Raw genomic sequence first — 57,671 nt, 5'->3', positions numbered from 1 at the left:
TGTTTTGATATGCGTTTCGAACGTACGGCTTTATATGCTTATGAGAACGGCTTTAAAGTTATAACTAGCTCGCTTGGTATTTCTAGATGGAAAGATATGAACCAAATTAATGAATCAGGAACTAGGGCGGCATCTCATTATGAAGGGGTGACCTATTGGACTTATAATTGGCGTAAAGACGGCGGTGCTAGCAGAATGTACGAAATTGCCAAAGAAGAGAACTTTTATAAACAAGAATTTTGCGGCTGTGTTTATTCTTTCCGTGATACTAACGATTGGCGAGTAGCAAACAATCGCCCTAAAATCGAGATCGGCAAGGAGTATTATTAAGACCTCAAATTAATAAAAAATATTTTATTTTTTTGAATCTTTATATTATAATAATCTAGACAATCTAGCTATATGAGGATTTTATATGAATAAATGGCAGTTACACGAAGCAAAGAATAAGTAATATTATTGATATTGTAATGCATGGTACCCCTCAATGTATTACAAAAAGGGGTGAAGAAGCAGTTGTAATTATTAGTATAAAAGACTATAAACAACTTACTAAACAAAAACCTGATTTCAAAGAATATTTATTGAGCATACCTAAGATAGATAATTTGGATATTCAGAGAGCAAAAGGGTATGCTAGAGATTTTGAATTATGAAATATTTATTAGATACTAATGTTGTATCTGAAATTCAAAAGAAAAAATCCAATTCTCAAGTAGCAGTATGGTTTTCAATTGTTCATTCTAGCCAGTTATACTTAAGTTGTATTACTATCGGCGAAATAAGAAAGGAAATATCAAAATTAGCAAAGAAAGATAAAATAGCAAGTTTAAAATTAGAAAAATGGTTAGAAAGAATAATAATAGATTATAATGAAAGAATTCTTAATATTGACAAAGAAATATGTGAGGAGTGGGGTGAATTAATGAGTATTGATAGTACGAATGCAATCGATGCTTTAATAGCTGCACAGGCAAAACAAAGCAATATGATACTAGTGACTAGAAATATCAAACATTATAATATGTTTAATATAAAAATATTCGATCCTTTTAACTGATCAAAATTTTCTTTCCCAATAATAATATCCTATGAAAAAACTATCATTTCAGCAAATTATTCTGACATTACAAAATTATTGGCAGGATTATGGCTGTGCAATATTGCAGCCTTACGATGCCCATGTCGGAGCCGGTACGTTTCACCCTGCAACTGTGCTTCGCTGCCTTGGTACTAAACCTTGGTCTGTTGCATATGTTCAGCCATCAAGAAGACCAGGGGATAGCAGGTATGGCATGCATCCTAATAGAATGCAGCATTATTATCAGTTTCAAGTTATCTTAAAGCCGTCGCCGGATAATATTCAAGAGTTATATCTTAAAAGCTTAGAATGTTTAGGCATAGATTTAAAAATTCATGATATCAGATTTGTTGAAGATGATTGGGAGTCGCCAACCTTAGGTGCTGCCGGGCTTGGCTGGGAAGTATGGTGTAACGGTATGGAAGTATCGCAATTTACTTATATGCAGCAAATCGGCGGTATTGAATGCCGTCCCGTTGCCGGTGAAATCACTTATGGACTCGATAGGCTTGCTTTATATATTCAAGGTGTTGATGAAGTAAGAGAGCTTGATTGGAACGGACAAGTAGGCGAAAAAGCTTTAAAATACGGTGAAGTGGATTTCGAAGCTGAACGGCAATTTTCAAAATATAATTTAGAGCTTGCCGATAGTGAAATGTTACTGAGACATTTCAAGGATAGCGAAGACCAGTGTGAGAGATTAATCAAAGCTAATTTACCTATGCCGGCTTATGATGAATGCCTTAAGGCAAGTCATGCATTTAATCAACTAAATGCACTTGGAGTAATTAGCGTCACTGAGCGTGCTTCTTATGTTTTAAGAGTGCGTCATTTAGCTAGAATTTGTTGTACAAAATGGTTGGAGATGAACAAGTGAGCGAGTTATTATTAGAGCTATTTAGCGAAGAAATTCCGGCTTTTATGCACAAAAATGCTGAAGAGGGTTATTTAAATATATTCACGAAAATTTTTGAAGAAAACGAAATATTTGCAAAAGTGCAAGTGTTCGTGGGACCTCGCAGGATAACGCTGCATGCTACCCATTTGCCAAAGATAACTTTGCCAAAAGAGGAAGAAATTAAAGGACCAAACATAGAAGCTCCGGAAGCCGCTATTAACGGCTTTTGTAAAGCTCATAATGTTAGTAAATTAGAGCTTTCTACTAAATTAATTAGTAATCAGCTATATTATTTCTTTATCAAAAAAACAGAAGAAAGAGAAATAAAAGAGATTTTGCCGGAGATTATTATAGAGGCTATTAATAAATATAGCTGGGCAAAATCGATGTTTTGGGGTGATTACAAAATAAAATGGATTAGACCTCTGCGAAATATTTTATGCATATTTGACGGCGAAATATTACCGGTGCAATTTGGGCATTTAACCGCTAATAATATTACGTATGGGCATCGTCTTACTGATAATAAAAAATTAGAAGTAACAGATTTTGAAGATTATAGAAATAAGCTTTTAGAAAATCATGTTATTTTAGAAAGAACAAAGAGAGAGACAATAATTAAAACCGGTTTACTGGAACTAGCAAGTTCTCATGATTTAATTATAAAAGAAGATAATCGTTTAGTAGAAGAAGTAGCAGGGCTTAGCGAATTTCCTGTTGTATTGCTTGGAAAAATCCCGCAAAAATTTTTAGAGTTACCTAAAGAAGTACTTATTTCTTCGATGCGTACGCATCAGAAATATTTTTGTTTATTTGATAAAACAGGAAATTTCACACCGTATTTTCTCTTTGTCAGTAATGGCAGATTTACAAATGCTGAACTAGTTATTCAAGGTAACGAGAAAGTTCTATCGGCACGTCTTTCGGATGCTTTATATTTTTGTAAGCAGGATATAGCTAAAACTTTAGAATCAAGATTAGGCCAATTAGAAGCTGTAACATTTCATGCAAAGCTTGGTAATTTAAGAGAAAAAATTGAACGCATAACCGATATTTGTAATTATATAGCTCCAAATAATAAGGATTTGATTACAGCAGCTAGGCTTTGCAAAAGTGATCTTGTTTCTGAGATGGTCGGGGAATTTCCTGATTTACAGGGGATTATGGGTTATTATTATGCAAAACATGAAGGGCTAAATGCAGAAATAGCCGCTGTAATTAGAGACCATTATAAACCGCAAGGTTTGAGCGACAATGTACCAAGCGGAAATGCAGCTTTACTTGCTTTAGCCGATAAGCTAGATAGTTTAGTAGGTTTGATGATAGCAGGGGAAGCACCAACAGGCTCAGGTGATCCATATGCCTTAAGACGTCAAGCTCTTGGTATAATAAGAATAATACTTGAAAATAAATTAGAGCTAAATTTTAATGATTTAATTAATTTTTCTATAAACTTATATAAAGATTCATCTGACGAAAATAAGAATTTAATAATATCTTTTTTTGAAGAAAGAGCAAAATTTTACTTTAAAAATGACTATGATATTGCGTTAATTAATGCAGTTCTTGACTTAAATTTAGTAGATACAAACTTTAAGCTTGATGCGTTAAAAGAATTTTTAATAGAAGACGCAGGCAAGCAATTATTAAATGCTTACAAACGAGCTAGCAATATAATTATTGGTGATCAGAAAATTACCGGCTTAGTTGATGCGAGTCTCTTTAGTACACAACCTGAAAAAGAATTATTTGAAGTAATCCAAAAAATTTCTCCGCAAATTATAGATAGTATAGCTGATAAAGATTATAAGAAAGCCTTAAATTTATTATCGTCTCTATTAACTCCCATTACTAGCTTTTTTGATAATGTACTCGTTAATGACTCTGATCCAAAGATCGCTCAAAATCGTTTGTCGTTATTACAGAATATTTGCGAATTATTTGATAAAGTAGCTAAGTTTAACCGCTTATGATAAACAAAGCAGTTCAATTTATAAAATCAGGTAAAGTGGTTGTTTTTCCGACTGAAACAGTCTATGGGATTGGTGCGGATGCCACAAATAATGAGGCGTGTTTAAAGATTTTTCAGTTCAAAGAGCGCCCTGCTATCAATCCGCTTATCGTGCATGTCTCCTCCATAGAGCAAGCAAAGGAAATAGGGGAGTTGAACGATTTAGCTACAAAAATAGCAGAAAAATTTTGGTCTGGACCATTATCTATAGTTGTCCCTTTAAAAGAGAATGCAAATATTGCCCCTAGCGTAACAGCAGGACTAAATACCATAGCGCTTCGGATACCGTCTTATCCTGTAGCGTTAGAGCTTATCAGACAATCAGGCATACCTATAGCTGCCCCAAGTGCTAACCCTGCAAACTATATTAGTCCGACTAACGCTGAGCATGTCACAAAACATTTTAAGGATAATCAGGAAATTTTTATTTTAGCACCTGAAATCTATCAATCTAAATATGGGCTAGAGTCAACGATAATCGATACAACGACTGTTACTCCTACTATTCTTAGAGAAGGGTTTATAACTGCTGAAATTTTAGGAGAAATACTAGGGATAGAAGTTTTAAAAGCATCAGAGACAAGTACTATAAAAGCTCCGGGAATGCTTGCAAAACACTATTCACCAAAAGTACCGGTTAGGCTAAATGCTATAAATTTAGAGGATAAAGAAATCGGATTAAATTTTGGCAATAGCAATCTTACAGGAAGATTCTCATTAAACTTAAGTGTAAAAGGTAACTTTATAGAAGCCGCTGCAAATCTTTATGCTTATTTAAGAATACTTGACGATTATGCTGCATCTCATGATGTAAGAGGTATAGCAGTTAGCCCTATACCTCAAGTGAATATAGGAGCTGCAATTAATGATCGCCTAAAACGTGCCGCAAAATCATAAATTTCGGCGTTCTATTCGCCTTAATAGCTTTTTGATGATATTTGGTAATTACATAGTTATCGTGCGGTTTTAAATAATCATTTTTATTTATAATTTCAAAATTACCGTTCTGCTGTATTAACTCTATTGCTTCATAAAAATAATTTTCGATATCGGAAGCAAATACTAAATTACCATTGTCTTTTAGCTTATCTTGTAAAATCTTAAGTCGTTCTTTATTGAAAATACGTTTCTTTTTTTGCTTATTTTTTATCCATGGATCGGGAAATAAAATATAAATTCCATCAAAGCTATTACTTGGTATCTCATTTAATATTAAATCCAAATTATTAGGGAATAATAAAAAATTCGTGATATTTTGTTCGCCTGCAAGCTTTAAAACATTTGCAACTCCGTTTAAATATACCTCTACCCCAATAAAAAGTGCATTAGGATTCATTTTAGCTTGATTAATGAAATGCTCACCCATACCAAAGCCTATCTCAAGAAATACTTTACGTTTTTCATTTACAAGCTTTTCTTTAGAAAATAAATATTTTGGTAGTTCGTTATCTAATAAATTCTGTTGCACTCCTGATAAGCTTTTACCGATACGTCTTGCATATGACCGATTGAGATTAATAGGAGTAAATAATATTACCCTACTGTGACCTTGTAGATCCTTATAAACGCTTTCAATATTATAACCATGATCTAAGAAAATTTGGGTTACCGCTTCTTCCTGTTTAAACCCTATTTCTAATATAATCTTACCGTTTGGTTTTAAGAATTGTTTGGCATTTTCGGCGATGAGAAAGTACGCGTGCAGTCCGTCTTTTTCAGCAAATAAAGCAATAGACGGTTCATAATTGATTGTTTCAATTGCCATCTCTGATTTTTCGCTGTGAGCTATATATGGCGGGTTGCTAACGATAAAATCAAATTTCTGAGTTTCAATATTCTCAAACCAATTACTGTGAATAATCTGAATGCGATCCGTTACCGAATATTTTGCCGCATTACTTTTGATAATTTCTATAGCATCAAGACTTATATCGGTCGCAATTACATTAGCATTCGGTAACTCACATAATAGACTGATAGCAATGCAGCCGCTACCTGTGCCAAGTTCTAGGATATTTAAGAATTTGTCATTGCAGTTTTCGCTTATGTCATCCCCGCGAAAGCGGGGATGACATTGAAATACAACATCCACTAAAACTTCAGTATCGCTTCTTGGAATTAATACATGTTTATTAACAATAAATTCACGTGAGTAAAATTCTTTAACACCTGTAATATATACTATCGGTTCATGCTTTAATCTTCTCTCTAACAGTTTTTCAAAAGCTTCTATCTCGGCTTCATTTAACTGCTCATCAAGATTAATAAGTAAATACTCAATAGGTTTATTTATAACATGCTGTAGTAAAATTCGTGCTTCTAATTGCGGCGAACTAATACCTATTTTATTTAATTTATCTGTAGCGTCACTAAGAATTTGCTTTATAGAACATTGCATGTTTTATTTTCTGCCAAAATTTTTCATTTCTAAAATCTCATCTACACTACCTAGCGGTGCTCGTTTTTTAAGTTCAGTAAATGCTAAATGCACGAAATAGATTATTACCAAATTTATTCTTATAATATTCGGGTTCTAGAGTTATAATATCTATTTTAAGATAATTTTTGGTTTTAGGTATTTTAATTATTTTCATAAACCGTTTTATGTTATTATATCACCAATTATTTCTGAATAATATTCATGTTCTATATAGCTATTTTTAAAGCTAAGATTTGCTAATGTTTCTAAATCACAAGTGATTAAAGGTTCTTGTTCGTGTTGATTTTTTAATAAATAAGGACTAGTGTACAAAACCAAGCGAACTCTCTTTTTATCTGGTCAGCAGTTAGTTTATTTAGTACTTCACCATTTTTCCCATACAAAATAAAGTCAGAAAAAGCACCATATCCTGCTTCGGTAAATTTTATGCGAGCTTTCTTCTCACATAAAATTTCTTGTTGATTTTTTAAAATATTATTCTAAATAAGCTTTAAAATAATGCTTATTATACTCTTGTCCCTCATATCGTATACACTTAGTATTTTTTTGATATTTAGATTTTAATTCCTCTAAAGATTCTTACGGTATTTTTGTGTCTTGATATCCTATATATATTTTATCTAAAATTTGTTTTTTCTCATATTCTTTAATAATCTTTAATAATAATATGAGTTATATTTTTTGTTGGAACAGTAATCATATATTCTTTTTTGTTAGGATAAATAATCTCTGCACATTTAGCAATAAAAATATGAAGTTTAAGCGAAAGACTTGAATGTTTTTTAGTATTATTATAGTCATATATTGGAGCTTTTGTTATTCCTATATGTGAAATTTGCGTTTTGAGAAGTTGTCATAGTTGTAATCATTTCTACCGATGGTATATCAATGCTACTTTTCTGTTCCCATGCTTTATTATAGGTAAAAACTACATATACATCTGTTAAATCTTGGTCATGATATTCTATACTAGAGTCAAAAGCATCTCTAGTCCTATAAAAGCTTTTCTATATTCTTTTTTCCCGGACTGGTTTGTAAACTCCCCCTGTTTCTTTAAGAAATTTTGCCAAGTAGTTACATTTACTCCATTAACTTTTACCATATAAAAATGTAAATCATCTTCTACTTCATAATGATAAATTTTGTAAATTAGAATATTTTTCATCTATTTTACTGAAATCAAATTCAGAGAAAATCCGCAGAGCTTGCATATATTGCATGTCTATATTATCAGGTGCTTTTGCTTCTTTGCATGCAACTTTTATAAATTTATTTAATTGTTCTTCTTGCTCATTAAAATCATTTTTTTTAAATTCTTCTAAAAATTTTTTTCCTATAATTTGCATCATCAATATACGTACTATTATTAATATCTATGCCTATTTTTAATCTTAGAGAAAGAATTTCATTGACGAATTCAGAAATTTTAATTTCATGTTCTGTACTATATTGGGAAGAGCTAGCAATTTTTATAGATTGCGGTTTAAAAGATAAATTATTACCTAATTTTAAAATAAAATCTTTTACTTCTGGCCAATCTCTATAATTTGATATATCTAAGGAAATAATTTTGTCTGTGGCGGTACTTAAAATCTTGCAGAAAAGTAAAAATCTCTTCTAAGCTCGCTTTTTGTTTTCTAAGGTTTAAAATACCCTCTTCCATAGAATATAAGGCTTCTTCTAATTTAGCATTAGATTTTTTCATTTTATAAATCTTTTAAATATTTAATCCTTAATATTATATTAAAAAATTAATATTTTGTTAATTATAAACTAATTATCTCTTCCATATCCCTTGGCAACTTACAAGAAAATGCCATAATCTCATTACTAGTCGGATGAGTAAAACTTAAATACCAAGAATGCAGGGCTTGACGTTTAAAATCAATTAATTTTGCTTTTAGTTCAGGGGGAGAATGAGCAATTTTTCGGTCGTTATTGCCGTAAGTTTGGTCGCCGACTACCGAATGCTTTAAATGGCTTAGCTGTACTCTAATTTGGTGAGTTCTACCCGTACTAAGCTTGCACTCCACCATACTAATACTACCTTTATAAAATAATTCTAGAGTCTTATAATGTGTAACGGCTTCTTTGCCGCCATATTTTAATATGGTCATTTTTTGGCGATCGCTTCGGCTGCGACCTATATTATTCTTAATGACTCCTTCTAGCGGATTTATTACTCCCCACACTAACACTTTATATTTCCGTATTACCTGCCTTTGTTCTATCTGATTTGCAAGTAGCATATGTGCTTTATTATTTTTAGCCACTACCATCAAGCCCGTAGTGTCTTTATCTAAACGATGTACTATCCCGGGTCTTTCTGATGAGCCGATATCCGATAAGTTTTTTGTATGATGTAATAAAGCATTAACAAGCGTATCGTCATGATGCCCTGCTCCCGGGTGTACCGTCATACCTGCAGCTTTGTTAATTACTATCAAATCATCGTCTTCATATATTATATCAAGTGCTACATTTGCTGCTGCAATTTTTAGCTCTTCAGGTTCTTTAAAAGAAAATAATATAATATCATTCTCCTTGACCAAAACATCAGGATCAGAAATAATTACATCATTAACTAGTACTTGCGAATCTTTAATAGCTTTTTGGATTTGATTCCTTGAAACATTTTCAAGAAGCGATGATAGAGCTTTATCAAGCCTTATGTCATTTAGTTCGTGTGGTACGGAATATTTTAACATATTTTAATTTTAAGATAATGAATAATACGCTTAAATGGTTAAGTGCAATCGGTGTTGAATATTATTGCCATGAACATCCAACGCAATTAAAGGTACGTAATAATACTGAACTAACTGAAAAGCCACAAGTAAAACTTAAGTCTACAAAAGAAACTGCATTCAATATGAATGATAAAGTTCATGAGAATATAACCCTATCAAGATCTCTTGCCGATAAAGCTAATAATATCGAAGAACTAAAAGAATCTCTACTAAATTTTAATGGTTGTGAACTTAAGAAATTTGCTACTAATACGGTTTTCGGTGACGGTAATTTGGAAGCTAAAATTATGTTAATAGGCGAAGCCCCGGGAAGTACCGAAGATTTGAAAGGAATACCTTTTTACGGCGAAAGTGGCAATTTACTTGATAATATGTTACACGCTATCGGAATTTCACGAAAAAATAACGCTTATATTACTAATACGGTATTTTGGCGTCCTCCTGCTAATAGACAGCCGACGTTCGAAGAGGTCGATATTTGTAGACCTTTTGTCGAGAAGCATATTGCTCTTATTAACCCGAAGCTAATTATTCTAGTCGGTAGCACGGCTGCAACTAGCTTACTTGGAAAAAATTCGGGTATTACTAAAATTAGACAAGAATATTATTTTTATACCAATAAATATCTATCCGCTCCTATTCAAACTACGGCAATCTTCCACCCTGCCTATTTACTCCGCCAACCCATGCAAAAACGCACCTCTTGGTATGATTTACTCAAGATTAAGGAGTATGTAGTCAATAATAGACTTCTTGCATAACTTGTACATTAATCTAGTACTCACAGCTTCACGTACTTTTCAAAATGATTTTCTACTGGACAATTAGTCGTATATATGCGACAGTGTAATCATCTCTAGTTACAATTTTTATAACAGATATTCTGCTATTAAATGCAGGTAATAAAGATACTCAAGGCAAAGATATTAAAAAAGCCTTAGAAATAATAGAAGAAGTTTATAAACGAAATTGAGGGTGTTATATGGAAAGTTTACAGATTATTTAAAAGAAAAATTACAAAATGAGGAAATATTAGTAGGGTATATTAATGAAGCGTTAGAGCAATATTTCGTGGATCATAATAATGAGCTATAATGGCTACTTTAAAAGAAGCCATTATAGCAAGAGGAGGTATAGAAAAATCTCTAAAGAAGTTCATATAAATAGACAACATATATATAGAATGTTATCTAGCAAAGGTAATCCAAGTGTCGACAATATAGGATCTTTATTAAACGCTTTAGGCTTACAGTTGAAAGTAGAAGCATGTGCGTTTTTAGTTTTTAATTTTCATTAACCTTGCAAGTTGAGCAAGATATCAAAGAAAATTTTTAAATCCTAATAAATCATAATTCATTTCTAATTGCATTAAATTAGGATTATACTTACTGATGTATAAAAATAAGGTATATCCATATGACCAATGAAAATAATAATGATTCAGAATTTGCTGAATTAAAAATCAGAGGAAAAATATTTAAATTACCTATACTTAAAGCAAGTATCGGTGAGGATGTAATCGATATAAGTAGGGTATCTGCGGAAGCCGATTGCTTTACTTACGACCCGGGTTTTATGTCTACTGCTTCTTGTCAGTCTACTATCACCTATATAGACGGTGATAAAGGAATCTTGCGGCATCGAGGATATGATATTAAAGACTTAGCTGAGAAAAGTGATTTTTTAGAAGTGGCATATTTACTGATTTATGGGGAACTACCAAGTGGCGAGCAGTATAATAATTTCACTAAACAGGTTGCGCATCATTCATTAGTGAATGAAAGATTACACTATTTATTTCAAACCTTTTGTAGCTCTTCTCATCCTATGGCTATTATGCTTGCGGCTGTCGGTTCTCTTTCGGCATTTTATCCTGATTTATTGAATTTTAAGGAAGCAGATTACGAACTTACCGCTATTAGAATGATTGCTAAGATACCTACCATCGCCGCAATGTCTTATAAATATTCTATAGGACAACCGTTTATTTATCCTGATAATTCGTTAGATTTTACCGAAAATTTTCTGCATATGATGTTTGCAACGCCTTGTACGAAATATAAAGTAAATCCAATAATAAAAAATGCTCTTAATAAGATATTTATTCTACATGCCGATCATGAGCAGAATGCTTCTACTTCAACAGTCCGAATTGCCGGCTCATCCGGAGCTAACCCTTTTGCTTGTATTAGCACGGGTATTGCCTCACTTTGGGGACCTGCTCACGGCGGGGCTAATGAAGTGGTAATAAATATGCTTAAAGAAATCGGTAGTTCAGAGTATATTCCTAAATATATAGCTAAAGCTAAGGATAAAAATGATCCATTTAGGTTAATGGGTTTTGGTCATCGTATATATAAAAACTATGACCCGCGTGCCGCAGTACTTAAAGAAACGTGCAAAGAAGTATTAAAGGAACTCGGGCAGTTAGACAACAATCCGCTCTTACAAATAGCAATAGAACTTGAAGCTATCGCTCTTAAAGATGAATATTTTATTGAGAGAAAATTATATCCAAATGTTGATTTTTATTCGGGTATTATCTATAAAGCTATGGGTATACCGTCGCAAATGTTCACGGTACTTTTTGCAATAGCAAGAACCGTAGGCTGGATGGCACAATGGAAAGAAATGCACGAAGACCCTGAACAAAAAATCAGCAGACCTAGACAGCTTTACACCGGTTATGTACATAGAGAGTATAAGGGTATTCGGGAGAGGTAAACATTGTCGTCATTGCGAGCGCGACTGCAAGGAGCGTAGCAATCTCAAGAGATTTGATGAGATTGTTACGTCGCTTCGCTTCTCGCAATAACGTTGAAAATATAAATCATATGCATTTTATTGATGAAGTTAAAATATATATAAAAGGTGGGAACGGCGGCAATGGTTGTGTTAGTTTCCATCGTGAGAAATTTATTGACAGAGGCGGACCGGACGGTGGTGATGGTGGACGTGGCGGTAGTGTTATTTTCAGGAGTAATCACCATCTTAATACGCTAGTAAATTATCGATATAAACAGCATTTTACCGCAGAAAACGGCGAAAACGGTAAAGATTCAAATAGAAGCGGTAAATCAGGAAAATCATTAGTTCTTGATGTTCCGATCGGTACTCAAATCTTTTCCGAGGACGGCAATATATTATTGCATGATTTCACTGTGGATGATCAAAGCTTTGAAATAATTAAAGGAGGAAGTGGTGGTCTTGGTAACAGCCATTTCAAATCGTCGGTTAATCAAGCTCCAAGAAAGCGTACGGAAGGAGAAATTGCCGAAGAAATGTGGATTCATTTAAGTTTAAAACTTCTCTCTGATGTTGGGCTTGTGGGGTTTCCAAATGCCGGTAAATCTACTTTTTTATCCTTTGTAACGGCAGCCAAGCCTAAAATTGCCGATTATCCCTTTACTACTTTAGTGCCGAATCTTGGAGTGGTATATGTTGATGACGAAGAGTTTGTCATAGCCGATATTCCTGGCTTAATTGAGGGGGCTCATCAAGGTCACGGACTTGGCGATAAATTCTTAAAGCATATAGAAAGATGTAATGTGTTAATACATTTAATAGACGGCTCTAGTAATGATGTAGTTGCAGATTATAATACGGTACGTCTTGAGCTTGAATCATATTCCGATTATCTAAAAAATAAAATCGAAATCATATGTCTTAATAAATGCGATGTTCTCACAGATGAGGAAATACAGGAAAAAATAAATAAGTTGCAGAAAGTTACTAATAAAGAAGTTTTTCCTATCTCTACCTACACTAATGCTGGAGTAAATAAAATAGTTAAACTTGCTTTAGAGACTATAAAAAATCAGGAGTAATACTACTAGGTATTGCCTGCGTGGATACTGAGGATTGTCATTGCGAGGATTCCTGAGATTGCCACGCTCACTAACGTTCACTCGCAACGACGACTTGATATCCACGCAATAATACCCCCCTCGCAATGACAATTAATAAACTTTAAATTAAAGTAATACGTTGCTCTTCTGCTTCTAGATATTTCTCTAGCTCTTCCTTAGTATATTTTTTTTCTTTAAGCTTTATTTCGTGATTAAATATATATTGTACAGCTTTATCTTCTAAGGCAGGACCTTTAAGTCCTTCAATTGCTCTAGGATTATTTTTATAAAAATCAAATATCATATTTTCCTGCCCAGGAAAATTACGTGCTTGTTGCATAATAACTTTTCTTAAATCATCAGGCTCTAATTGCAAATTTTTAGATTTTGCATATTCAGCAAGTAATAAGCCTATTCGTACACGGCGTAGGGCTAATTTATTATAATATGCTGTTATTTCTTTAGAGGATTTATCTTTCAATAATGATTCATCTTGTTCATTTTTATCGGTTCCGGACTTTAGAATATTTTTTTCTTGCTCTAATAAAGATTCCGGTACATCAAAATCTAACAATTTTTCTAACTTATCAAATAAGTTCATTTTCATTATAGTATTAATAGCTTCTTCCGACTCATTTTCTATTTGTTTAGTAAAATGTGTACGCAATTCTTCAAGGCTATTACTTTGGAATTTTTTAGCAAATTCGTCATCGATAACGGTAGGTTCTGCAGTATGTACTGCTTTAATTTGTACTACAAAACGAGCATCCTTACCTGCTAAATCTTTAGCATGGTAATTTTCAGGAAAAGTAACATTAACATCTATTTCACTACCTGTTTTAGAACCTATTAATTGTTTCTCAAAACCGGGAATAAGTGCATTACTACCTATTATTACCTTAAAATCATTTAATTTACCGTCCTTAAAAGCTTTCTCCTTGATGTACCCGATTGCATCAATAGTAACCTGATCTCCGGCTTTTATTTTTGCTTTACTTTCTTTAGTATAGTTTTTTGTTAATGCGGCAAGTTTTTCTAGTTGTTCTTCAACATCTTTAGAGTTTACTTCTAATTTTGGACGATCTAGTGAGATTTTTTTAAAATCCGGAATAGTAATTTTAGGTAATAGCTCTATTTTTACGGTAAATTCTAAAGCTTTATCGGATTCATTTTGTAATTCTTCAATTTTGGGTCTACCGATTATATTGAGATTATGCTCTTTAATAACGTGATTTACTGAATGGTTAATTTTTCTTTCTATTATATCATTCCTGACGGAAGTACCGTATTTTTTCTTAACAATTGAAACCGGTACTTTACCGGCTCTAAAACCTGCTATTTTAACCTTTTTGGTTAAATCAAGTAATTCTTTTTGAATATCGTCATCTATCTCACTTAAAGGAGTAGAAATTCTTGCATGAAAATCCAATCCTTCGTTTTTTAATACGGTAATTCCCATTTTAATAATCCATTAATTCTGTATATAGTTTGCTAATCAAAATAAACTAAAGAGCTGAAATATGCAATAGTTTTTGTAAAATCCCATTAGGATTAGGCATTGCTAACTGCGAGTTTCGCAGAACTCACCTTTGCTGGCATATAGTCGTCTATTTTTGCAATCACTAACTATTTCGCGTTAGCACTTAACAGCAATTGAGCCATTTCCATAGCAGTAAGCTCCTGCTTCTTATAATTTTCAAGGGCTTTAATAATTTTGGATATATCAAATATCTTATCGGTATTATTAATATAACAATATTTAGCCCGATTTCCCTTTTTTATTGTATTAATGTTCGGTTCTATTTTTGGTATAGGTTGTAGGTAATAGCGTCTTCATTTCATTTTTATACAAAAGTATCGCTATTTCTTTTGTGTTACTCATCTTGTTAACGCTCATTAATAGCTTATCGTTACTTGTTTGCACTTTTCGAGCAGCCTCTTGAGAGTACGTTTCAACTATCCATACGGCTATTTGGGAAGCAGTAAATTCTTTTCCGGCATTAATCTTAAGAAACTTAATAATTGCGGATTTAAGATCAAATATCTCATAGCATTTATTATCATGATTAATTATGTTATTAATATTGTTAACATAACAATATCTAAAACCAGCGTCCTCTCTTGGTTATTTTAATTTTCGGTTCTATTTTTTGTATAGCGTTCAATAGCTTATTCAATTCATTTCTATAAATCATGATAATAATTTTTCTCTTTCTTACTTTGCTTTTAGCATTAAGTAATCGTTTATCATTGCTTGCTTCCTCTTTTTTCTTTGCTTCTTCAGGATAAGTATCAACTAGCCAGGTTGCTATTTTAGAAGCAGTAAACTCTTTTGCCGGCATGAGTTTTAAGGAGTTTAATAATTGCAGTTTTGCGGTCAAAAAAAGACATATTCGGTAATTATATTAAGTTAAAATTCATATTACTTTATTTTTTAGACATTGCTAAATTAAAGATGGATATTGTCATGAGCTAAGCGACTAGCCCGTAGTCGATTTTGTAGAAGTACTTTTTTCTTTTTTGTTATTGCTCGTTTGTTCTTTATCTGAGTTAACTTTAAAAGCTCAATAATTACAGCTTTGTATTGAAATTTTGCAGAAAAAATAAATTATAAATTCTTCAAAGTAAACAAATTAATTATATAAAAATAAAAAATTAATATTATAGTGGTATAAAAATACAACTATTTTTTAAATTATATAAAGATAAGGGATTTATGGGGTAACCCTTTATTTTTTAAAAAGAATTTAAAGGGTTATATCTTACTTTTTTAGAGTATATTTCAATAAACTAGATGATTTAGGAGCAAAAGCAAGTAAATAAATTGGGTATAAGATTTGTGGCATTGTTAACCAAAGATAGATATCGTCATGAGTTAAACAACTGAAAGTATTGTTGCGTGGAGGCCAAATCGTCATTGCGAGGCGCGAAGCGGACGTGGCAATCCAAAAAAATAATTAAAAAAATTCTGTAAATCAGAATTTTTTACTGGATTGCTTCGTCGAATTACTACGTAATTCTTCTCGCAATGACGGAAGACCGATCCCACGCAGGAATGACATTAAGAGCATTTTTTATTAGACTGCTTCGTCAATTACTGTGTAATTTTCCTCACAATGGCGTTAAGCAATAAGATTTAAGCGTACTTCTTCGTTAAGTTCTTTAGCAGAAGATAATTCTATATCAAGTTCGGCAAATATCTGCACTAAAGCTACAGATAAATCATTGATCATTTTGTCGGTATGGGCAGGGGTTGGGATGATTCGAAGGCGTTCCGTACCTCTCGGTACGGTTGGAAAATTGATATGTTGAACGTAAATACCGTATTCATTAAGGAGCATATTTGAGGCTTTCGCCGCTTTAATCGGATCACCAATAATTATCGGCACTATATGACTTTCATTTTTCAAATAAGGTATATTAAAACGTTCAAAAGAATTTTTAAGTTTTGTAACTACTTCTTGATGTTTTATTCGTTCTGCATTCGATTCTTTAAGATGTCTAATACTATGCGTTGCAGCGGTAGAAATTACCGGCGGCAATGAAGTAGTGAAAATAAACCCTGGAGCGGTTAGTCTTATAGCGTCGACTAAATTATGGTTGCTAGTGATATAACCGCCGATAGTACCATATGCTTTGGCAAGCGTCCCTTGAATAATATCGATTTGATCACTACAATTAAGAAGCTCGGCAATACCGCTACCCTGTTTACCATATAAACCGACCGTATGAACTTCATCGATAAAGGTTAAAGCATTATATTTTTTGGCTAAGTTGATTATATCTTTGATAGGTGAGAAAAAACCGTCCATAGAGTAAGCTGATTCAAAAACAATAATTTTCGGTCTATTAGGTCTATTAATATCGACTGATTGTAAAAGCTCTTCTAGATGCTTAACGTCTAAATGTCTATATATATATTTCTCGGCCCTTGAACTTGTAATCCCTGCAATTATTGATGCATGATTTAGCTCATCGGAGAAAAATACTATATCCGGCATGATTTTAGCAAGACTTGCAAGCGTTGTATCATTTGCAACAAAACCGGATGTAAAAACTAAGGCTGCTTGCTTTTTGTGTAAATTTGCAAGTTCTTTTTCAAGCTCAAGAATGGCGATATTATTACCGCCGATATTGCGAGTTCCGCCTGATCCAACACCGTATTTTAGCAAGGCATCTATAGAAGCTTGCATTACTTTTGCATGTTTACTCATACCCAAATAGTCATTAATGCACCACATAACTATTTGTTTATTAGCGTGTTCTGCAAAAGGAAAATTATCGGCTTGTCTTTTTAAGGTCTTAAATTCTCGATATCTTCCTTCGCTTTTGATCTTATCTATATGTTTGCTAAATATAGTATCGTAATAAGACATTTTCTCGATCTCATTCCCGCGTAGGCGGGAATCCATTTTATTAATTATAAAATTCTATAATCAGATATTTTGAATGTTCTTTCTGGATTCCCGCCTACGCGGGAATGAGATCGAACAGAACAATACTTCCAAAATCACGTTTGCAACTATTCTACATTAAAATTAAAAAAGTTTAAAGTTATAATATGGCTTTTTGTACAATATCGTTTAATCTCTTTGAAAATGCACCTGTATCAGCAACCGGTTCACCCTCTAAAATACAGGCTTGATCAAATATTAGATTAACCAATTCTTCATTATTTTTATTATTTGCTTTTAAGTCGTTAAAGATTTTCTCTATGATTTTATTTTTAGGGTTTAACTCTAGATTTTTAGCTGAGGCATTAGCTATTTGTTTCTGCTCAATCAAAAATCTCTCCATACGAATATCCATAGCAGCATCGCTAACGGCAAGACAAGCAGGACTTGAAGTAAGTTTTTTAGAGATCTTAACTTCTTTTACCAACTCCCCTAGTGTCTCTTTAAAATAATCTGTTAGCAATTTATATTCATCATCGGATTTTTTACTATCTGTATTTTTCTCCTCAGATTGTGAAGTAGTTTGCTCTACATCGATATCACTTCTTGTTGCTGATTTAATAGCATGTTCTTTATACTTGCTATTAACATTTACCCAAAAATCATCCACTGTATCGGTAAAAAGTAATACATCGATTTCTTTACTTAACAACCCTTCGATTTGTGGGCTTGAAAGTAATTTATCGGGGTTATCACCGCTTAAATAATATATAGTACTCTGCCCTTCTTTAAAATTCGCTATATATTCGTCAAGGCTGATCATTTTATTATGCAAGGCACTTCTGAATATGCATACCTCTAATAATTTTTCATGATCGGTAGTAGCCTCGCATAAACCCTCTTTTAAAGCACCGCCGAAATTAGCCCAAAACTTATTATATTCTTCAGGTGATTCCTCTTTCTTTTTTCTAAGCTCGCCAAGCACTCTTTTTGTAATAGCATTTTTGATTTTCTCAAGCACGCTATTATGCTGCAGTGATTCACGGCTAATATTTAGTGGTAAATCTTCTGAATCAACCACGCCTCGTAAAAATCTTAAATATGACGGGATTAAGTCTATATTCTCATCAGATATAAATACTCTTTTTATATATAATTTTACTCGCCTTTTGCGATCAGGGTGGAATAAATCAAATGTTTTGCTTGATGGAATGAAAAGTAGGTTAGTAAATTCTATAGCTCCCTCGTTTTTATTATGCATAGTTATCCAAGGGTCATCAACGGCGTAAGATAGGCTTTTGTAGAATTCTTTATATTGTTCTTCCGTAATTTCCGATTTCGGTCTTGTCCATAATGCAGAAGCTGAATTAAGCTGGATTTCATTATTACCAGCTTCATCAAAGAAATATATCGGTACTGCTATGTGATCGGAATAGCTTTTAACGATGTGTTTTAATCTAAAATGATCAAGGAATGTATCTTCTTCCTTTTTGATATGTAAAACGATTTCCGTGCCTCTTGTGAACTCTTTATCTGAATCTGAGACAGTATATTCACCAAGCCCGTCTGATTCCCAAATATGGACTTTATCTTCCCCAGCTTTTCTTGAGGTTACAGTCACTTTATCGGCTACCATAAAGCTTGAATAAAATCCAACACCAAATTGACCGATTAGCATATTGTCTTTTTTAGAATCACCGGATAGGCTTTTAAGAAAATTTGCCGTACCCGATCTTGCAATAGTACCGAGATTTTCAATTAAATCGTCTTTATTCATGCCGATGCCGTTATCACGGATAATGATTTGTCCGTTATCTTTATCGACTTTAACCGTAATTTTAAAATTGCTATCGCCAGCTACTAATTCACTATTACTTTGAGATAAATAACGTAATTTATCACAAGCATCCGAAGCGTTGGAAATTAACTCCCTCATAAAAATCTCTTTATTACTATAAAGAGAGTGAATCATTAAATTTAAAATCTTGCCAACCTCGGCGTCAAATTTCTTTTTTTCTTGTGTCATAATTATTCCAGTTAATAAATTATTTTTTCGTCATATGACTGCTTATGTCATTCCTGCGAAAGCAGGAATCTAGAAAATAATAAATATAAACTAGATTCCCGCCTATGCGGGAATGACATTGGAAGTCTAGCAACAACTGTACCTTATTTAATATAGGAATTAATAATCAAATTTAAATAGTCTTCATTAATATTTTTTATCAATATCGTTTTTAAGCTATGAGTATGACCTTTAATAATTTCGATATTACTACGTGATAATTTCCATTCTTTTGCTAAATAATTTATGATTTCTTCATTCGCTTTACCTTGTGCCGGTATTGCTTTTATAGATAATTTTAGATATGGGATATTATTAATAATTACAAAATTGCTAATTAGATTTTGTTTAGAATTAGGCTTTACTTTAAAACTAAGTAAAGCCTGATGTGAAGAAGAATTGTAATTGTAGAATTTATCCATGAATATTTTTTATCATATTTGCTTATTATTTTTAATAAAAAAAGAATCCTTGAAACACTTTGCTTAAACTGATATAACGTTTACCATAAATGTTTAGCACCCTTAGCTCAGCTGGATAGAGCAACAGACTTCTAATCTGTGGGTCAGAGGTTCGAATCCTTTAGGGTGCGCCATTCTTCATTTTTCGGTATTTCTACAAACGTATCACAAACCGCAGATGCAGCATAAAATCAAGCTTTTGACCATTTAACTGAATATTAATTGTCTTTTACCAAGTCTCTAAACTAAGCAGCTTTGCTCTTTCTTCTAAATAGTAAATTTATCACCTTATAAAACGAAACATTAATAATTTAATTAAAAATATTTCTCAAGTTTATTAATTAAAGCTTTAATTTCTTTTGTGTTAACTAATATTTAATAATCATGATATCACAAGTATAGCTCCATATGTAGACATAAATATGAAAATTTGCTTAATGGAGCTAATAATGGATTAAAAGAAGAAATGATTATTAATACCCTCAAAGAACTATTATCAGACCATTCTTGTGTAATGCTTAATTTAAAACCTAGTAATAACGAAAAAGAATTTCAAGAAAAATTAGAAAAGATTATTTATACTTATGAAAAAGGGAAGGAAAATCCTGAAATCAAAAAAGAATTAGAGAATCTAGATATATGGTGCAAAGAAACAGCTAAAAAAGATAATTTGCATGTTTTTAAAAATATTGGACAAATTATAAAACATAGTTTTAAAGCTTTGGCTAACATAGGAAATAAAAAAGCTTTCAAAAAAGAACAGAAAGAAGTAGGTATTTATATGGATGCTATAACACATGCTAATAAAAATACTAAACAAACACTAGAACGCATAAGGGCTACTATTAACAAACATAAATCTCCCCTTCCTCATTCTATTACCTACCCCCAAGAATATATCGCAAAAAAGCAAGCGAGGATCTGTAGAAAGATAAATAATAATTACTCGAAGCTGTTAAATGTGTCGATAATCGTCCACTAGGGTGTGCCATTAACCGAAAACCAAAAAGCCGCCTTAATCTTGTTTATTTTCAACTGCGGGGCTGGGGCATTTCAAGCATCAACATTGCGGCAAAAGCTAAACCGAGGTGAATATGCAAACGCTGCTAACGAGTTACTGCGATGGATGCGTGCTAAAGGCGGTCTTAAGCTGCAAGGTTTAGTGAAACGTCGGCAATATTATAGATTATAATTATTACTAACTATTAAAACTTCTGATTATTTTCTTTAATTCTCTAATAATACGCATTTTATAATTTTTGCTGAGTGTCTTAAACTAAGAGATATTACAGGAAACCTGCTATAAATATTTATCAATTAAGCAGACATCACCGGAGGAGGAGCAAAAGATTTTGTCGGATAATTTCCACTTTCTTTCTCCAATTTTTCAAAATGAAATATACCAAATCCAATACTTGTTGGAATCATAATAATTAATACTCCCCAGTTTCCAAAGGTTTTTATTAAATGAGGAAAACCAAAAGAGCTAATAACATACATACAAGCAGCTGATACAGCATATGTAAATGTTTGGAAGTAAAGCATTTAAAGATTGGAAAATGTCTAAAACAATTTGGTACAGCCGGCATAACATTAAGGGCAAAAGCCATGATAAGTGCTTGAATATAGATTAATAATATTTCCTAATGTCTAATTACAAATCAGAGGCATATCTAATATATTAGACCAAACTTTATCCCAACCTTTTGCATGAGCAATATTAGGAAAAGTTTGCTTTTTTACACACGGTGAATTACTTGTTTTTACGTAAAGTGCTGCTATGAAAGGCGGGACTCTTTTGTCATCCATGCCGGAGAGATGTAATTGAGGGATATTATTAACCTGTTTTGCATAATTTATCGGGTTTAAGGATTTAACTAAGTAACCACGATAATTATGATATTTATCAAACTTTTTAGTATCTAAATTACCGGCAATCGTTATAATATCTTTAACATTACTATTTTGAGCGGCAATTAATATTGTAAGCCCGCCGCCACCGGAGAAGCCGACTAAGCTAAATTTTTGTCCGTTATTGATAATATTTATGACATTGTTAATTGAATCTACGACTTCCTGTCCCATTCTTTTATCTAACCAATAATCGCTAATGCATTTTGAGTTCATTTCTAAAGGAGTATATTGGCAAGGTCTTGCTATATAAACAATATTCGGTCTTTTATCCATTGTAGCAAGCTTTAAGAGCATCGGATTAACGGGAGTAGGGTTGTCAGAATTAGCAGATCCATCCGCAAGATGTCCATCTCCCTCAATATAGAATACAAAAGGTAGGTTACGGTTGGTAATACGCTGATAAGTCGTAAGAGTAAAATCACCACCGTTTACTAGCCTCATCTGAAAGTTATTTTGAGTTGCTATATCTTGCGAATGCTTTACCCTGCTAGCTACATCATGAGTAGTAGAACACCCTGAAAGAAATATTGGAAATATTATTGCCCAAATAAAATTTTTCATAACAATTTTGATTAAAACGGTATTTCGTCGTCTAAGTCGCTATGGTCAAAGGAATGATTTTTAGTTTCAGGATGTTTATATTCGCTATGTCCTGAATCTTGAGTATGATTATTAGAGTTTTTACTATCTAATAATATTAATTGTGAATTAAAGTTTTGTAACACAACTTCCGTGGTATATTTTTCTTGACCTGAATTATCATTCCACTTACGGGTTTGCAATGAACCTTCAATGTATAATTTGCTACCTTTTGTGACATAGCGTTCTACAACAGATACTAACCCGTCACTAAATATCACTACTCTATGCCATTCAGTTCGTTCTTTTCGTTCGCTGGTAATGCGATCTTTCCAAGTTTCGGTTGTTGCTAAGGAAAGATTAATGATTTTTTTCCCTTCGCCCGTAGTTCTCACTTCCGGATCACGCCCTACATTACCTATTAATATTACTTTATTTAAACTACCTGCCATAGATTACTACCTACTTATAAAATATTATTATTGCAATAATAAAATAAAAGAGCCTATAATACTACAGGTTTTTTAAAAAATATCTCAAAAATTTTGTAGTGAAGTGATTATGAACCAAGAATATATTAAGGTACGCGGTGCTAAAGAGCATAATCTAAAAAATATAAATGTTAATATTCCAAGGAATAAATTTGTTGTTATCACCGGCCTTAGCGGTTCAGGCAAGTCTTCTTTAGCGTTTGATACTATTTATGCAGAAGGTCAAAGGCGATATGTTGAAAGTTTATCTTCATATGCAAGGCAATTCTTACATTTACAAAATAAACCTAATGTAGAATCTATTTCCGGATTATCGCCTGCTATTGCAATTGACCAAAAAACTACTTCCAAAAATCCACGTTCTACGGTTGGAACTATAACGGAAATTTACGATTATCTTAGGTTATTATATGCAAGGGTGGGTATTCCTTACTCTCCGGCAACCGGTCTTCCGATACATAGCCAAACAGTTTCTGAGATGGTAGATATAATTAACGAATTACCTAAGGGTACGAAAATATATTTACTCGCTCCTATTGTTAGAGGACATAAGGGTGAGTTCAAGCGTGAAATTATGAATCTGAAAAAGCAAGGCTTTCAGAAGTTAATAGTTAACGGGGAAGTTTGCGAAATTGATGATTTACCGAAACTTGATAAAAATAAGAAGCATAATATAGAAGTGATTGTTGATAGAATAGTTCTAGACGAAAGTTTAGGTAATAGACTTGCAGATAGCTTAGAGAGTGCGTTAAATCTTGCCGAGGGTATTACTTATTTGGAAATTGTAGAATTACCGCCGGCAGTTAAGAGCGAGTTTGAAAAAAATCAGCGTATTACTTTTTCTGAGCAATATTCTTGTCCGGTATCGGGTTTTCAGCTTACTGAAATAGAGCCTCGAATCTTTTCTTTTAATAGCCCTTTTGGAGCATGTCCTAAATGTGAAGGGATAGGTAAGGAGTTTTTCTTTGATAGAGATTTAATAGTTCCGGATCAAAGAATTTCTATTAAAGACGGTGCAATAGTGCCTTGGGGTAGTACATCTTCTAAATTTACCCTAGAGACATTAAAGGCTCTTGCCGATCATTATAAATTTTCTATTGAAGTACCTTTTATAAGTTTATCACAAAATGTTAAGGATATTTTATTTGAAGGTTCAGGAGAAGAGGCAATAAAGTTTGAATTTCACGATGGTTCTAAAACGCAAATAATAAAACAACCTTTTGCCGGTATAATACCAAGTTTGCAAGAAAAGGACCGTACTATAGAATCGGTTTTAATTAAAGAAGCACTAGCTAAATTTAAGTCAGAGCATAAATGTACTGCTTGTTCAGGGTTTAGATTAAAAGACGAAGCATTATGCGTTAAAATAGCAAATTTTCATATAGGCGAAGTAGCAGGTATGAGTATTGCAGCCTTGCAAAAATGGTTTAGTCACTTAGAAGAAAAATTAAATAAAAAGCAATTATTTATTGCTGAGCGTATACTCAAAGAAATTACCGAGAGATTAAAATTTCTTATGAATGTTGGGCTTGATTATCTAACGTTATCACGAGAAGCAGGTAATTTATCGGGAGGGGAAAGTCAGCGTATTCGTCTTGCATCTCAAATAGGTTCAGGACTGAGCGGTGTTTTATATGTACTTGATGAGCCGTCTATCGGTCTTCATCAACGAGATAATACAAGATTAATTGAGACACTAAAAAGGCTTAGAGATCTGGGTAATACCGTTTTGGTAGTCGAGCATGACGAAGAAACAATATATGAAGCAGACCATATTATTGATATAGGACCGGGAGCCGGTATTCACGGCGGTCGTGTTATTGCGGAAGGAAATGCTGAAGAAATAAAGAATTTTGAAGAAAGTATCACAGGTAGGTATCTAAGCGGTCGTCAAACAATCAAAGTGCCGTCTGAAACAAGAGTAGGGCATGATAATAGGGCAATTGAATTACTTGGGGCGGTTTCCAACAATTTAGATAATGTTGATATCAAAATTCCGCTTGGTACTTTTACCGCTATAACGGGAGTATCGGGAAGCGGTAAATCAAGCTTGATGATTCATACTCTATATAAAGCGGCTCTAAAGCATTTAGAGCCAACTAGCAAAGTATTTCCCGGCAAATATAGAGAGTTAAAAGGACTTGAATATATTGATAAAATTATCGATATTAATCAATCTCCGATAGGTAGAACTCCTCGTTCAAACCCTGCGACTTATACAGGTGCCTTTACCCATATTAGGGATTGGTTTGTGGAATTACCTGAATCAAAAGCTAGAGGGTATAAAGTAGGTAGATTTTCATTTAACGTTAAAGGCGGTAGATGTGAAGCATGCCAAGGTGACGGGCTAATAAAAATAGAGATGCATTTCCTACCTGACGTATATGTAAAGTGTGATATTTGTAACGGTCACAGATATAATAGAGAAACGCTTGAAATAAAATATAAAGGTAAATCTATTGCCGATATTTTGATGATGACTGTAGAAGATGCGATGCAGTTTTTTGAAAAAATACCGTTAATCTATGAAAAATTAATTACCTTAAATGAAGTGGGTCTAGGCTATATTAAAATCGGTCAGTCTGCTACTACTCTCTCAGGTGGTGAAGCACAACGCGTTAAGCTTGCTAAAGAATTATCAAGACGTTCAACCGGTAAAACGCTTTATATACTTGATGAACCGACTACGGGATTACATATCGACGATATTAATAAATTGTTAAAAGTGTTACATAAGCTTGTTGATATGGGCAATACCGTTTTAGTTATCGAGCATAATTTAGATGTTATAAAAACTGCAGATTATATTATTGACGTCGGTCCTGAAGGTGGCGACAAAGGCGGTAAGATAGTTGTATGTGGCACCCCTGCCGACATCGTTGCATGTGAGGAAAGCCATACCGGTAGATATTTAAAGCAATATTTGGTGTGATCTAATATAAATAGCAAGTTACTCTATATAATTTGCTATTTGATGTATTTCTAAATTATCCTTAACACTCATCCCTTGATTTCGTTAAGACAAATTAATCTAATCCTTGCTATTTTCTAAAATTACCATGTTTTATGGTTTTCTGTAGAATAATTATAAAAGAAGCAATTAATGAAAGTTACATTTAAATAGTATTGAAAAAATTTATAGTTTATTAACTACCGAAGATGACGATTATCTAATGATTAAAGAAATAGTGTTATATAATTTACCGTCTTATTTTCATGTTATATCTGTTCCGAAAAGTCTACCAAGAACTAAAAGCCGAAAGCCCTTAATTATGCTCTAGAATATTCACGTGGCGAGTATCTAGTAGTATATGATGCTGAAGATAAACCTGAACAGCCACTTAAAGCTCTAGCAATGTTGAAAAACTTGCCTCTAGAATATGCTTGTCTTTAAGCTAAGCTTAATTTTTATAATAAAAATGAGAATATTTTAACCAAAATAATGGTATGGACCTACCCTATATACAGAATGAGAAGCAGAAGCTAATCTTCTAGGATAGGAAATGAATCCTAAACAACAATAAGGAGGTCCATATGGAAGTTACCACAATTGGTATAGATATTGCAAAAAGAATTTTTCAAATTCACGGTGTAGATAAAAATGGTAAGACAATATTAAAGAAAAAATTAATGAGAGAGCAGGTTATAACTTTTATGGCTAATTTACCAAGAAGATGTCTAGTAGGCATGGAAGCTTGCGGTGGTTCTAGCTATTGGGCAAGAGAATTAACAAAATTAGGTCATAATGTAAAACTAATGGCTCCACAATTTGTTAAGCCTTATGTTAAAACTAATAAAAATGATCAAGCTTGATGCAGAAGCAATATGTGAGGCAGTAGCAAGACCTAATATGAGGTTTGTGCCTATCAAAACTGTAGAGCAACAAGATATTTTATTTATTCATAGGGTAAGACAGAGATTGGTAAAAAATCGTACAGCTCTTGCTAATGAGATCAGGGGATTATTACATGAATTTGGTTTTGTTATTCCGCAAGGAATCAATAAGATTATGACAAAATTAACCGAAATTTTAGATGAAGGGGATTTAAGTCAGCTAAGCTATCGAACGTTTAGTGAGTTAAAAGCAGAATTTCTAGAGAATGATAAAAAAATAAAAGAATTAAAACAAAGATTAAAAATTATAGCTAGCCAGTATAGTAATCACCAACAACTAATGACGATACCAGGTATAGATTTAATAACTGCTACAGCCTTAATAGCATCAATAGGTAATGCTAGTTGTTTTAAAAATGGCAGGCAATTATCAGCATGGCTAGGATTAGTGCCAAGGCAACATTCTAGTGGTGGCAAAGATAAGTTGCTTGGTATTAGTAAAAGAGGTGATATCTATTTACGCACTTTGTTGATTCAAGGAGCAAGAGCAGTACTGAATAGTAAGATAAGATTTACCACGGAAGAGCAAAAATCTAAAAAAGATTATAGCAAGTTTACCAAGTGGATGTTTAATTTATCTGAACGAAATGGGCATAATAAAACAACTGTTGCAGTAGCTAATAAACTAGCAAGAGTGGTGTTTACAGTACACAGTTCAGGTAATGATTATACTGAGAGTAAAGTTTGTAGCTAAAGAATTGGTACAAATAGTTGACGAGATAATATTATAGGTAAGTAGAAATTTAATAGATTCTAATCCGGAATATGCGAAAGAATGATAATATTGATGGTAAATAAGACGAACCTTAGCTTACAAAAAAACTGAACTGGACAATGACTCTTTAGAAGTCGACAAAATGATAAGTAATATAGTTTGTAAGCCAGCGAATTCCATCAGGGCTATAGGGTAAATTTAAAGTGATTTATTAACTATAAGCCGGATACATGACTGCATTCGATTTTTTTGCTGTTATATATTATTTTTTTCTTGCATTATCGGGTAGGTCCATACAAGTCTAGTGATACATTAAAAGAATTATTAGAAAATAATTTTGATCAATTAAATATTAATGATGTTTTTGAAAAAATACATACACAATATTTAATTACAAATACACGCCTTAAAAAAATCTTATTAGTAAAGAACTATGTAAGGAAGTATTGCCATATTGTCAAATAATCGCTGACTTATATACAGGGAATGGCGGTTAAATTCTTTAAAAATGGCTAAAAAATTATCTACTTACTTTGGAAATTTAGGAGATATAAAAAGTTACTTAAAAACTGTTAATTATGATACAAAAGAAACAATAGAATTGAGTTTTCAATTTAATTTACCACAAAAATTGTCTTCCAAAACATTAGAATTTTTTCAAATTTTAAATAAATCTGGGAAGAGACTCATTATATATTTTCAGTAATGCACACTTATTGGAAAAAACTGAAAAATTTCAAAAAATTCTTAAAGAAAATAAATTAAATGATTTTCAGCAGATAACTAAAAATGATTTAAAAGAATTAGTAAATCAAGTAACTGAAATAGTGATTAAAGAATCTTATAAGTACAACGAAGAAGAATTATCAGAAAAAAATAAATTACATGCAAAAAATTTAGCTCATTTTTCTTTAAAAGGAAAACTAGATAATAATAGTTTTCAAAAAGCATTGAACTTTATAAAAGAAGATAAGTTAAAAAAAGAAGATTATATGCCTGATATTAATTTTGATATAGAGGTAAAAGGCAAAAAGTATAATTTTTCTAAATTACCTGCTGATGATATGAGAGGTTTTATGCTTGGTAAATTTAGTAATTCTTGCCAATCTATAGGACATGATTCCGCAAGATGTGTTTTAGACGGTATGAGTAAAGCAAATGCCGGTTTTTATATAATTACGGATGATAAAGGAAATATAAGAGCTCAGTCATATGCTTGGTTTGCTGGAGAGGGAAAAAAGAATGAAAAAGCCACTTCTATGGTACTAGATTCATTTGAGCATTTAGGGAAAGAAGATAAATTATTATTTGTACCTATAATAAATAAATTGAGAGAAGCATTACAAAAACAAGCATTAAATTTATATGTAGGATGTGGAAACTCCTAAACTTGATATAAACACTATACTTCATCCAAAACCAATGGAGCAAGATTTATATATGGCGATGCAACAAATGTTTATCCTATTACAAGAGAAGTACCAACAATAGAATTAAACTTAGGAAAAAATGCTAATAACCAGGTTAATCAATATTTCTACTATTGAAGAGCTAAAAACTGATAGTAAATTACTACAACAAATTATAATAAGTAAGCAAATTAACCGAGATTTAACAGAAGAGGAAATATCATTGCTTAACATAGGTTTTACTTTTGCACAAATTTCGAATATAGAAAAAACGATAAATAAGAATTCTTTGTTGAAAATGACTATAATATAAAAAGTTTGACTGACGCCGGTGTTAGTGTGAAAGAATTACTTGCAATGGAACCAAGTCAGCAAGACTTAGTTATTAAAAATAGTTTGCGGGTAAAAATCTTAATTGACGACGGTCTTAGTATAAAAAAATTACTTGCTATGGTATAGGTCAGCAGAAACTCTTTATTGAAAATAGTTATAAGGTAAAAAGCTTATCCTAAGGCCCGGCTCACTACGAAAGAATTGTTTAATGTGATAACAGGCCAATAAGAATCAGGTAATACAAATGAAAATGATTTAACGCAGTTCTCGATAATACGGATTAAAAGTAGAGGTGATAGGGTGATGATGCTACAGAACAAGCTTAGGTGAGTGTGGAATACAATTCAAGTATAATAGAATTCTTGCATAACATAGCTAATAAGGAGAGATCCTTTTGGAGACAAATAAGTGATGCAAGAATTCTAATGCTTATGGTCATGGTGGTGGGTATAGAAGCCTAGAGCAGAAAGTGCATTTGAGAATTCAGAGTTAGGAGTTATTTCATTTGGTATTCCGCTGCAACATATGTGACCGTTTAAGCATATCACTTGATCGGAGTTTTTTATTACGGTAAATAAATCATGAGAAATCATAAAAACCGTAATATTTAGCTTTTTACGAATCAAATTAATAAGCTGATAAAATTCTTGTTGGCTTGTTACGTCTAAAGACTGTAACGGTTCATCTAAAATAATTAAGTCGGGATTATTAACTATTGAACATGCAAGAACTACCTTTTGAAACTGCCCTCCTGAGAGCTTAGAAATTTCTTGATCTTTTATATGTTCCAAATCAATAAATGAGTTAATCTCTTTAATATTGTTATTAAAATTACTTGGTGCTAACAAATCTAAAAATTTTTTTACTGTAATAGGTAAATCAGGGGGTAATCCGAACTTCTGCGGTACATATCCAATTTTTAGTTTGGGATCAATTATAATCTCGCCGTTTGTAGGTTTTTCAAGTCCAAGCATTAATCGTACTATGGTAGTTTTACCTGCACCGTTAGGTCCGATTAAAGTAGTGATATTATTTTTTTTGACAGTGAAACTAACGTTATTTATCGGCAATTTATTACCGAATTTTTTAGATACGTTACGAAACTCGATTATAGGTTGTTGCATGTGTCAGTTCACTTCTGTGTCATCCCGTGGTTAAGCCACGGGATGACCACAGTGGACAATAAATAGCATTCATTAAATAGAATAAATGCCGATTAGTTCTGCCTCGGCAAGTAAATGTTTTTGCAGGGCTAATACTAAATCTTGTTTGCTAGCATTCTCATCAAACTCAAGATAATCATTTAGAGCATTAAGGACCGCCGTATTTTTTTTCTTGCCGCTTCTATTTGTTCTTCTGAAAGCTTAGTAATAGAAGCAGAAATATTATATATTACCCAATGATACCATATACCGTGTGGCGGTGTTATTTCTACCGGTGCATCCGGATCATCCATTATAAGTGCAAAAGATTTAGTATCTGAAGGAGCATTACTCCATTCTAAATGTAGATGCGGTGAAACATTTTGTCCTTTACAAGTAAATTTATCAGGAATGCGATCATTATGTTTAAATGCCGTACTTGTGTTATTATGAAAGTCATAGGTTGCTTCTTTTGTTATAACGTCATTACGAGCAGCCATAAGCTGCGTGGCAATCTCATGAAATAATAAAATTTCTGAGATTGCTTCGGCAATTACTTTGTAATTTTCCTCGCAATGACGTTTTGTCTATCAATTCACAACTTGCCATTGTCCGTCAGGTTGGCGGCATGCATTACCGTATGCTTTTTGTTGTTTTCCGCCTATTACAACTGTTTGAGTGTACTCACGGCAATATTGACCGGTGCTATTTCTATAAGTTTTATTAGGTGTTATGTAACCGTAATTGCCGTTATCCGGATTACGCCATTCTACGTTACTACCGCTAGGAGCTGTTTCTAAAGCTCTCTGTGAGGCAAGCTCTGCAAGTCTTCTATCCTGCTCATCTATACCTGCACCGATTTGTCCACCAAGAACTGCTCCAAGTAATGCACCTACACCTACTCCAACAAGCTGTCCTTTGCCCTTACCGAATTGAGAACCAAGTAATGCGCCTCCAGCACCGCCAAGAAGTGTTCCTGTACCTTGTTTATTCATACCGCCCGGACCGTTACAGGCTTGTAACATAGAAGCTGCAAGAGCTATAATCATAATTTTAGATAATAGTTTCATATAATTCTCTCTAAATTAATATATAATTTAATAAGTATATGGTTTTTAGAATTTTGTAAAGCTAAAACTAGATTCTGTAAACATAATTTAAATTATTTGTATTTTAAAATATTATTTTTAATTTTGTTCACGGAACCTCATTATAATTGAATTTTATATTTTCTTTGTTAAACTACAAAAAATAAATTGGAAAGATTTGTCATGGATACTAATAGCCGTAATCGGTTAATAAAATCGGCATCTTATTTATCGGTTACTACGGCATTAATTATTTTAAGTATAAAATTATATGCTTGGGTTGTTACCGATTCGCAATCAATCCTTGCTTCTTTAATTGATTCAATGCTTGATATAACTTCCTCCTTTATTAATCTAATAGCTTTAAGATTTGCCCTGCAACCGCCGGATCATCATCATCGATTCGGGCATGAAAAAATGCAGGATTTAACAATTTTTTCTCAATCGATATTTTTCTTTGCTTCAGCTTTTTTTGTATGCTTTTCTTCGGTTAAATCTTTATTTGAAAAAACAAAACCGGAGAATATTAGCGACGGTACTACTGTAATGTATGTATGTATATTCTTAACAATTATTTTAGTGCTTTACCAAACTTATGTAATTAAAAAAACAAGATCGGAAATAGTAAAAGCCGATAAGCTTCATTATTTCACGGACTTACTAACTAATGTTATAGTAATTATCTCTATAAATTTAAGTGATTATTTTTGGTGTGTTGACCCATTATTTGGTGTAGTTATTTCGTTATATATATTTCACTCTTCTTATTCTTTATTTAAAAAGGCATTTAAAAATTTAGTAGATCATGAATTACCCGAACAAGATAGACAAAAAATTATCTCGATAGTTAATAACCATTTAGGGGTAAAAGGTATGCACGAAATGAAAACTAGATATGCTGGTCAAAAAGCTTTTATCCAGTGCCATCTGGAAATGGACGGCAATATGTCGCTTTATAATGCTCATAAAATTAGCGATGAGATTGCTTTTGAAATATTGCAGGAATTTCCGGAGGCTGAAATAATTATCCACCAAGATCCTTTTGGAATCGAAGAATACGTAAATTACCGTGAATATATTGTTAGATAAAGAAGCTAATTTTAATAATTTTTTCATGGAGCAAGCTTTAAAACAAGCCAAGATTGCTTTTGATAAAAATGAAGTCCCGGTCGGAGCGGTAATTGTAGATAGGTTAAATCAGAAAATTATTGCTAGTACCCATAACAATACGGAAGCAAAAAATAACGCTCTTTATCATGCTGAAATTATTGCTATTAATGAAGCATGTAATCTTATATCTTCTAAAAATTTAAATGATTATGATATTTACGTTACTTTAGAACCTTGTGCTATGTGTGCGGCAGCTATAGCTCATAGCAGGTTAAAACGTTTATTTTACGGGGCTTCTGATTCCAAGCACGGAGCAGTCGAAAGTAATTTGCGATATTTTAACAGTAGTGCTTGTTTTCATAGACCGGAAATATATAGCGGAATTCTTGCCGAGGATTCGGGGCTATTAATGAAAGAGTTTTTTAAGAGGATAAGAACTGTTATTTCTAGCTACAGTGATAACCTAGATGATGTCATTCCCGCGAAGGCGGGAATCCACAAAAAATTTTTAAAAACAAAAAGTTAATGGAAATTATATTTAGTTTTTATTTACTGGATTCCCGCTTTCGCGGGAATGACATAGAAGATTGCAAGAATGACATAAAGAACTAAGAAAAACATGCTAAAACTATTAACCCCCTATTATTTTAATAAATTATCAAAGATTATAATACCTATATTAGCTATATCTACTTGCGTAATGATGATTATAGGTCTTTATTTAGCCCTCATAGTTTCGCCGGTAGATTATCAGCAAGGTGAGTTTGTACGCATTATGTATGTTCATGTCCCTGCCTCTTGGATGGCTCTTGGTGTTTATGTTTTCATGGCAGCATGCAGCTTTAGCTATTTAGTATGGAAAACTACTATTAGCTATTTGTTAGCTGTAGCTTCTAGTTACGTTGGGGCTACTTTTACTTTGATTAGTTTAGTAACAGGTTCTTTATGGGGAAAACCTATATGGGGGACATGGTGGGTTTGGGATGCAAGACTTACCTCCATGCTCATATTATTTTTATTATATTTAAGCTATATTATTATAGTGAATAGTGCGGATAATATAAGAAAGGCACAAAATCCTTCTTCTATTATTGCTCTTATCGGACTGATTAACATACCGGTAGTAAAATTCTCGGTAAATATTTGGTATAGCCTGCATCAGCCTGCTAGTGTTTTAAGGCTAGGGAGTCCAACTATTCACTCTTCAATGCTAAAGCCTTTAATTATCATGTTTATTAGTTTTATATTATATTTTCTATTAGTATTACTTTTAAGAACTTCTATATTAATCGACAAAATCAAAAACAGATAATAAAATGACTTATGTTGTAACCGATGAATGCGTAAAATGTAAATATACCGATTGTGTTGAAGTATGTCCTGTAGATTGTTTTTATGAAGGTGAAAGGGAAGATGATTTTATGTTAGTCATTAACCCCGATGAATGTATAGATTGTGGCGTTTGTGTTCCTGATTGTCCTATAGGTGCTATTAAACCCGAATCACCGGGGTTAATAGAATGGGTAGAACGTGCAAAAGATTTTATAGAAAATAAAGGATGGAAAAATATTACCAAAAAAAAACCTGCTTTGCCTGATGCCGATAAATTTAAAGATGAGAAAGATAAGTTTAATAAATACATAGGTTCTGTGAAGATTGCTAATTAGATTTGTTATTTTGAGATATTTTTAAGCGAAAATTATAAGCTTTTTGAAGGAATAGTTAAATCCTATTTCAAAAAAATCTTATAATTTGTAGCAATCTTCACAGAACCTAAAATAACATGCATTAACTATATGTGTTTATTTTGTCACAAAACTTAATAAAAGCTTTATTATATGAATCTAATTGCCGATTAAATATAGCACTAAAAAATATAATATGTTATATATGCCATTAAGATAATGTTTAATTATTTAATTTGAGGTGCTAATCATGCAAAAGTTACTTTTAATAGCTGCTACAAGTGCAACAATTTTATCTTCTAGCTTATCATTTGCCGAGGGCATGGATAATGAGTGGTATTTAAGAATAGATACCGGTGCAGCAATGTTTAATGAAGAAAAAGATAAGGCAACCGGTGTTAAATTAAAATCTAATACAACTGTTCCAGTTGATTTAGGTATCGGTTATTATATTTCCGAAAACTGTAGAGCCGATTTAACTTTAGGTACTATAATCGGTGGAAAATTAAAGAAATCCGGAGCTGCGACTAATGCACCTTTTACCGGTACTAATGTTTCAGCAAGCCATAAACCTACTATTACACGTTTACTTATTAACGGTTATGTAGATTTAACTAATTTTGATATGTTCGATGTTTTTGCTGGTGCAGGTGTTGGTCCTGCATTAGTTAAAGAAAAAATTACATATAATGGGATAACCGGTCTTTCATCTAACACTAAAAACAGAACTAATATTTCTTACAAGCTAACTTTAGGTACTTCTGCACAAATTGCTGACGGTGTTAAAGTAGAACTAGCTTATAGCTGGATAGATGATGGTAGAACAAAAAGTAAGAATGTAATTTACCCAGGAACAAGTGTACCAACCGGTGGTATGCGTTATCAAAGCCACAACTTAACAGCTGGTATAAGATTTGATATATAATTAACAAGAATATATTAATAGTTTTAGGTAATAACCTAATATCATACCGTGGCTTATTAACCACAGTATCTAGAAATACAAGAAAAAAGACTGGAGTGGTTATTAAGCCACGGAGTGACATTAGACGACAACTCAGAAATGTCACTTAAGACTATTTTTTGTCGAATTTAGATAAAAATTGTAAAATTATTATCTAATATCGTTTTTACTAACAACTAATAAAATTTAAAGGAAAAATTTAACAATATGAAAAAATTACTTTTAATAGCAGCTGCAAGCACAGCACTTTTAACTTCCGGTCTTTCATTTGCTGATTGCGATATGAATTCTTCTGTAGATGCATCTACTAATTCATCGATGTCATCATCTGTAGAAAATCAATGGTATTTAAAACTTAATGTCGGCGGTGTGATTTTTAACAAAACAAAACATAAAGGAGCAGATTTTAAGTTAAAGTCTAATACAGGATTTACAGGTGAGATCGGTGCAGGTTACTATATTATGGATAATCTAAGAACCGATTTAACAATTGGAACGGTAGCAAGTAGTCATTTAAAGAAATCAAAAACTTATCCAGACGGTGCTTCTTTCTCAGTAAAAAATAAACCTACTATTGTAAGTGTATTATTTAACGGTTATGTTGATTTCGTCGATTTAAGCATGTTTAAAGTATTTACAGGTGCAGGTGTTGGTGCTGCTTTTATAAAGGAAAAAATTAACTCTAAAGATATTAAAGATGGTGTAACGAAAACTTTCAACGGTACTACTAAAAACAAAACTAACTTTGCTTATCAATTATCTTTAGGAACTTCATTTGAAGTTGCACAAGGGGTAAAAGCTGAACTAGTTTATAGCTGGAGAGATTACGGTAAAACAAAAAATACCACCAAAACTATTGACGGGGATAAAGTTAAATTTGGCGGAACCCGTTATAAAGGTCATAACTTAATGGCAGGATTAAGATTTGATATGTAATTAGTCTTAAATCTTTTTACAAGCTATTAACACGAAAAAGGAGTCTTTAATTAAAGGCTCCTTTTTTTGTTTGTGTGCCTTGGTATTGCCTACGTGGATACTGAGACGTCATGAGCTAAGCGACTGCCAAGGTATTAGCATGATTCAGCTTTTTCGTCATTGCGAGGAAAATTACGAAGTAATTGACGAAGCAATCCAGTAAAAAATTCTGATTTACAGCATTTTTATTATTTTTCCTAGATCCTACGGTTGCGGAGTTGTTGTATGGTTCGAAAAGCCCGTACGATGTCATTCCCGCGGAAGCGGGAATGACATAAACTGAGCCAGGCAACAACACCTACAAGCTTGCAGAGTTATAGTAGAGATAGTATATTGATATTCATGCCAACAAACTCTTAATCTAAAGACTCTTTTTTCCTTTATAAAACGTTACGTTCATTTGATGTATTGCTTCAAAGCCTAAATAAATTTTAATACGTTCTAGAATAATATCTTGATAATAAGGTAATTCTGCTGCAGTAGCATTATCTTCAGCTTGTATAAACAGCGTATTAATCTTTTGTTTTTTATAAGTATAGGTGGTGATTTTTAAAGGTAATGCTTTAGTGCTGAAGTTAAACCCGACTATTTTATTCCAGTTAATCATGATTTCAGGCAGCAATGGATGTTGTTTGGCAAATATACGTCTAACTATTTTATCGATATCCTCTTTAATTAGCTTCATTTTAATAAACTCTGCACTGTTAAAGTTATGATGGCTAAAGCAAGCATTATAGATATTACAGGAAAATGTAAAGATGTAACCGATATGATCATTAAAAATATATTACAAACTGCTATAATCGATACTACTTGTTTATGAGATTTACCTTTTTGTACTGCTTTTTGAAAAAAATGCTTTAAATGAGGCTGCCAAATTTTTTCTTTATTGAGTAGCCGAATTAATATGGTTAGCACTGCATCAGTGATGTAATATAAGCTAGCAATAGCACAAGCTATAAATAAATTAGTGCTTGTAAGAGCCAGCAGGAGCAAACAAAGACCCGTTAAGAATCCAAGACTAATACTTCCCACGTCTCCTAAAAATATTTTTGCCGGATGCCAATTAAATATTAAAAAACCACAAGAACAACCAAGAATAATAACATTTACACTAGCTATAAAATATGGATTATTAATAGCCGGAAATTGTAAAAAACATAATATAAGCATAGTGCTAGATAGCTGGATAGATTCCACACAACTCATACCGTCTATACCGTCCATAAAATTATATATATTAATAAAACCGCTTAAAGCTATAACTAAAATAGAATATATTAGTATATGTACAGAGTTTAGCTGAGAAAAAAGAAAAATAGCAAAAGCTGCACAAATTAAGTGGACTATTAAACGAATTAGAATAGGTACGGCTTTTAAGTCATCTAAAAAGGAAATCGAAGCAATTGCCAATAATAACGGTAATATTTTTATTGAATTAACAAAGTTATTGCTCGTTATATATTCAAATCCGCTCAAAGCAATCATTACAACAACTACAATAGCAAGACCGCCGCCGCGCGGTGTTATCTTATCATGAGAACGACGGTTACTTGGTATATCAACTAAACCGATAGTAGGAAGATATTTAGTTAATATATATGTTAATATAGCGGTGGATATAAAAGAAAAAATAAATAATGTGCTGTAGCTCTTTATATTCATAGGAACATATTAGATTTAAAACTATAATATTTGTTATTACTTATAATGACGTGATCATGTACTATAATATTTACGGTTTGGCATGTCTCTACTATCTTATTTGTCATATGAATGTCGGCTTTTGAAGGTTCAGGGCTACCGCTTGGATGATGATGCACAAGTATAAGGCTGCTTGCTTTGTTAAATAAAGCTCGTTTAATTATCTCACGTGGATATACCGCAGCTTGGTCTATAGTTCCTTGACTTCAAACCTCATCAGCAATTAAAATATTTTTCTTATTCAAAAATAATATACGAAATTGCTCGAGTCGCATATTGCCCATATTAACTTTTAAATAATCAATCCAAGAACTCCAAGAAGCACTAATATTTTTATTTATTATTTTTTGTTTCAATACTCTAATTTATCAGCTCACGTATTAGAGCAAAATTGATATATAAATATATAAATTTTCATTGGTGCCTTTAATACTAACTAGCCTTGCCTTATCAAGGTTAATTAAATCCGTAATATCAAAATGATCAAGTAATTTTTTAGCAAGAGGTTTTACGTCTTTACGAGGGATAGCCGAAAATAACATTACTTCAAGTAATTCGTAATCGGCAAAATGTTCTGCTCCAGCGGCAACGAAGCGTTCTTTTACTCTTTTACGGTGACCTATATAATGAGGCGTATCTATTTTATCATTACTAAATTCTAACAAATTATTTTCTAACATTCTTTAAATGTTTATTCAAATTATAAATAAGTAAAATGTTGCTGATGTCATTCCTAGCTAAAAGCGGGAATCCAGTAATCTTGAATGTCATCCTAGCTAACTTGATCGCGGAATCTAGTCTTTTTAAATGCTTTTTGGATCCCGTGGTCAAGCCACGGGATGACACCGAGTGCGTTTTTCGATTCACGCAACAATGTCCCGCGGGAATGGACATAGATAGCCATACAACAAAATCAATTTTTACCCTACAGTTTAGTATGGAGGATAATCAAGTTTTTTAGGTGATAACGTAAATATTTCAAAACCGTCTTTAGTCACGCCTATAGTATGCTCAAATTGAGCCGATAATGATTTATCACGTGTAGTAACTGTCCATCCATCTAGTTTACTTAATATAGTGTCATAATTACCGGCATTTATCATAGGTTCAACTGTGAAAAACATCCCTTCTTCTAACGGTAGACCCATGCCGCTGCGACCGTAATTTAATATTGACGGTTCGTCATGAAAAACTCTTCCGATACCGTGACCCGTATAATCTCTAACCACAGAATAATTATGTTTCTCGGCATAGCTTTGAATAGCATGTCCGATATCACCGAGTTTAGCACCGGGTCTAACTACTTCAATCCCTTTCATCATTGCATCATAAGTTACTTGAATAAGACGCTTTGGCTTAATTGCTACATCACCGACATAATACATACGGCTAGTATCACCGTACCAACCGTCTAAAATTACCGTAACATCAATATTTACTATATCACCGTTTTTTAACGGTTTATCGTTTGGAATGCCGTGACAAACCACATGATTTATAGAAGTACAAATCGATTTCGGAAAGCCTTTGTAATTTAACGGTGCAGGAACGGCATTATGAGAAGTAATAAAATTATGACAAAGGTCATTTAAACTATTAGTAGTGACGTTCGGTTTTACGTGATCAGTAATAAAATCGAGCGTCTCTGCAGCTAATTTTCCTGCTGCCCGCATCTTTATGAAATCTTTTTCCGTGTGGATTTTTATGGTCATGAGTTTTGGTTACCTTTCCCTCAAGTAAAAAAATATTTTTCATAATACAAAATGGCTCTTTTAATGTAAATAACTTATCTTATTATTGAGAAGTGCTACTATGTTACTTGATTTAGGTTTTGAATATTATATAATTGCTAATATAATTATTATTTAACATAATGGGTGTAGTTAGGTTATTATTTGCTCTTTCTGTTGTGGCTGTACATTCAACTTCTCATCCATTTCTTAAATTTATAGGTGCAACAATTGCAGTACAATCTTTTTTCATGATTTCCGGCTTTTATATGGCTATGATTCAGAGCAATTATATAAGCAAAATAAAATTTTGGAAAAGTAGATATTTAAGGCTTTATCCTACTTATATCTTTTGTATTTTAGTTACTTTCTTCTTGCAGCAAAACTTTTCTTTTTTAAGGTAATTGTGTAATCTTCCATTTCCGGCTGGTTTTTTTAATTTTTACAAACCTAACAATGTTGTTGCAAGATGTAACAATGTTTATTGGAATTAATAATAATACAAGTACATTTTACAAAATACTTTATTGACTTCACGCCTCCTCTTTATCAATTTTTGTTGATACCTCCTGGTTGGTCAATTAGGTTAGAAATTTCTTTTTATTTAATAATGGCACCTTGGATTCTAAAAAAGAAAAATATCTATATTTTATCCATAATTTGTATATCTTTAATTACTAGAATTATTCTTCAGTTTAATGGATTTATAGGAGATTCTTGGTCTTATAGATTCTTTCCTTCTGAACTTGCAGTTTTCTTAATTGGTAGTCAAGCATTTTATATTTATACTAATCAAGAAATAAACGAAAAAAAGTCTTGGCTTAGTCAATTACTCTATTTATATATTAATAATTATTACTTTTCCGTTTATCCCAATAGAGCCTCAACTAAAAAAATTACTTTTTTATTGTTTATTTGCTCTATCTTTAGGAAAAATATTTGACTTAACCAAAGATAATAAGTTAGACAAATTAATTGTTTTACTCTCTTACCCAATATATTATTGTCATTTAATTGTCTTGTATAATTATATTACCTGCTATTTCATATTGGGCTGATAATGGGACATTTCTTAATACGTTGGTTACTTTTATAACAGTAATAATTATTTCTTTTTTAATTTATTTCTTTATTGAAAAACCTATAGAGTATTATAGAAAAAGATATAAAACTCATAATTTAGCTCTTAATATTTAAAACTATGCTATATTACATAAATAAAATTCTTTCAAACAATAAGGTACAAGCGGTTATCTTAGGGATAATCGGGCTTGGGATTGTTACTGTTCTCACGTCATATAATATAGACGATCCGTCTTTTAACTCGGTCACAACAGAGTACCATAGTAATTTAGTCGGAATTTTTGGATCTTATTTATCGGATTGTTTATATCAATTTTTTGGGTTGGCTGCTTTTATTATACCGCTTGCTTGCTTTGTTTGGGGGAAAAATTGTTGGTATGGAAGATATCGTGGCTCATTTATCCGTATGTTTGTAATGTTGCTTGCTCTCGTTAGCAGTAGCACATTATTATCTAAGATTAAGCTAGAATTCATACCGGCAAATGCAGGTGGAGCTATCGGAATAATAGCTTCTAATTTTTTTGAGCGATTTACAAATCAACTATACTTATTATTAATATTTTTTACCTTTATTATATTAGTTGTTTTATTTGAAATTAAATTTACTTCTTTAAGTAATTTTATTATTAAGCTAGGTAAATTTTTAATCTATCGGATACAATCTTTTTTACATAATGTATTTTCACGATTGTCGTCGATAATATTATTCCCTACTAAAAACAATGATAAGATAAATATAACTTCTTCTTACCAAAAGCCTGTAAGTGAAAAAGTAAAATTCCCTGAAGAAGTGAGACCCGTACCTGCAAATCCTATAAAATTCTTTAGCAAACCTGTTAGCCCTAAAATATCTCAAAGCGCAATAGCAGAATTGCCGCCTATTTCGTTATTACGTGATCCTGAAAACCATCATGTAAAAGGAGCTTCTTCCTCAGAGCTTAAACAAAAGGCTGAAGAGTTATTAACCGTGCTGAATGATTTTGGAGTTAAAGGGCAGATAATTAATATCAATCAAGGACCGGTGGTAACTCAATATGAATTTGAGCCGGCAGCAGGCACGAAAACATCAAGGGTAGTAGGATTATCTGACGATATAGCACGCTCACTATCTGCTTTATCAACAAGGATAGCAGTCATACCCGGCAAAAACGTACTTGGTATTGAGCTTCCTAATAAGCAGCGTGAATTCTTTTGCTTAAAAGAACTTATAGAGACCCCAGAATACCAAGACAAATCAACTTTATTGCCGTTAGTCTTGGGTAAAGATTTGGCAGGTAAGCCGCTGATTGCAGATCTTGCTAAAATGCCTCATTTATTAGTAGCAGGAACCACCGGCTCAGGTAAATCCGTCGGTATTAATGCGATGATTGTGTCGCTCTTATACCGCTATACTCCCGAAGAATGTCGCTTTATCATGATTGATCCGAAAATGCTTGAATTATCGGCTTATGATGGAATACCGCATTTGCTAACTCCCGTGGTAACCGAGCCTTCTAAAGCGGTAGTTGCTCTTAAATGGGCAGTTAAGGAAATGGAAAACCGTTATAGAATGATGAGCAATATCGGTGTTAAGAATATCGCAGGTTATAATGCAAAAATCTTAGAAGCGGTTAAAGAGAATAGGGTAATTGAGCGTTCGATTCAAACTGGTTTTGACCCTGAAACAGGTAAGCCTATTTACGAAACCGTTACAATGAACATGGAAAAACTACCTTACATAGTGGTTATTGTTGATGAGATGGCTGATTTAATGCTAGTTGCCGGTAAGGATATTGAAATGCTGATTCAAAGGCTTGCTCAGATGGCAAGAGCGGCAGGCATCCATATTATTATGGCAACGCAAAGACCTTCTGTAGACGTTATTACTGGTGTCATTAAAGCCAATTTTCCAAGTCGTATTAGTTTTAAAGTTACCTCTAAAATCGATAGCCGAACGATTTTAGGAGAGCAAGGCTCTGAGCAGTTACTCGGTATGGGTGATATGCTATTTATGGGGAGCACTTCCAAGATAAGTAGGGTACACGGACCGTTTGTTAATGAAGCCGAAATTGAGCAAATTACGGAATATTTGAAAGAGAGCGGTACGCCTGAATATATCTCTGCCGTTACAGAGCAACCTGAAGAGGATGATAGTAGCATTGATATCGGTGACGGCACCTCTGATGAAGTGCTTTACAAAAAAGCTGTGCAGATAGTGCGTGACGAACGCAAATCTTCCATTAGCTATATCCAAAGGTCGCTTAGAATTGGCTATAACAAAGCTGCCAACTTAGTTGAGAAGATGGAGAAAGAGGGAATAGTCTCACCACCGAATCATACAGGTAAAAGAGAGATATTATTGCCTGAGAGGTAGGGTATTTTTTTTCGTCATGCGCTACGCAGCCGTAGGCGTTGTTGCATGGCTCTTATGTCATTCCTGCGAAAGCAGGAATCCAAGAAAAAAGTATGGATACAGCAAATTTTTGAAATTCAAAGCTCGATTTATTTTGCTTTATGCTTTCGCAGGAATGACATAAATATATTTATCATTGACATTATTATTAATATATTTTAATAATTGCCGCCGCAATATATTAAATAATGGAAATAATTTTAATGACTGCCTATAACACTGAAACCAGACTATACCTCATATGCAAAAATTACCCCTAAAGATTATATAATATCACGTCTTAAAGCTTTAAAAGCTAAGGATAGCGAAAGTAAACCCGATGGCTATAAGAGATAATAAATGGTCGGATTGACATATAGCAGTAAGGATCTAAAGAGATAAAATTAGTAAAAGTTTTATGTAATGAAAAAAATATTAATGCTACAGATGCTAAATGTAGAACTCCTTTGGAGTTAGCAATACTTATACATATAATATTCAGAAACAGGTCATGATTTAGAAACAGTAAAATTTTTAGTTCAGATGGGAGGGGAGATTGCTCCTAACATGTATGGTTGGTCTGCTATTCACTTAGCAATAAAAATCGGTAATGTGGAAATGGTAGAATATTTATATGAGAATACGGAATTTCAAAAGTACGATAAATATGGCTATACTTTACATGATTGGGCAAGCGCAATGGGTCATGATAAAAATCATAATAATAAAACTCTGTTAGCATTTGTAGAATCGAAAAATATCTCATCAGTAAAAGCATTAATTAGCAAAGGTGCTAAATTTGATATTAAAAGCGAACTCGGTTATAAGATTTTTGAACTTGCTATTGATTCTGAAGATTTGAGATTAATAGAGTATCTAGTAAATCATACGCTAGTCGGTAAAAACACAGGGCAGCAAACACTTTTAGAAAAAGTAACTCAAATTTATGACAAGCATATAAACATCTCGAAACTAGTAAAAATGTTGATTAAAGATTACGCCGCATTTGATAAAGCTTTAGGACAAAAGCTTTTACAAAAAGCAATATATGCTGGTGATTTAGAGTTAGTAGAAACTTTATATAGTAAAGGTGTTGATGCCCAGTACAAAGACCAATTAGGACGTATAGCTCTGCATCATGCTATAAAAGCTAATTGCAGTGAAGAATTAATACAGTTTTTAATTGAACACACTGCGGATATTAATTATCGTGATAAATCAGGTCTAACACCGCTGGCCATGGCGAAGAGTAATCATTGTGTCCCGGCTACAGAATTATTGCTCAAAGCTAATGTTTCTGAATATTATATGTATGATGATGTTATTAAGGTGTTAGGAGAATATGGATACTAAATAGTCATTGCGAGTGGGCATTGCCCGCGTGGAGCGATTCCCTCCCTGTCATCCTATGGTTTGTCCACGGGATGACATGACACCCAGCAGATTTCTCGAGCCATGCAACAAGACCAACGCCGCTACGGAATGACATATCATCTATATTATTATAGACATATTAAAAAAGTTGCGTTAAAATAACACTTTTTAAGTGATTTAATTTTTATTAAGGTTTACATATGGCTATGACAAATATTTCTCCAAAATTATTGCAAAAAGCAATACAACAAGGTCTTAAAGCCGCTTTATTCACCACCTCAACTGCAGCGATAATGCTGAGTAGTAGCGGGGTACTCGGTGTTGCTGTAGGTGTTATTTCTACTAATAATAATGCAGCATTTAGTGATCTTGCTGTTGCCAATAATTGGAATGATATAACGGCTCAAGGGGTAGCTAATGGTACTCCTGTTGACGGTCCTCAAAATGGTATGGCATTTACTTACGGTGGTGATCATACTATCACTGCAGATGAAGCCGGTCGTATTATTACGGCTATAAATGTTGCGGGTACTACTCCCGTAGGTCTAAATATTACTCAAAATACCGTCGTTGGTTCGATTGTGACGGGAGGTAACTTGTTGCCTGTTACTATTACTGCCGGCAAAAGCTTAACTTTAAACGGTACTAATGCTGTTGCTGCAAATCATGGTTTTGATGCTCCTGCCGATAATTATACAGGTTTAGGAAATATAACTTTAGGGGGAGCGAATGCTGCACTAATTATACAATCTGTAACCCCGGCAAAGATAACACTTGCAGGAAATATAGATGGAGGAGGTATAATAACTGTCAATACAGGTGTTGCCATTAACGGAACAATAGGTAATGTTAACCCAGCAGCTCAAATAAGCGTTGGGGCAAGCCCCCTTTCTCTTGGGGGAGCAGTTATTAAAGCTACTACGACTGATTTAACAGATGCTGCGTCGGTATTAACCCTTACAAATGCAAATGCAGTATTAACAGGTGCGATTGATAACACTACAGGCGTTGATAATGTAGGTGTCTTAAATTTAAATGGTGCATTGAGTCAAGTAACCGGGAATATAGGTAATACAAATTCATTAGCCACGATAAGTGTAGGAGCAGGTACAGCCACGTTAGGGGGAGCAGTTATTAAAGCTACTACGACTGATTTAACAGATGCTGCGTCGGTATTAACCCTTACAAATGCAAATGCAGTATTAACAGGTGCGATTGATAACACTACAGGCGTTGATAATGTAGGTGTCTTAAATTTAAATGGTGCATTGAGTCAAGTAACCGGGAATATAGGTAATACAAATTCATTAGCCACGATAAGTATAGGAGCAGGTACAGCCACGTTAGGGGGAGCGGTTATTAAAGCTACTACGATTGATTTAACAGATGCTGCGTCGGTATTAACCCTTACAAATGCAAATGCAGTATTAACAGGTGCGATTGATAACACTACAGGCGTTGATAATGTAGGTGTCTTAAATTTAAATGGTGCATTGAGTCAAGTAACCGGGAATATAGGTAATACAAATTCATTAGCCACGATAAGTGTAGGAGCAGGTACAGCCACGTTAGGGGGAGCAGTTATTAAAGCTACTACGACTGATTTAACAGATGCTGCGTCGGTATTAACCCTTACAAATGCAAATGCAGTATTAACAGGTGCGATTGATAACACTACAGGCGTTGATAATGTAGGTGTCTTAAATTTAAATGGTGCATTGAGTCAAGTAACCGGGAATATAGGTAATACAAATTCATTAGCCACGATAAGTATAGGAGCAGGTACAGCCACGTTAGGGGGAGCAGTTATTAAAGCTACTACGACTGATTTAACAGATGCTGCGTCGGTATTAACCCTTACAAATGCAAATGCAGTATTAACAGGTGCGATTGATAACACTAAAGGCGTTGATAATGTAGGTGTCTTAAATTTAAATGGTGCATTGAGTCAAGTAACCGGGAATATAGGTAATACAAATTCATTAGCCACGATAAGTGTAGGAGCAGGTACAGCCACGTTAGGGGGAGCGGTTATTAAAGCTACTACGATTGATTTAACAGATGCTGCGTCGGTATTAACCCTTACAAATGCAAATGCAGTATTAACAGGTGCGATTGATAACACTACAGGCGTTGATAATGTAGGTGTCTTAAATTTAAATGGTGCATTGAGTCAAGTAACCGGGAATATAGGTAATACAAATTCATTAGCCACGATAAGTGTAGGAGCAGGTACAGCCACGTTAGGGGGAGCGGTTATTAAAGCTACTACGATTGATTTAACAGATGCTGCGTCGGTATTAACCCTTACAAATGCAAATGCAGTATTAACAGGTGCGATTGATAACACTAAAGGCGTTGATAATGTAGGTGTCTTAAATTTAAATGGTGCATTGAGTCAAGTAACCGGGAATATAGGTAATACAAATTCATTAGCCACGATAAGTATAGGAGCAGGTACAGCCACGTTAGGGGGAGCGGTTATTAAAGCTACTACGATTGATTTAACAGATGCTGCGTCGGTATTAACCCTTACAAATGCAAATGCAGTATTAACAGGTGCGATTGATAACACTACAGGCGTTGATAATGTAGGTGTCTTAAATTTAAATGGTGCATTGAGTCAAGTAACCGGGAATATAGGTAATACAAATTCATTAGCCACGATAAGTGTAGGAGCAGGTACAGCCATGTTAGGAGGAGCGGTTGTTAAAGCTACTACGACTAAATTAACAGATGCTGCGTCAGCAGTGACATTTACGAATCCTGTAGTGGTGACCGGAGCGATAGATAATACCGGTAATGCAAATAATGGTATAGCAACGTTTACCGGTAATAGTACAGTAACTGGCAATATAGGTAATACGGCAGCATTAGCAACAGTGAATGTAGGAGCAGGAATAACATTACAAGCTGGAGGAAGCCTAGCTGCGAATAATATAGATTTTGGAGTCGGGAGTACTTTAGAGTTTAACGGACCTCTTGATGGTGGTGGTAACACAATCCCTTATTATTTTAAAGGAGCTATAGCAAACGGCAATAACGCTATATTAAATGTTAATACAAAGTCACTTACGGCATATCATTCCACTATAGGAACAGTTGCAGAAATCAATATTGGAGCCGGTAATTTTTTTGCAATTGATGCAAGTGCTGGTGATGTTACTATATTAAATGCTCAAGCTATTAATTTTGGAGTTCCAGATTCTGCTTTAGTACTTTCTAACTTAACCGGAGTCGGAGTAAAAAATATATTATTAGCAGCTGATTTAGTAGCTCCCGGTGCTAATGGAGGTGATGTAGTCTTTAATGGTGGGGTTAATGGCCTGAATATCGGGAGTAATGTAGCAGGTACCGCTAGAAATATCGGTGATGGAGGTGGTGATAAATTTAACACTTTACTTATTTATAATGCCGTTACAATAACCGACGATGTAAATTTAGAAGGTATACAGAACGTGCATATTAACAATAATGCAGCTTTTACTAGTAGTACAGCATTTAATGCTGGTGCTATACAAATAAACGATGCTACTTATACGATTGATGCAAATAATGGTAATTTAAATGTACCAGCAGGAAATATTCAATTTGCACATGCGAATGCTCAATTAATATTACAAAATACTTCAGGAAACGACCGTACGATCACACTAGGTGCGAATATAGACCCTGATAATGACGATGAGGGTATAGTAACATTAAATTCTGTAACTGCAGGAAAAAAATTAACGATAGCCGGAGGCAAGACGCTTGGTGGAGCTCATAAGTTACACACTATAGTTTTCAAAGGAGCGGGAGATTTCGGCGCGGCAGGTACCACTTTTAATACAACAAATATAGTGCTTGATACTACAGGTCGATTAGAACTTGGAGCTACTACGGCAAACGTAGTTTTACTTAATGATGCTATTCAATTAACTCAAACCGGTGGTAATATTGGCGGTTTCTTAGACTTTAATGCAAAAAACGGTACGGTAACATTAAATAACAATGTAAATGTTGCGGGAGCAGTCCAAAATACCGGCGGTACTAATAACGGTACGTTAATAGTTTTAGGTGCAAGTAATCTTAATAGCGTAAACGGGATTGCTATGTTAAAAGTAGGTGCAGGAAATGTAACTATTGCCAAAGGCGGTGACGTTAAAATCGGCGAAATCCAAGGTACAGGCACAAATACTTTAACATTACCTGCAAACTTTAACTTAACAGGCAGCATAAATAAAACCGGTGGTCAGGCTCTGAAGCTAAACTTCACGAACGGCGGTAGTGTTAGCAGTGTTGTAGGGACTGCGGCTAATTTGGTTGGTGATATCACAACGGCAGGTGCTACAAGTTTTGCAAGCAGTGTTAACGCAAAAGGTACGGTGACACTTGGCGGTACTACAAGTTTTGCCGATACATTCACTAATACAGGTGCGGTTACTTTAGCCAAAGGTTCTATCACTAATTTTGCTAAAAATGTAACGGCTACCAGCTTTGTAGCTAACAGTGCTACTATTAATTTCGGCAATAGCCTAGCCTTTAATAGTAATATAACAGGTAGCGGTACTACACTTACTTTAGGTGCAAATCAAGTAACATATACTGCTGGCACCGGTAGTTTTACCGATACGCTAACCTTAAATACTACTTTTGACGGAGCAGCTAAGTCAGGTGGTAATATCTTAATTAAATCAGGTAGTACTCTTGATTTATCAGGGGTTTCAACTTTAGCACTTGTTGTTACTGCTACTAATTTCGACATTAATAATATAAGCCCAGATACAAAATATACGGTAATATCTGCAGAAACAGTAGGTGGTTTAAAGCCTACTCCTGAAGAGAATGTTAAAATAACTATTAATAATGACAACCGTTTTGTTGACTTTACTTTTGATGCATCGACTTTAACGTTATTTGCAGAGGATATAGCTGCAGATGTTATAGATGAAGCTTTTGGACCGGGTGGACTGCTTGCAAATATCCCAAATGCTGCAAATATAAAGAAATCGCTTGAGTTAATGGAGGATGCTCCCAATGGTTCAGATGCACGTCAAGCTTTCAATAACTTTGGTCTAATGACACCACTACAGGAAGCAGATGCTACAACTCACCTCATGCAAGATGTTGTAAAACCTAGCGATACTATAGCTGCCGTTAATAATCAAGTTGTAGCGAGTAATATATCAAGTAATATAACTGCTCTAAATGCTAGAATGGATAAAGTACAAGCAGTGAATAAAGGTCCTGTTTCTTCCGGTGATGAAGATATGGATGCTAAGTTTGGTGCGTGGATAAGCCCGTTTGTCGGTAATGCAACGCAGAAGATGTGTAACAATATAAGTGGTTATAAGTCTGATACAACTGGTGGCACTATAGGTTTTGACTGCTTAGTTAGTGATGATCTAGCACTCGGACTTGCATATACAAGAGCCGATACTGACATTAAGCTAAAAAATAATAAAATGGGCGATAAGAATAAGGTAGAGAGCAACATCTATTCTTTATACGGTTTATATAATGTACCTTATGAAAATCTCTCCGTTGAAGCTATAGCATCTTACTCAGATAATAAGATAAGCAGCAAATCAAGACGTGTTATTGCAACGGCACTAGAGACTGTCGGTTATCAAACTGCAAACGGTAAGTATAAATCCGAAAGCTATACAGGTCAGTTAATGGCTGGTTATACCTATATGATGCCTGAGAACATTAACTTAACACCGCTAGCTGGGCTTAGATATTCGACTATCAAAGATAAGGGCTATAAGGAAACCGGTACTACTTACCAAAATCTTACCGTTAAAGGCAAGAACTATAATACTTTCGACGGTTTACTCGGTGCTAAAGTATCAAGTAATATCAATGTCAATGAAATAGTGCTAACACCTGAGCTTTACGCAATGGTCGATTATGCATTCAAGAATAAAGTTCCGGCGATTGATGCAAGATTACAAGGTATGACTGCTCCTCTCCCAACCAACAGCTTTAAGCAAAGCAAAACAAGTTTTGATGTCGGTGTTGGTGTTACTGCTAAGCATAAAATGATGGAATACGGGATTAACTACGATACCAATATCGGAAGTAAGTATTTCGCTCAGCAAGGTAGTGTAAAAGTTCGTGTTAATTTTTAATTAACCGTTCTATAATCATAAAAAAGCCTATATAGTTTGACTATATAGGCTTTTTTGCTTTATAATGTAGTCTTGAGAAGCGTCATTGCGAGGAGCGAAGCGACGTGGCAATCTCGTCAAATATCCTGAGATTGCTTCGTCACTTACTTCGTAATTTCCTCGCAATGACGATAAAAACTTAAATAAAAAATTATGTTAGATAATATTAGAAAAACTGCCGATAGTTTTATAATGCGGGTTTTATTCGTAATGATAGCTTTTGCTTTTGTCGGCTTTGGTATTAAAGATGTATTAAACGGAAGAAGAAGCGGCGATATTGTTACTTTTTCTCATGTGAAAAATATCTCCCAGGAAGATTTTTTGAGAGCAAAATCTTTAGAAATTAATGCTATAAGTAAGCAAACGGGAACAAGTTTAACGGATGAAGAAATAGCAAAGTTAAATATTGATAACCGAATCCTAAAAAGGCTTGTTTACGATAATGTTTTAGATTATTTAGTGAGTTATTATGACTTAGATCTAAGTGATGATACAGTTAAAATTTTAGTTAAAGAATCACCGGTTTTTAAAAATGAGCAAGGTGTTTTCAATATAAAAATTTTTAAAACTTATTTTAGAAATTCTTATATGGATGAAGAAAAATATTTATTAAACTTCAAAGAAAAAGCTCTAAAAAATATTTTTGTCGGTACTTTTGTAGAAAGTTTCTATGTTCCTAAAGCTATGACTGACAATATAGTAGATTATATGGCTGAAAAAAGAGAAGTAGAATTAGTACAAATAGATTTACAAAATAAACCGAAAGATTTACAAATCCCTACTCCTACCGATCAGCAATTAAAGGATTTTTACCAAGATAATAAAACCGCGTTTGAGGTACCTGAGAAACGCAGCTTTTCTTATATTAAAGCTAATATTAAGGATTTAAAAGTCTCAGTTACTCAAGATGAGTTGTTAGAATTTTATAATGAAAATAAAGATGAATTCGGTGATCAAAGTTTTGAAGCAGTACAAAAACAATTACATGATTTATTAAAGGCTCAAAAAATCGACATACTTAATATGGAGTTTGCTAAAAAGCTGGAAGATGAGACGGCAGCCGGTTCTAGCTTAGTTGAAATTGCCGAAAAATATAAGCTACCGATACAAAACGTTCACTATATCAGTTATGCGGAGCTTATTGAAGATAAAATAATTGCTGAAAATGCCGATAGTATTTTTGAGCTTTCGGAAGGTGAATTATCTTATCCTATAGAAACAGAGGATAAAAGCTATCTTATATTGGTAGAATTAAAATCTATTCAGCCGGCAAAAATACCTGAATTTGATGCTATTAAAGAGCAGGTAAATAAAGCTTGGATAAAGCGGAATATTGCAGATGTAAACTTAAAAATTATCAAGGATTTAGCAAAGGAATATAATTCAGATCAAGAGAACATAAAAGAGCTTCAAGCTACCGGAATAAAAATAAGCAAAAAAAGCTATATTAGATCCGAAATGGAAGATGATCTAACACTAACTCCTGAAATATTATTATCAATTTTTAATACTAAAATAGGAAGTAATACGCCTGTATTTCAAGTAGGTGATGAAGTATATTTTGCACATATTAAATCTAGAAGTATCGATGAATTAACAGCTAAAAATATTCATGTCAATTCAGAAAAAAATATAATATATAATATTAAAAATTCTGTAATTGACGAGCTAATTAACTACACAATTATTCAGAATGATATGCAGGTAAAAGCTAATTTTAATAAGTAGCGAAATCCATCAGGTCATACCGTATCGTCATTGCGAGGAAATTGCATAGCAATTGACGAAGCAATCTCAGGATATTTAATGAGATTGCCACGCAGCCTATGGTTGCTCGCAATGATGATAAAATAAGCCGTACATTATAAACAAAAAAATAAAACTATGAGCTTTAAAGATTTACCGGAGTTTTTAAAATTTTTAGAAAAAAACGGTGAGTTAAAGCGTATTGCTCTTGAGGTTAAAACTGACTTAGAAATTACTGAAATTAGTAGAAGAGTATTAGCACAAGGCGGACCTGCATTACTTTTTGAAAATGTTATAAAAGCCGACGGCATTAAGTCCGACATACCTGTTCTCACTAATCTTTATGCTAATATAAATCGTATTTGTATGGGGCTTAAACTTAAGTCACCCAAAGAATTAAGAGAACTTGGCGTTTTACTAGCATTCCTTAAACAGCCGCAATCTCCCGCATCTTTTAAAGAAACATGGTCAATGTTACCGCTTGCTAAGCGTATATTTGCTATGTCTCCTAAAACCGTATCAAAAGCAGCTTGTCATGAAATCGTCATTGACAAACCGAATATCAATATATTGCCGATCCAAAGATGTTGGCCTGATGATATTTCGTCTTTAATTACTTGGGGTATAGTAGTTACTAAAGGTCCAACAAAAGATAAAATCGATAATTACAACCTTGGCATATATAGAATGCAGGTTATTTCAGAAAATAAACTATTGATGCGTTGGTTAAAGTTACGGGGCGGAGCAGAGCATCATAAACGTTGGAAAGAAGCAAAAAAAGAACCTTTTCCTGCTGCTATCGTTATCTGGGCAAATCCAGCGGTAACTTTGGCAGCAGTTACGCCGATACCTGAGAATATCTCGGAGTATAATTTTGCTGGTTTACTCGGTAATGAAAAAGTAGAGTTGGTACAATGCAAAACTATTGACCTCAAAGTACCTGCACATAGTGAAATAGTGCTGGAAGGCTATGTAAGTTTAGAGGAGTATTTGCCTGAAGGTCCTTTTGGGGATCACACCGGATATTATAATGATGTTGAGGAATTTCCTGTATTTACGGTTACCGCAATAACGATGAAGAAAAATCCAGTATATTTAAGCACCTATACAGGAAAACCGCCTGATGAGCCATCAATCTTAGGTGAAGCATTAAATGAAATTTTTATTCCTATATTGCAGCAACAATTTCCGGAAATAGTCGATTTTTGGCTTCCACCTGAAGGTTGTTCATATAGAGTTGCGGTAGTATCGATTAAAAAATCCTATCCCGGTCATGCTAAAAGAATAATGCTTGGGATTTGGTCTTACTTACGGCACTTTATGTATAGTAAGTTTATTATAGTTGTAGATGACGATATTGATGTTCGTAACTGGCAAGAAGTAATTTGGGCAATAGCAACAAGAAGCGATCCAAGGCGTGATACGAGCTTTATAGATAATTCCCCGATAGATTATTTGGATTTTGCATCTCCTGAGTCAGGCCTTGGTAGTAAAATGGGAATAGATGCAACCGATAAAATATACCCTGAGACAAATAGAAAATGGGGTAAAAAAATAGAAATGAGTCAGGAAGTTATCGACAAGGTTAATAGTATGTGGAATAGTTTAAAGATATAAGGTATACTCGTTTAATTTGAAAAATTGGCGTCGTTGTTTCATATTTTTTGACCGCAGCGTACACTAGTACGTGAGGATCAAAAAATATGAAACGCCTTGCTCTTTTCCAAATTAAACTTCGTATACTGTTTATATTAATTGTTAATTTTTTGAAATATCTTGGAACTAAACATGTATAACATCCCGCACGAGACGATAATTAATAATTTCAAAGAAATTGCCGATAAATATCAAGAGCTTATTGCGCATTTCATGCAAGGTAGGGGGAGTATGATCCCTAGGAGCCTAATTGATAGTGATAAAAACAGAATTATAGCCTCTTTTTAATGGTAGAACAATTTTGGGCAAATCCTGAAAAATTTTGTCAGCTTAATATTGAATATATTGATAAGTTAAGAGAGCTTACAGCGAATAGCTTTGCAAAGTTTGTCGGTAGTCCGGCAAAAGCTGTATTTTCTCCGGATAATCGAGATAAAAGATTTAAAGATTCTTCATGGGAGGATAATGCTTATTTTGACTTTGTTAAACAATATTATTTACTATCTAGCGAGTGGCTTAAGCAGAATATAGAACATTATGAGCTGTCAAGTGATCTCAAGCAACATTTAGAGTTTGCAACTAAACATTTTATCGATGTGTTTTCACCTTCAAATTTTGCTTTTTGTAATCCAAAAGTTTTGCGTGAGACATTAGAAAGCGGCGGGCAAAATTTAGTACAAGGGCTAGAAAATTTCTTAAGAGATATAAAAAGTTCAGGTGATATATTAAATATTAAAACTACCAATAAATCTGCTTTTAAACTCGGTAAAAATATTGCGGCGACAAAAGGAAAAGTTATATTCCAAAATGATTTAATGCAATTAATATGTTATGAGCCGAAAGAGAAAGTTCATAAGATTCCGATATTTATTATTCCGCCATGTATAAATAAATATTATATACTCGATTTATCTCCGCATAATTCTTTAGTATCTTTCTTAGTAGAAAATAATTTTCAAGTTTTTCTTATTTCATGGGTTAATCCTGATATCTCTCTATCGGAAAAAGGCTTCGAGGATTATTTAAAAGACGGTATTTTAGCACCTTTTGAGTATGTTAGAAATCTTGGTTTTGAGAAAATTGATTTTGTCGGATATTGCATGGGAGGTACATTCCTTGCTATAATTATCGTCTACTTCAAAGAAAAAAAATAGAGTCCGTTCATAGTGCTACTTTCTTTACTACTTTGCTTAATTATACTCATCCCGGCGAGCTTGGAATATTTTTTAATGAAGCTACGATTAACTACATTAAGGAAGATATAAAACTAAAAGGCTATTTTGATGGGTAATATTTATCAAATAGCTTTAGTTTACTAAGGGCTAATGATTTAATTTGGACGTTTTTTGTCAATAATTACTTACTCGGTAAAAAACTGATGCCTTTTGATTTGCTATATTGGAATGCGGATTCTACTAACTTGCCGGCAAAAATGTATGAGGAATATTTACAAAATACATATTGCAATAACTTGCTAAAAGAGTCTAATAATTTAGAGGTACTCGGAACAAAAATAGATCTTGGAAAAGTTGATTGTAACTCTTTTTTCGTAGCCGCAAAAGAAGATCATATATCTCCATGGCGTTCAATATATGATGGAGTAAAATTATTAAACGGACATAAGATTTTTTGTCTCACGGATTCAGGGCATGTAGCAGGTGTAGTTAACCCTCTCGCTAGTGCTAAATATAATTATCGGCTTAATGACAACTTAAGTTTAAGTAGTCATGAGTGGCTTATGAAAGCTACGGAATCTAAAGGCTCATGGTGGAATTATTGGCTTATAAAAAATAATGATAATAAGCTAGTAGATTCTTTAGATTATCAGAATCTAGAGGCTATTGAAGAAGCGCCAGAAAGTTACGTAAGGAAGTAGGTGTTGTTTGTGGGGATACTAAATCGTCATTGCGAGCAGCCATAGGCTGCGTGGCAATCTCATGAGATTGCTTCGTCAATGACTTTGTAATTTTCCTCGTAATGACGGAAAAGCTGATCTATGCAACGCCTAAAATATAAATAAGTCATGAAGAGAAAAAATAATAAATTTATAGAAATATCTATTGCCTTTATCTTGGGAATTGCTTTAGGTATTTATGGACAGAATCCGGATTATTTTACTAATCTAATAAGTCAAAAATCATTAGCTTTATCTGCTCTGCAAATAAAGCATTACAATATTTCAGAGCTTTCAAGAAGTAAAGTTAGTACATGTTTTACTCCGCCTGCCGGTTGTACTAAGTTTATAGCCAATCAGATAGATAAAGCTGAAGAATCTATTTATATGCAGGCATATGGTATGAGCGATGCGTTAATTACTACTGCACTTATTAATGCACAAGCGCGAGGAGTAAAGGTTAGAATATTGCTTGATCGTAGTAATTTAAAGCAAAAATTTTCTAAATTACATGAATTACAACGAGCAAAAATTGATGTAGGTATAGATAAAGTACCGGGAATCGCGCATAATAAAGTTATAATTATTGATAAAAAGAAAGTAATAACCGGTTCGTTTAATTTCACGGCTGCTGCCGATAAACGTAATGCTGAAAATGTAATTATTATAGAAGATCAGGAGCTAGCAGAATCTTATTTACAAAATTGGTTAAACAGAAAGGCGAGCAACTGAGAGGAGATTTCCACTATGTCATTCCTGCGAAAGCAGGAATCCAGTAGCTAAAAGATATAAATATATTTAATTTTTTATATTAAAAGCTCAAATAATTGCGCTTTTTTCTAGATTCCCGCTTGCGCAGGAATGACATCAAACGCATTTTTCGTCCATGCAACAATGCCTTCAGTCGCTTAGCTCATGAGGTTGAAAAATTAAGCAGATTTCTTGTTGAAGTTTTTTGTACTTGTTCTGCCATATTTTGCATATTATTATTAGAAGCATGATGAACATTTTCGGCAATGTGCTTATTTGCGGTTTCTAATATTTTGGTTGAAGACTCATAAGCAATACTTGCTAATATCCTTAGCATTATCCATAGATGTTTCATAAATAGATTTTAAACATTTTTGATGACATTCACTAGCTTGTTTGAAATCTTTAGAAGTTGCTGCTTCTTTAGTAGTATTCAAAATAGTATTAACAGTATTTTGTGTAATTTCGGAATTTTTCTTAAGCAAAGATTGCATGCTTTCTGTAGCAATTTGGTTAGTTATTAAAAGAATATTCTCATAGCTCTTTGCATTGTATTTGTGATAGATGCTAGATCTACACTATGGATATTTTTCATAGAACTCATATAAAATTCTGGATTCATATAGGATTTCATTAAATCTAAAAATTGTGTATTATTTTACATTATTCATTCTCCTAAAAAATTTTTTGTGTTTTATAGGTTACGTATATGTAAACATAAACCCTCAACTCATGCTAACATTTATAAAATTATGAGTCAATAATTGTTAGCATTAAGAATAATATTAAAAATAGTTAAGTTTTTATAAATGTTAGATACATCAATTCAAGCATTAATAAATAAGTGGCAAAAATACCTTGTTTTGCAAAGAAATTACTCTAATCATACAGTAATTTCTTATAATAATGACCTTAAGCATTTCCTTGAGTTTATGAATTATTATAATTCAGAGTTTGTAAC

Annotated in this window: 49 protein-coding genes, 1 tRNA gene and 9 pseudogenes (2 of these 59 cut by a window edge); 35 read left to right on the top strand and 24 right to left on the bottom strand. The window is 33.3% G+C overall.

All coding sequences use genetic code 11. From position 1 onward, the window contains the following. The 6 genes and pseudogenes from RMA_RS07145 to RMA_RS07120 form a co-directional block, all read left to right on the top strand. Window positions 1-330: the 3' portion of an epoxyqueuosine reductase QueH gene (locus RMA_RS07145; RefSeq protein ID WP_014409708.1), read on the top strand. The gene continues 300 nt to the left of window position 1, outside the view; 330 of the gene's 630 nt are visible here — the last part of the coding sequence; its start codon lies beyond the left edge, outside the window; it ends in the stop codon at window positions 328-330. Between the two features lie 85 nt (window positions 331-415). After that, window positions 416-656, top strand: a pseudogene (locus tag RMA_RS07140) (type II toxin-antitoxin system Phd/YefM family antitoxin). Further along, window positions 653-1,060: a type II toxin-antitoxin system VapC family toxin gene (locus RMA_RS07135; protein ID WP_041404902.1), complete on the top strand. Its 408-nt coding sequence runs from the start codon at window positions 653-655 to the stop codon at window positions 1,058-1,060. Before RMA_RS07140 ends, RMA_RS07135 begins: the two are co-directional and overlap by 4 nt. Before the next feature lie 31 nt (window positions 1,061-1,091). After that, window positions 1,092-1,958: a glycine--tRNA ligase subunit alpha gene (locus RMA_RS07130; RefSeq protein ID WP_012153238.1), complete on the top strand. Its 867-nt coding sequence runs from the start codon at window positions 1,092-1,094 to the stop codon at window positions 1,956-1,958. Then, complete coding sequence (glyS, locus tag RMA_RS07125; RefSeq protein WP_041405060.1) at window positions 1,955-3,952, top strand: glycine--tRNA ligase subunit beta; 1,998 nt, start codon at window positions 1,955-1,957, stop codon at window positions 3,950-3,952. The genes RMA_RS07130 and glyS overlap by 4 nt, the downstream gene beginning before the upstream one ends. Then, on the top strand, window positions 3,949-4,887 hold the full coding sequence (locus tag RMA_RS07120; RefSeq protein ID WP_012153236.1) for an L-threonylcarbamoyladenylate synthase: 939 nt from the start codon (window positions 3,949-3,951) through the stop codon (window positions 4,885-4,887). The genes glyS and RMA_RS07120 overlap by 4 nt, the downstream gene beginning before the upstream one ends. Here the strand turns inward: RMA_RS07120 and trmB are convergent. The 4 genes and pseudogenes from trmB to RMA_RS11520 form a co-directional block, all read right to left on the bottom strand. Further along, window positions 4,853-6,388 carry a bifunctional peptide chain release factor N(5)-glutamine methyltransferase PrmC/tRNA (guanosine(46)-N7)-methyltransferase TrmB gene (trmB, locus tag RMA_RS07115; RefSeq protein ID WP_012153235.1) on the bottom strand — a complete coding sequence of 512 codons (1,536 nt, stop codon included), beginning with the start codon at window positions 6,386-6,388 and terminating at the stop codon, window positions 4,853-4,855. The genes RMA_RS07120 and trmB overlap by 35 nt on opposite strands. Window positions 6,389-6,391: 3 nt before the next feature. After that, window positions 6,392-6,584, bottom strand: a pseudogene (locus tag RMA_RS11530) (hypothetical protein). Between the two features lie 8 nt (window positions 6,585-6,592). Beyond that, window positions 6,593-6,742, bottom strand: coding sequence for a hypothetical protein (locus tag RMA_RS11525; RefSeq protein ID WP_014366163.1), 150 nt, complete (start codon window positions 6,740-6,742; stop codon window positions 6,593-6,595). 815 nt (window positions 6,743-7,557) lie between these two features. Further along, the gene (locus RMA_RS11520) at window positions 7,558-7,779 is read right to left on the bottom strand and encodes a hypothetical protein (protein ID WP_238375478.1); all 222 of its coding nucleotides are present in this window, start codon (window positions 7,777-7,779) and stop codon (window positions 7,558-7,560) included. 26 nt (window positions 7,780-7,805) lie between these two features. Between RMA_RS11520 and RMA_RS11515 the strand changes: the two genes are divergently transcribed. Beyond that, window positions 7,806-7,976, top strand: coding sequence for a hypothetical protein (locus RMA_RS11515; protein WP_238375477.1), 171 nt, complete (start codon window positions 7,806-7,808; stop codon window positions 7,974-7,976). On the opposite strand, the gene RMA_RS10135 is transcribed toward RMA_RS11515, so the two are convergent. Both RMA_RS10135 and RMA_RS07095 read right to left on the bottom strand, forming a co-directional pair. After that, a complete protein-coding gene (locus tag RMA_RS10135; protein ID WP_187145891.1) occupies window positions 7,971-8,135 on the bottom strand; it encodes a hypothetical protein in 165 nt (54 codons plus the stop codon). The genes RMA_RS11515 and RMA_RS10135 overlap by 6 nt on opposite strands. Window positions 8,136-8,196: 61 nt before the next feature. Further along, entirely contained in the window at window positions 8,197-9,138 is a 942-nt protein-coding gene (locus tag RMA_RS07095) for an RluA family pseudouridine synthase (protein WP_012153234.1), read from the bottom strand. A gap of 17 nt (window positions 9,139-9,155) precedes the next feature. Between RMA_RS07095 and RMA_RS07090 the strand changes: the two genes are divergently transcribed. From RMA_RS07090 to obgE, 3 genes are all read left to right on the top strand, one after another. Further along, window positions 9,156-9,941 (top strand): uracil-DNA glycosylase family protein, encoded by a 786-nt coding sequence (locus RMA_RS07090; protein WP_041404901.1) that lies wholly within the window; start codon window positions 9,156-9,158, stop codon window positions 9,939-9,941. Between the two features lie 655 nt (window positions 9,942-10,596). Next, complete coding sequence (locus RMA_RS07075; protein ID WP_014366155.1) at window positions 10,597-11,904, top strand: citrate synthase; 1,308 nt, start codon at window positions 10,597-10,599, stop codon at window positions 11,902-11,904. Between the two features lie 110 nt (window positions 11,905-12,014). After that, window positions 12,015-13,007 (top strand): GTPase ObgE, encoded by a 993-nt coding sequence (obgE, locus tag RMA_RS07070; RefSeq protein ID WP_041405059.1) that lies wholly within the window; start codon window positions 12,015-12,017, stop codon window positions 13,005-13,007. 142 nt (window positions 13,008-13,149) lie between these two features. Here the strand turns inward: obgE and tig are convergent, their stop codons facing one another. From tig to RMA_RS07045, 6 genes are all read right to left on the bottom strand, one after another. Then, window positions 13,150-14,487 carry a trigger factor gene (gene tig, locus RMA_RS07065; RefSeq protein ID WP_041404900.1) on the bottom strand — a complete coding sequence of 446 codons (1,338 nt, stop codon included), beginning with the start codon at window positions 14,485-14,487 and terminating at the stop codon, window positions 13,150-13,152. Window positions 14,488-14,814: 327 nt separating this feature from the next. Continuing rightward, on the bottom strand, window positions 14,815-14,952 hold the full coding sequence (locus tag RMA_RS11505; protein ID WP_238375476.1) for a hypothetical protein: 138 nt from the start codon (window positions 14,950-14,952) through the stop codon (window positions 14,815-14,817). A gap of 178 nt (window positions 14,953-15,130) precedes the next feature. Further along, on the bottom strand, window positions 15,131-15,370 hold the full coding sequence (locus RMA_RS08980) for a hypothetical protein (RefSeq protein ID WP_238375475.1): 240 nt from the start codon (window positions 15,368-15,370) through the stop codon (window positions 15,131-15,133). A gap of 780 nt (window positions 15,371-16,150) precedes the next feature. Next, entirely contained in the window at window positions 16,151-17,404 is a 1,254-nt protein-coding gene (gene hemA / locus RMA_RS07055) for a 5-aminolevulinate synthase (RefSeq protein WP_041404899.1), read from the bottom strand. Window positions 17,405-17,582: 178 nt separating this feature from the next. Next, window positions 17,583-19,448 (bottom strand): molecular chaperone HtpG, encoded by a 1,866-nt coding sequence (htpG, locus tag RMA_RS07050; RefSeq protein WP_041404898.1) that lies wholly within the window; start codon window positions 19,446-19,448, stop codon window positions 17,583-17,585. Window positions 19,449-19,591: 143 nt separating this feature from the next. Continuing rightward, entirely contained in the window at window positions 19,592-19,909 is a 318-nt protein-coding gene (locus RMA_RS07045; protein WP_014408024.1) for a DUF167 domain-containing protein, read from the bottom strand. A 96-nt stretch (window positions 19,910-20,005) separates the two neighbouring features. Here RMA_RS07045 and RMA_RS07040 point away from each other — a divergent pair. The 3 genes from RMA_RS07040 (at window position 20,006) to RMA_RS07030 (ending at window position 21,140) form a co-directional block, all read left to right on the top strand. After that, window positions 20,006-20,082, top strand: a tRNA-Arg gene (locus RMA_RS07040). Between the two features lie 296 nt (window positions 20,083-20,378). Then, window positions 20,379-20,930, top strand: a complete 552-nt coding sequence (locus RMA_RS07685) for a hypothetical protein (RefSeq protein ID WP_238375474.1) — start codon at window positions 20,379-20,381, stop codon at window positions 20,928-20,930. Between the two features lie 3 nt (window positions 20,931-20,933). Then, complete coding sequence (locus RMA_RS07030; protein WP_041404897.1) at window positions 20,934-21,140, top strand: lysozyme; 207 nt, start codon at window positions 20,934-20,936, stop codon at window positions 21,138-21,140. 125 nt (window positions 21,141-21,265) lie between these two features. On the opposite strand, the pseudogene RMA_RS11500 reads toward RMA_RS07030, so the two are convergent. From RMA_RS11500 to RMA_RS07015, 3 genes and pseudogenes are all read right to left on the bottom strand, one after another. Then, window positions 21,266-21,558: pseudogene (locus RMA_RS11500) on the bottom strand (hypothetical protein). Between the two features lie 40 nt (window positions 21,559-21,598). Continuing rightward, window positions 21,599-22,423: an alpha/beta hydrolase family protein gene (locus tag RMA_RS07020; RefSeq protein ID WP_014408021.1), complete on the bottom strand. Its 825-nt coding sequence runs from the start codon at window positions 22,421-22,423 to the stop codon at window positions 21,599-21,601. An 11-nt stretch (window positions 22,424-22,434) separates the two neighbouring features. Continuing rightward, window positions 22,435-22,893, bottom strand: coding sequence for a single-stranded DNA-binding protein (locus RMA_RS07015; protein WP_012153223.1), 459 nt, complete (start codon window positions 22,891-22,893; stop codon window positions 22,435-22,437). Between the two features lie 109 nt (window positions 22,894-23,002). On the opposite strand from RMA_RS07015, the gene uvrA reads away from it, so the two are divergent. The 5 genes and pseudogenes from uvrA (at window position 23,003) to RMA_RS11490 (ending at window position 29,263) form a co-directional block, all read left to right on the top strand. Next, window positions 23,003-25,864 carry an excinuclease ABC subunit UvrA gene (uvrA, locus tag RMA_RS07010; protein ID WP_041404896.1) on the top strand — a complete coding sequence of 954 codons (2,862 nt, stop codon included), beginning with the start codon at window positions 23,003-23,005 and terminating at the stop codon, window positions 25,862-25,864. Window positions 25,865-26,466: 602 nt separating this feature from the next. Further along, window positions 26,467-27,520 (top strand): annotated as a pseudogene (locus RMA_RS07005) (IS110 family transposase). 482 nt (window positions 27,521-28,002) lie between these two features. Continuing rightward, window positions 28,003-28,341, top strand: a pseudogene (locus RMA_RS12160) (hypothetical protein); the annotation flags it as partial. A 192-nt stretch (window positions 28,342-28,533) separates the two neighbouring features. Continuing rightward, a pseudogene (locus tag RMA_RS12155) lies at window positions 28,534-28,803 on the top strand (hypothetical protein); the annotation flags it as partial. A 247-nt stretch (window positions 28,804-29,050) separates the two neighbouring features. Then, window positions 29,051-29,263, top strand: a complete 213-nt coding sequence (locus RMA_RS11490; protein WP_238375472.1) for a hypothetical protein — start codon at window positions 29,051-29,053, stop codon at window positions 29,261-29,263. A 442-nt stretch (window positions 29,264-29,705) separates the two neighbouring features. Here RMA_RS11490 and RMA_RS06980 read toward each other — a convergent pair whose 3' ends face one another. The 3 genes from RMA_RS06980 to RMA_RS06970 all read right to left on the bottom strand — a co-directional run bounded on the left by RMA_RS06980 (window position 29,706) and on the right by RMA_RS06970 (window position 31,495). Continuing rightward, window positions 29,706-30,407 carry a metal ABC transporter ATP-binding protein gene (locus RMA_RS06980; RefSeq protein ID WP_012153221.1) on the bottom strand — a complete coding sequence of 234 codons (702 nt, stop codon included), beginning with the start codon at window positions 30,405-30,407 and terminating at the stop codon, window positions 29,706-29,708. 179 nt (window positions 30,408-30,586) lie between these two features. Beyond that, window positions 30,587-30,925, bottom strand: coding sequence for a YbhB/YbcL family Raf kinase inhibitor-like protein (locus RMA_RS06975; RefSeq protein ID WP_238375471.1), 339 nt, complete (start codon window positions 30,923-30,925; stop codon window positions 30,587-30,589). 90 nt (window positions 30,926-31,015) lie between these two features. Next, on the bottom strand, window positions 31,016-31,495 hold the full coding sequence (locus tag RMA_RS06970) for an RT0821/Lpp0805 family surface protein (protein ID WP_012153219.1): 480 nt from the start codon (window positions 31,493-31,495) through the stop codon (window positions 31,016-31,018). A gap of 201 nt (window positions 31,496-31,696) precedes the next feature. On the opposite strand from RMA_RS06970, the gene RMA_RS06965 reads away from it, so the two are divergent. From RMA_RS06965 to RMA_RS06940, 6 genes are all read left to right on the top strand, one after another. Next, a complete protein-coding gene (locus RMA_RS06965; protein WP_041404895.1) occupies window positions 31,697-32,602 on the top strand; it encodes a cation diffusion facilitator family transporter in 906 nt (301 codons plus the stop codon). Continuing rightward, window positions 32,583-33,149 carry a nucleoside deaminase gene (locus RMA_RS06960; protein WP_014366136.1) on the top strand — a complete coding sequence of 189 codons (567 nt, stop codon included), beginning with the start codon at window positions 32,583-32,585 and terminating at the stop codon, window positions 33,147-33,149. The genes RMA_RS06965 and RMA_RS06960 overlap by 20 nt, the downstream gene beginning before the upstream one ends. 93 nt (window positions 33,150-33,242) lie before the next feature. Then, window positions 33,243-33,935, top strand: coding sequence for a heme ABC transporter permease (locus RMA_RS06955; RefSeq protein WP_012153216.1), 693 nt, complete (start codon window positions 33,243-33,245; stop codon window positions 33,933-33,935). Window positions 33,936-33,939: 4 nt separating this feature from the next. Then, complete coding sequence (locus RMA_RS06950) at window positions 33,940-34,290, top strand: ferredoxin family protein (RefSeq protein WP_012153215.1); 351 nt, start codon at window positions 33,940-33,942, stop codon at window positions 34,288-34,290. Between the two features lie 268 nt (window positions 34,291-34,558). Then, window positions 34,559-35,233, top strand: a complete 675-nt coding sequence (locus RMA_RS06945; RefSeq protein ID WP_041404894.1) for an outer membrane beta-barrel protein — start codon at window positions 34,559-34,561, stop codon at window positions 35,231-35,233. A gap of 246 nt (window positions 35,234-35,479) precedes the next feature. Further along, window positions 35,480-36,208: an outer membrane protein gene (locus tag RMA_RS06940; protein WP_012153213.1), complete on the top strand. Its 729-nt coding sequence runs from the start codon at window positions 35,480-35,482 to the stop codon at window positions 36,206-36,208. 400 nt (window positions 36,209-36,608) lie between these two features. Here RMA_RS06940 and RMA_RS06935 read toward each other — a convergent pair whose 3' ends face one another. The 5 genes and pseudogenes from RMA_RS06935 to map form a co-directional block, all read right to left on the bottom strand. Continuing rightward, a complete protein-coding gene (locus tag RMA_RS06935) occupies window positions 36,609-36,932 on the bottom strand; it encodes a DUF721 domain-containing protein (RefSeq protein WP_014366132.1) in 324 nt (107 codons plus the stop codon). Beyond that, window positions 36,929-37,912 carry an MraY family glycosyltransferase gene (locus RMA_RS06930; protein ID WP_012153211.1) on the bottom strand — a complete coding sequence of 328 codons (984 nt, stop codon included), beginning with the start codon at window positions 37,910-37,912 and terminating at the stop codon, window positions 36,929-36,931. The genes RMA_RS06935 and RMA_RS06930 overlap by 4 nt, the downstream gene beginning before the upstream one ends. After that, window positions 37,902-38,307, bottom strand: a pseudogene (locus tag RMA_RS06925) (JAB domain-containing protein); the annotation flags it as partial. The pseudogene RMA_RS06925 and the gene RMA_RS06930, both read right to left, overlap by 11 nt. 24 nt (window positions 38,308-38,331) lie before the next feature. Next, a complete protein-coding gene (locus RMA_RS06920; RefSeq protein ID WP_410526294.1) occupies window positions 38,332-38,631 on the bottom strand; it encodes a UPF0758 domain-containing protein in 300 nt (99 codons plus the stop codon). A 252-nt stretch (window positions 38,632-38,883) separates the two neighbouring features. Then, on the bottom strand, window positions 38,884-39,663 hold the full coding sequence (map, locus tag RMA_RS06915) for a type I methionyl aminopeptidase (RefSeq protein WP_012153210.1): 780 nt from the start codon (window positions 39,661-39,663) through the stop codon (window positions 38,884-38,886). A gap of 161 nt (window positions 39,664-39,824) precedes the next feature. Here map and RMA_RS12345 point away from each other — a divergent pair, with 161 nt between their 5' ends. The 10 genes and pseudogenes from RMA_RS12345 to pld all read left to right on the top strand — a co-directional run bounded on the left by RMA_RS12345 (window position 39,825) and on the right by pld (window position 56,692). Then, a complete protein-coding gene (locus tag RMA_RS12345; protein ID WP_410526293.1) occupies window positions 39,825-40,085 on the top strand; it encodes an acyltransferase family protein in 261 nt (86 codons plus the stop codon). A gap of 797 nt (window positions 40,086-40,882) precedes the next feature. Beyond that, complete coding sequence (locus RMA_RS06900; protein WP_041404892.1) at window positions 40,883-43,117, top strand: DNA translocase FtsK; 2,235 nt, start codon at window positions 40,883-40,885, stop codon at window positions 43,115-43,117. Between the two features lie 349 nt (window positions 43,118-43,466). Further along, a pseudogene (locus RMA_RS11485) lies at window positions 43,467-43,849 on the top strand (ankyrin repeat domain-containing protein); the annotation flags it as partial. Then, entirely contained in the window at window positions 43,835-44,488 is a 654-nt protein-coding gene (locus RMA_RS12150; RefSeq protein WP_337998665.1) for an ankyrin repeat domain-containing protein, read from the top strand. The pseudogene RMA_RS11485 and the gene RMA_RS12150, both read left to right, overlap by 15 nt. 227 nt (window positions 44,489-44,715) lie before the next feature. Beyond that, window positions 44,716-50,625 carry an autotransporter outer membrane beta-barrel domain-containing protein gene (locus RMA_RS06885; protein WP_081427946.1) on the top strand — a complete coding sequence of 1,970 codons (5,910 nt, stop codon included), beginning with the start codon at window positions 44,716-44,718 and terminating at the stop codon, window positions 50,623-50,625. 192 nt (window positions 50,626-50,817) lie between these two features. Then, window positions 50,818-52,392, top strand: a complete 1,575-nt coding sequence (locus RMA_RS06880; protein ID WP_041404891.1) for a SurA N-terminal domain-containing protein — start codon at window positions 50,818-50,820, stop codon at window positions 52,390-52,392. 156 nt (window positions 52,393-52,548) lie between these two features. Further along, window positions 52,549-54,027: a UbiD family decarboxylase gene (locus RMA_RS06875; RefSeq protein ID WP_012153205.1), complete on the top strand. Its 1,479-nt coding sequence runs from the start codon at window positions 52,549-52,551 to the stop codon at window positions 54,025-54,027. 326 nt (window positions 54,028-54,353) lie between these two features. Continuing rightward, entirely contained in the window at window positions 54,354-55,220 is an 867-nt protein-coding gene (locus tag RMA_RS11475) for a poly(3-hydroxyalkanoate) synthetase (RefSeq protein WP_238375470.1), read from the top strand. Between the two features lie 179 nt (window positions 55,221-55,399). Beyond that, window positions 55,400-55,942: a hypothetical protein gene (locus RMA_RS11470; protein ID WP_337998664.1), complete on the top strand. Its 543-nt coding sequence runs from the start codon at window positions 55,400-55,402 to the stop codon at window positions 55,940-55,942. 147 nt (window positions 55,943-56,089) lie between these two features. After that, window positions 56,090-56,692: a phospholipase D gene (pld, locus tag RMA_RS06860; protein WP_012153204.1), complete on the top strand. Its 603-nt coding sequence runs from the start codon at window positions 56,090-56,092 to the stop codon at window positions 56,690-56,692. A gap of 323 nt (window positions 56,693-57,015) precedes the next feature. On the opposite strand, the pseudogene RMA_RS12145 reads toward pld, so the two are convergent. After that, a pseudogene (locus tag RMA_RS12145) lies at window positions 57,016-57,344 on the bottom strand (phasin family protein). A 175-nt stretch (window positions 57,345-57,519) separates the two neighbouring features. On the opposite strand from RMA_RS12145, the gene RMA_RS06850 reads away from it, so the two are divergent. Further along, window positions 57,520-57,671, top strand: the beginning of a protein-coding gene (locus RMA_RS06850; protein WP_012153203.1) for a tyrosine recombinase XerC. It continues 766 nt past the right edge of the window; 152 of the gene's 918 nt are visible here — the first part of the coding sequence; its start codon is at window positions 57,520-57,522; its stop codon lies beyond the right edge, outside the window.

Source organism: Rickettsia massiliae MTU5, assembly GCF_000016625.1.
GTDB lineage: Bacteria > Pseudomonadota > Alphaproteobacteria > Rickettsiales > Rickettsiaceae > Rickettsia > Rickettsia rickettsii.
Note: the sequence above shows the minus strand (reverse complement) of the source record. Positions and strands in the feature narration are given on the sequence as shown.

Coding starts and splice junctions, on each gene's coding strand:
- RMA_RS07135 (WP_041404902.1), top strand. CDS start 653: ATGAAATATTTATTAGATACTAATGTTGTATCTGAAATTCAAAAGAAA.
- RMA_RS07130 (WP_012153238.1), top strand. CDS start 1,092: ATGAAAAAACTATCATTTCAGCAAATTATTCTGACATTACAAAATTAT.
- RMA_RS07120 (WP_012153236.1), top strand. CDS start 3,949: ATGATAAACAAAGCAGTTCAATTTATAAAATCAGGTAAAGTGGTTGTT.
- trmB (WP_012153235.1), bottom strand. CDS start 6,388: ATGCAATGTTCTATAAAGCAAATTCTTAGTGACGCTACAGATAAATTA.
- RMA_RS11520 (WP_238375478.1), bottom strand. CDS start 7,779: ATGATGCAAATTATAGGAAAAAAATTTTTAGAAGAATTTAAAAAAAAT.
- RMA_RS11515 (WP_238375477.1), top strand. CDS start 7,806: ATGCCTATTTTTAATCTTAGAGAAAGAATTTCATTGACGAATTCAGAA.
- RMA_RS10135 (WP_187145891.1), bottom strand. CDS start 8,135: ATGAAAAAATCTAATGCTAAATTAGAAGAAGCCTTATATTCTATGGAA.
- RMA_RS07095 (WP_012153234.1), bottom strand. CDS start 9,138: ATGTTAAAATATTCCGTACCACACGAACTAAATGACATAAGGCTTGAT.
- RMA_RS07090 (WP_041404901.1), top strand. CDS start 9,156: ATGAATAATACGCTTAAATGGTTAAGTGCAATCGGTGTTGAATATTAT.
- RMA_RS07075 (WP_014366155.1), top strand. CDS start 10,597: ATGACCAATGAAAATAATAATGATTCAGAATTTGCTGAATTAAAAATC.
- obgE (WP_041405059.1), top strand. CDS start 12,015: ATGCATTTTATTGATGAAGTTAAAATATATATAAAAGGTGGGAACGGC.
- tig (WP_041404900.1), bottom strand. CDS start 14,487: ATGGGAATTACCGTATTAAAAAACGAAGGATTGGATTTTCATGCAAGA.
- RMA_RS08980 (WP_238375475.1), bottom strand. CDS start 15,370: ATGCCGGCAAAAGAGTTTACTGCTTCTAAAATAGCAACCTGGCTAGTT.
- hemA (WP_041404899.1), bottom strand. CDS start 17,404: ATGTCTTATTACGATACTATATTTAGCAAACATATAGATAAGATCAAA.
- htpG (WP_041404898.1), bottom strand. CDS start 19,448: ATGACACAAGAAAAAAAGAAATTTGACGCCGAGGTTGGCAAGATTTTA.
- RMA_RS07045 (WP_014408024.1), bottom strand. CDS start 19,909: ATGGATAAATTCTACAATTACAATTCTTCTTCACATCAGGCTTTACTT.
- RMA_RS07020 (WP_014408021.1), bottom strand. CDS start 22,423: ATGAAAAATTTTATTTGGGCAATAATATTTCCAATATTTCTTTCAGGG.
- RMA_RS07015 (WP_012153223.1), bottom strand. CDS start 22,893: ATGGCAGGTAGTTTAAATAAAGTAATATTAATAGGTAATGTAGGGCGT.
- uvrA (WP_041404896.1), top strand. CDS start 23,003: ATGAACCAAGAATATATTAAGGTACGCGGTGCTAAAGAGCATAATCTA.
- RMA_RS11490 (WP_238375472.1), top strand. CDS start 29,051: ATGCTAATAACCAGGTTAATCAATATTTCTACTATTGAAGAGCTAAAA.
- RMA_RS06980 (WP_012153221.1), bottom strand. CDS start 30,407: ATGCAACAACCTATAATCGAGTTTCGTAACGTATCTAAAAAATTCGGT.
- RMA_RS06975 (WP_238375471.1), bottom strand. CDS start 30,925: ATGGCTGCTCGTAATGACGTTATAACAAAAGAAGCAACCTATGACTTT.
- RMA_RS06970 (WP_012153219.1), bottom strand. CDS start 31,495: ATGAAACTATTATCTAAAATTATGATTATAGCTCTTGCAGCTTCTATG.
- RMA_RS06965 (WP_041404895.1), top strand. CDS start 31,697: ATGGATACTAATAGCCGTAATCGGTTAATAAAATCGGCATCTTATTTA.
- RMA_RS06955 (WP_012153216.1), top strand. CDS start 33,243: ATGCTAAAACTATTAACCCCCTATTATTTTAATAAATTATCAAAGATT.
- RMA_RS06950 (WP_012153215.1), top strand. CDS start 33,940: ATGACTTATGTTGTAACCGATGAATGCGTAAAATGTAAATATACCGAT.
- RMA_RS06945 (WP_041404894.1), top strand. CDS start 34,559: ATGCAAAAGTTACTTTTAATAGCTGCTACAAGTGCAACAATTTTATCT.
- RMA_RS06940 (WP_012153213.1), top strand. CDS start 35,480: ATGAAAAAATTACTTTTAATAGCAGCTGCAAGCACAGCACTTTTAACT.
- RMA_RS06935 (WP_014366132.1), bottom strand. CDS start 36,932: ATGAAGCTAATTAAAGAGGATATCGATAAAATAGTTAGACGTATATTT.
- RMA_RS06930 (WP_012153211.1), bottom strand. CDS start 37,912: ATGAATATAAAGAGCTACAGCACATTATTTATTTTTTCTTTTATATCC.
- RMA_RS06920 (WP_410526294.1), bottom strand. CDS start 38,631: ATGTTAGAAAATAATTTGTTAGAATTTAGTAATGATAAAATAGATACG.
- map (WP_012153210.1), bottom strand. CDS start 39,663: ATGACCATAAAAATCCACACGGAAAAAGATTTCATAAAGATGCGGGCA.
- RMA_RS12345 (WP_410526293.1), top strand. CDS start 39,825: ATGGGTGTAGTTAGGTTATTATTTGCTCTTTCTGTTGTGGCTGTACAT.
- RMA_RS06900 (WP_041404892.1), top strand. CDS start 40,883: ATGCTATATTACATAAATAAAATTCTTTCAAACAATAAGGTACAAGCG.
- RMA_RS12150 (WP_337998665.1), top strand. CDS start 43,835: ATGGGTCATGATAAAAATCATAATAATAAAACTCTGTTAGCATTTGTA.
- RMA_RS06885 (WP_081427946.1), top strand. CDS start 44,716: ATGACAAATATTTCTCCAAAATTATTGCAAAAAGCAATACAACAAGGT.
- RMA_RS06880 (WP_041404891.1), top strand. CDS start 50,818: ATGTTAGATAATATTAGAAAAACTGCCGATAGTTTTATAATGCGGGTT.
- RMA_RS06875 (WP_012153205.1), top strand. CDS start 52,549: ATGAGCTTTAAAGATTTACCGGAGTTTTTAAAATTTTTAGAAAAAAAC.
- RMA_RS11475 (WP_238375470.1), top strand. CDS start 54,354: ATGGTAGAACAATTTTGGGCAAATCCTGAAAAATTTTGTCAGCTTAAT.
- pld (WP_012153204.1), top strand. CDS start 56,090: ATGAAGAGAAAAAATAATAAATTTATAGAAATATCTATTGCCTTTATC.